General features: G+C 50.4%; 53 protein-coding genes and 1 tRNA gene (1 of these 54 running past the window's edge). 30 read left to right on the plus strand and 24 right to left on the minus strand.

The window, feature by feature from the left end:
- The 3 genes from P2W70_RS07735 to P2W70_RS07745 all read left to right on the plus strand — a co-directional run.
- Positions 1-315: group II intron maturase-specific domain-containing protein (locus tag P2W70_RS07735; protein ID WP_276480867.1), on the plus strand; the 315-nt coding region annotated here is incomplete at its 5' end.
- Between the two features lie 938 nt (positions 316-1253).
- Complete coding sequence (locus P2W70_RS07740; RefSeq protein WP_276480868.1) at positions 1254-4238, plus strand: SusC/RagA family TonB-linked outer membrane protein; 2985 nt, start codon at positions 1254-1256, stop codon at positions 4236-4238.
- Positions 4239-4255: 17 nt separating this feature from the next.
- Entirely contained in the window at positions 4256-5716 is a 1461-nt protein-coding gene (locus P2W70_RS07745) for a RagB/SusD family nutrient uptake outer membrane protein (RefSeq protein ID WP_276480869.1), read from the plus strand.
- A 76-nt stretch (positions 5717-5792) separates the two neighbouring features.
- On the opposite strand, the gene P2W70_RS07750 is transcribed toward P2W70_RS07745, so the two are convergent.
- Entirely contained in the window at positions 5793-6551 is a 759-nt protein-coding gene (locus tag P2W70_RS07750) for an MBL fold metallo-hydrolase (protein ID WP_276480870.1), read from the minus strand.
- Between the two features lie 169 nt (positions 6552-6720).
- On the opposite strand from P2W70_RS07750, the gene P2W70_RS07755 reads away from it, so the two are divergent.
- The 6 genes from P2W70_RS07755 (at position 6721) to P2W70_RS07780 (ending at position 9716) form a co-directional block, all read left to right on the plus strand.
- Complete coding sequence (locus P2W70_RS07755; protein ID WP_276480871.1) at positions 6721-6987, plus strand: DUF2024 family protein; 267 nt, start codon at positions 6721-6723, stop codon at positions 6985-6987.
- A gap of 14 nt (positions 6988-7001) precedes the next feature.
- On the plus strand, positions 7002-7256 hold the full coding sequence (locus tag P2W70_RS07760; RefSeq protein ID WP_276480872.1) for a hypothetical protein: 255 nt from the start codon (positions 7002-7004) through the stop codon (positions 7254-7256).
- Positions 7257-7874, plus strand: coding sequence for a MarR family winged helix-turn-helix transcriptional regulator (locus tag P2W70_RS07765; protein WP_276480873.1), 618 nt, complete (start codon positions 7257-7259; stop codon positions 7872-7874).
- A gap of 112 nt (positions 7875-7986) precedes the next feature.
- Complete coding sequence (locus P2W70_RS07770) at positions 7987-8730, plus strand: YggS family pyridoxal phosphate-dependent enzyme (RefSeq protein WP_276480874.1); 744 nt, start codon at positions 7987-7989, stop codon at positions 8728-8730.
- A gap of 2 nt (positions 8731-8732) precedes the next feature.
- The gene (locus P2W70_RS07775; RefSeq protein ID WP_276480875.1) at positions 8733-9419 is read left to right on the plus strand and encodes a type 1 glutamine amidotransferase; all 687 of its coding nucleotides are present in this window, start codon (positions 8733-8735) and stop codon (positions 9417-9419) included.
- A gap of 84 nt (positions 9420-9503) precedes the next feature.
- Positions 9504-9716, plus strand: a complete 213-nt coding sequence (locus tag P2W70_RS07780) for a YwbE family protein (RefSeq protein WP_276480876.1) — start codon at positions 9504-9506, stop codon at positions 9714-9716.
- Between the two features lie 72 nt (positions 9717-9788).
- On the opposite strand, the gene P2W70_RS07785 is transcribed toward P2W70_RS07780, so the two are convergent.
- The 5 genes from P2W70_RS07785 to P2W70_RS07805 form a co-directional block, all read right to left on the minus strand.
- Positions 9789-9862: transfer RNA gene (locus P2W70_RS07785), tRNA-Met, on the minus strand.
- 348 nt (positions 9863-10210) lie between these two features.
- Positions 10211-11407, minus strand: a complete 1197-nt coding sequence (locus tag P2W70_RS07790; RefSeq protein ID WP_276480877.1) for a pyridoxal phosphate-dependent aminotransferase — start codon at positions 11405-11407, stop codon at positions 10211-10213.
- 209 nt (positions 11408-11616) lie between these two features.
- Entirely contained in the window at positions 11617-12060 is a 444-nt protein-coding gene (locus P2W70_RS07795; RefSeq protein WP_276480878.1) for an SET domain-containing protein, read from the minus strand.
- 462 nt (positions 12061-12522) lie between these two features.
- Positions 12523-12969 (minus strand): DUF1573 domain-containing protein, encoded by a 447-nt coding sequence (locus tag P2W70_RS07800; protein WP_276480879.1) that lies wholly within the window; start codon positions 12967-12969, stop codon positions 12523-12525.
- A gap of 12 nt (positions 12970-12981) precedes the next feature.
- Entirely contained in the window at positions 12982-13428 is a 447-nt protein-coding gene (locus P2W70_RS07805) for a DUF1573 domain-containing protein (RefSeq protein ID WP_276480880.1), read from the minus strand.
- A gap of 141 nt (positions 13429-13569) precedes the next feature.
- Here P2W70_RS07805 and P2W70_RS07810 point away from each other — a divergent pair, with 141 nt between their 5' ends.
- From P2W70_RS07810 to P2W70_RS07825, 4 genes are all read left to right on the plus strand, one after another.
- Positions 13570-15957 (plus strand): alpha-ketoacid dehydrogenase subunit alpha/beta, encoded by a 2388-nt coding sequence (locus tag P2W70_RS07810; protein WP_276480881.1) that lies wholly within the window; start codon positions 13570-13572, stop codon positions 15955-15957.
- Between the two features lie 8 nt (positions 15958-15965).
- Positions 15966-16586 carry a trimeric intracellular cation channel family protein gene (locus tag P2W70_RS07815; RefSeq protein ID WP_276480882.1) on the plus strand — a complete coding sequence of 207 codons (621 nt, stop codon included), beginning with the start codon at positions 15966-15968 and terminating at the stop codon, positions 16584-16586.
- Positions 16587-16607: 21 nt separating this feature from the next.
- The gene (locus tag P2W70_RS07820) at positions 16608-17411 is read left to right on the plus strand and encodes a PhzF family phenazine biosynthesis protein (RefSeq protein WP_276480883.1); all 804 of its coding nucleotides are present in this window, start codon (positions 16608-16610) and stop codon (positions 17409-17411) included.
- A gap of 81 nt (positions 17412-17492) precedes the next feature.
- Positions 17493-17786, plus strand: a complete 294-nt coding sequence (locus P2W70_RS07825; protein WP_276480884.1) for a hypothetical protein — start codon at positions 17493-17495, stop codon at positions 17784-17786.
- 89 nt (positions 17787-17875) lie between these two features.
- Here P2W70_RS07825 and P2W70_RS07830 read toward each other — a convergent pair whose 3' ends face one another.
- The 3 genes from P2W70_RS07830 to P2W70_RS07840 all read right to left on the minus strand — a co-directional run bounded on the left by P2W70_RS07830 (position 17876) and on the right by P2W70_RS07840 (position 20906).
- Entirely contained in the window at positions 17876-18307 is a 432-nt protein-coding gene (locus P2W70_RS07830) for a phosphohydrolase (protein ID WP_276480885.1), read from the minus strand.
- Positions 18308-18546: 239 nt separating this feature from the next.
- Positions 18547-19269 (minus strand): YebC/PmpR family DNA-binding transcriptional regulator, encoded by a 723-nt coding sequence (locus P2W70_RS07835; protein ID WP_276480886.1) that lies wholly within the window; start codon positions 19267-19269, stop codon positions 18547-18549.
- Positions 19270-19421: 152 nt separating this feature from the next.
- Positions 19422-20906: an amino acid permease gene (locus P2W70_RS07840; protein WP_276480887.1), complete on the minus strand. Its 1485-nt coding sequence runs from the start codon at positions 20904-20906 to the stop codon at positions 19422-19424.
- Positions 20907-21100: 194 nt separating this feature from the next.
- Here P2W70_RS07840 and P2W70_RS07845 point away from each other — a divergent pair, with 194 nt between their 5' ends.
- The 8 genes from P2W70_RS07845 to P2W70_RS07880 all read left to right on the plus strand — a co-directional run bounded on the left by P2W70_RS07845 (position 21101) and on the right by P2W70_RS07880 (position 30530).
- Complete coding sequence (locus P2W70_RS07845) at positions 21101-22363, plus strand: dicarboxylate/amino acid:cation symporter (RefSeq protein WP_276480888.1); 1263 nt, start codon at positions 21101-21103, stop codon at positions 22361-22363.
- A gap of 49 nt (positions 22364-22412) precedes the next feature.
- Complete coding sequence (locus P2W70_RS07850; protein ID WP_276480889.1) at positions 22413-23171, plus strand: DedA family protein; 759 nt, start codon at positions 22413-22415, stop codon at positions 23169-23171.
- Positions 23172-23176: 5 nt separating this feature from the next.
- Positions 23177-24397, plus strand: coding sequence for an MFS transporter (locus P2W70_RS07855; RefSeq protein ID WP_276480890.1), 1221 nt, complete (start codon positions 23177-23179; stop codon positions 24395-24397).
- A gap of 60 nt (positions 24398-24457) precedes the next feature.
- Positions 24458-25450 (plus strand): glycosyltransferase family 9 protein, encoded by a 993-nt coding sequence (locus tag P2W70_RS07860; protein WP_276480891.1) that lies wholly within the window; start codon positions 24458-24460, stop codon positions 25448-25450.
- A 68-nt stretch (positions 25451-25518) separates the two neighbouring features.
- Positions 25519-26598: an Ldh family oxidoreductase gene (locus P2W70_RS07865; RefSeq protein WP_276480892.1), complete on the plus strand. Its 1080-nt coding sequence runs from the start codon at positions 25519-25521 to the stop codon at positions 26596-26598.
- Between the two features lie 205 nt (positions 26599-26803).
- Positions 26804-28117: an aspartate kinase gene (locus P2W70_RS07870; RefSeq protein ID WP_276480893.1), complete on the plus strand. Its 1314-nt coding sequence runs from the start codon at positions 26804-26806 to the stop codon at positions 28115-28117.
- 314 nt (positions 28118-28431) lie between these two features.
- Complete coding sequence (locus tag P2W70_RS07875) at positions 28432-29694, plus strand: carboxypeptidase-like regulatory domain-containing protein (protein WP_276480894.1); 1263 nt, start codon at positions 28432-28434, stop codon at positions 29692-29694.
- 59 nt (positions 29695-29753) lie between these two features.
- A complete protein-coding gene (locus P2W70_RS07880) occupies positions 29754-30530 on the plus strand; it encodes a hypothetical protein (RefSeq protein WP_276480895.1) in 777 nt (258 codons plus the stop codon).
- 81 nt (positions 30531-30611) lie between these two features.
- Here P2W70_RS07880 and P2W70_RS07885 read toward each other — a convergent pair whose 3' ends face one another.
- Positions 30612-31544, minus strand: coding sequence for an alpha/beta hydrolase (locus tag P2W70_RS07885; RefSeq protein WP_276480896.1), 933 nt, complete (start codon positions 31542-31544; stop codon positions 30612-30614).
- Positions 31545-31796: 252 nt separating this feature from the next.
- On the opposite strand from P2W70_RS07885, the gene P2W70_RS07890 reads away from it, so the two are divergent.
- Entirely contained in the window at positions 31797-32258 is a 462-nt protein-coding gene (locus P2W70_RS07890; RefSeq protein ID WP_276480897.1) for a hypothetical protein, read from the plus strand.
- A gap of 73 nt (positions 32259-32331) precedes the next feature.
- Here P2W70_RS07890 and P2W70_RS07895 read toward each other — a convergent pair whose 3' ends face one another.
- Entirely contained in the window at positions 32332-33465 is a 1134-nt protein-coding gene (locus P2W70_RS07895) for a glycosyltransferase family 4 protein (RefSeq protein WP_276480898.1), read from the minus strand.
- 167 nt (positions 33466-33632) lie between these two features.
- Entirely contained in the window at positions 33633-34682 is a 1050-nt protein-coding gene (gene queA, locus P2W70_RS07900) for a tRNA preQ1(34) S-adenosylmethionine ribosyltransferase-isomerase QueA (protein WP_276480899.1), read from the minus strand.
- Between the two features lie 256 nt (positions 34683-34938).
- Between queA and P2W70_RS07905 the strand changes: the two genes are divergently transcribed.
- A complete protein-coding gene (locus tag P2W70_RS07905; RefSeq protein WP_276480900.1) occupies positions 34939-38943 on the plus strand; it encodes a TraB/GumN family protein in 4005 nt (1334 codons plus the stop codon).
- Positions 38944-39004: 61 nt separating this feature from the next.
- On the opposite strand, the gene P2W70_RS07910 is transcribed toward P2W70_RS07905, so the two are convergent.
- Together P2W70_RS07910 and P2W70_RS07915 are read right to left on the minus strand one after the other, a co-directional pair.
- Positions 39005-40741 carry an ABC transporter ATP-binding protein gene (locus tag P2W70_RS07910; RefSeq protein ID WP_276480901.1) on the minus strand — a complete coding sequence of 579 codons (1737 nt, stop codon included), beginning with the start codon at positions 40739-40741 and terminating at the stop codon, positions 39005-39007.
- 14 nt (positions 40742-40755) lie between these two features.
- Positions 40756-41526, minus strand: coding sequence for an AMP nucleosidase (locus P2W70_RS07915; protein WP_276480902.1), 771 nt, complete (start codon positions 41524-41526; stop codon positions 40756-40758).
- Positions 41527-41586: 60 nt separating this feature from the next.
- Here P2W70_RS07915 and P2W70_RS07920 point away from each other — a divergent pair, with 60 nt between their 5' ends.
- Positions 41587-42027 carry a type I restriction enzyme HsdR N-terminal domain-containing protein gene (locus P2W70_RS07920; RefSeq protein WP_276480903.1) on the plus strand — a complete coding sequence of 147 codons (441 nt, stop codon included), beginning with the start codon at positions 41587-41589 and terminating at the stop codon, positions 42025-42027.
- A 50-nt stretch (positions 42028-42077) separates the two neighbouring features.
- Positions 42078-44369, plus strand: coding sequence for a DUF2339 domain-containing protein (locus P2W70_RS07925; RefSeq protein WP_276480904.1), 2292 nt, complete (start codon positions 42078-42080; stop codon positions 44367-44369).
- 63 nt (positions 44370-44432) lie between these two features.
- Here P2W70_RS07925 and P2W70_RS07930 read toward each other — a convergent pair whose 3' ends face one another.
- The 8 genes from P2W70_RS07930 to P2W70_RS07965 all read right to left on the minus strand — a co-directional run bounded on the left by P2W70_RS07930 (position 44433) and on the right by P2W70_RS07965 (position 50173).
- A complete protein-coding gene (locus P2W70_RS07930) occupies positions 44433-44963 on the minus strand; it encodes a GNAT family N-acetyltransferase (RefSeq protein WP_276480905.1) in 531 nt (176 codons plus the stop codon).
- Positions 44960-45382 carry a GNAT family N-acetyltransferase gene (locus tag P2W70_RS07935; protein WP_276480906.1) on the minus strand — a complete coding sequence of 141 codons (423 nt, stop codon included), beginning with the start codon at positions 45380-45382 and terminating at the stop codon, positions 44960-44962. The genes P2W70_RS07930 and P2W70_RS07935 overlap by 4 nt, the downstream gene beginning before the upstream one ends.
- 116 nt (positions 45383-45498) lie before the next feature.
- The gene (locus P2W70_RS07940; RefSeq protein ID WP_276480907.1) at positions 45499-46059 is read right to left on the minus strand and encodes a DUF1003 domain-containing protein; all 561 of its coding nucleotides are present in this window, start codon (positions 46057-46059) and stop codon (positions 45499-45501) included.
- A gap of 92 nt (positions 46060-46151) precedes the next feature.
- A complete protein-coding gene (locus tag P2W70_RS07945) occupies positions 46152-46550 on the minus strand; it encodes a nitroreductase family protein (RefSeq protein WP_276480908.1) in 399 nt (132 codons plus the stop codon).
- A gap of 233 nt (positions 46551-46783) precedes the next feature.
- Positions 46784-48193, minus strand: a complete 1410-nt coding sequence (locus P2W70_RS07950) for a Glu/Leu/Phe/Val family dehydrogenase (RefSeq protein ID WP_276480909.1) — start codon at positions 48191-48193, stop codon at positions 46784-46786.
- A gap of 229 nt (positions 48194-48422) precedes the next feature.
- Positions 48423-48635: a CcmD family protein gene (locus P2W70_RS07955; protein ID WP_276480910.1), complete on the minus strand. Its 213-nt coding sequence runs from the start codon at positions 48633-48635 to the stop codon at positions 48423-48425.
- Between the two features lie 7 nt (positions 48636-48642).
- Positions 48643-49314 (minus strand): cytochrome c biogenesis protein CcsA, encoded by a 672-nt coding sequence (ccsA, locus tag P2W70_RS07960; protein ID WP_276480911.1) that lies wholly within the window; start codon positions 49312-49314, stop codon positions 48643-48645.
- A gap of 190 nt (positions 49315-49504) precedes the next feature.
- Entirely contained in the window at positions 49505-50173 is a 669-nt protein-coding gene (locus P2W70_RS07965; RefSeq protein WP_276480912.1) for a heme exporter protein CcmB, read from the minus strand.
- A gap of 121 nt (positions 50174-50294) precedes the next feature.
- Between P2W70_RS07965 and P2W70_RS07970 the strand changes: the two genes are divergently transcribed.
- Entirely contained in the window at positions 50295-51194 is a 900-nt protein-coding gene (locus tag P2W70_RS07970; RefSeq protein WP_276480913.1) for a DUF6263 family protein, read from the plus strand.
- A 101-nt stretch (positions 51195-51295) separates the two neighbouring features.
- Here P2W70_RS07970 and P2W70_RS07975 read toward each other — a convergent pair whose 3' ends face one another.
- Complete coding sequence (locus tag P2W70_RS07975; RefSeq protein WP_276480914.1) at positions 51296-51865, minus strand: thymidine kinase; 570 nt, start codon at positions 51863-51865, stop codon at positions 51296-51298.
- A 75-nt stretch (positions 51866-51940) separates the two neighbouring features.
- On the opposite strand from P2W70_RS07975, the gene P2W70_RS07980 reads away from it, so the two are divergent.
- Positions 51941-52651, plus strand: coding sequence for a hypothetical protein (locus P2W70_RS07980; protein WP_276480915.1), 711 nt, complete (start codon positions 51941-51943; stop codon positions 52649-52651).
- Positions 52652-52666: 15 nt separating this feature from the next.
- Here the strand turns inward: P2W70_RS07980 and P2W70_RS07985 are convergent, their stop codons facing one another.
- Positions 52667-54022 (minus strand): 3-deoxy-D-manno-octulosonic acid transferase, encoded by a 1356-nt coding sequence (locus tag P2W70_RS07985; protein WP_276480916.1) that lies wholly within the window; start codon positions 54020-54022, stop codon positions 52667-52669.
- A 650-nt stretch (positions 54023-54672) separates the two neighbouring features.
- On the opposite strand from P2W70_RS07985, the gene P2W70_RS07990 reads away from it, so the two are divergent.
- The 3 genes in view from P2W70_RS07990 to P2W70_RS08000 are tightly spaced (at most 49 nt apart) and all read left to right on the plus strand, a layout consistent with a single transcriptional unit that may run on beyond the window.
- Positions 54673-55809 carry a DegT/DnrJ/EryC1/StrS family aminotransferase gene (locus tag P2W70_RS07990; RefSeq protein WP_276480917.1) on the plus strand — a complete coding sequence of 379 codons (1137 nt, stop codon included), beginning with the start codon at positions 54673-54675 and terminating at the stop codon, positions 55807-55809.
- Positions 55810-55858: 49 nt separating this feature from the next.
- The gene (locus P2W70_RS07995) at positions 55859-57181 is read left to right on the plus strand and encodes a UDP-glucose dehydrogenase family protein (RefSeq protein ID WP_276480918.1); all 1323 of its coding nucleotides are present in this window, start codon (positions 55859-55861) and stop codon (positions 57179-57181) included.
- Positions 57182-57212: 31 nt separating this feature from the next.
- Positions 57213-57671 carry the 5' portion of a UDP-glucuronic acid decarboxylase family protein gene (locus tag P2W70_RS08000; RefSeq protein WP_276480919.1) on the plus strand. It continues 522 nt past the right edge of the window, so 459 of the gene's 981 nt are visible here — the first part of the coding sequence; it begins with the start codon at positions 57213-57215; its stop codon lies beyond the right edge, outside the window.

Raw genomic sequence — 57671 nt, forward strand, 5'->3', positions numbered from 1 at the left:
TTGAACCGTGGTTGGGTACAGTACTTCAGACTGAACGAGGCAAAGAGCGTATATGTCGAACTTGATAAGTGGGTTCGCTGCCGCCTTCGACAAAGCTACTGGAAACAATGGAAGCTGCCGTCGACCCGGGTGAAAAAGCTCGTCAGTTTGGGGACGCCCGACTGGCAGGCTTATCAATGGGGCAATAGTCGTAAAGGCTATTGGCGGCTGAGTCACAGTCCTATCCTGAAACGGGCACTGAACAGCTCTTTACTCAAAAGAGAAGGGTACCTATCCCTTACGGAATTAAGTACCCTTCCAACGTTTTTACTCTGATGTGCCGCCGTATACGGGTCCGTACGTACGGTGGCTGGAGGGGACGGCGCGGCAGAAACCGCGCCTCCTACTCACTTGCAGGGTTGTGCGCGTTAAATGCAGTCTTCTTCATTCATCATTGTTGCTGTCGGATGAAGCGCGCAAGACTGGTAGGGCCATTGAATGTTGTTGATACATTAAGACCCACATGATAATTATACTTTCTTGTCTTGATGAGTTGTAAACTATTCTTGAATGGTGTGTTAAGGTAATTGAACATGATAAGCAGATTGACCTGGTACGGGCATGTCGCTGCTAAATGAAGCTGGGATTGAGTTGTAGCGGTTGTTGATTTACTTATCATGTAAAAAAATACTTGCGCCTGAATGTAGTAGCGAGCAGCTAAAAATGTTTTCTTTAAGTCTTGTAACTGATAAAAGGAAACGGATGATGTTATAGGCAGGTTAATTTTAATGACGCTCATAAACGAATATTAACTACCTTGGGCGCTCTTTTTTAACCTTGCCTTGATCTACCAACACCTATCTGGGTTGCACTGAGATGATTCACACAACGAATGCATAAGGGTCTTCGGGCTAAATCTGAATCCTGATCCTGACTATCGCAAAGACTGACTAATATATAGAAAAGGCCATTGTTTATCATTGGTATTACCAATAAAAGAACACATGAGAATGACTGGAACACTTTCGCATTACTACCGTTCACTTCCCGTACTGTATTATCCACAGCATTATAACGATTGTATTATCAAGCTATCTATCAAATAGCCTGACTTAATATACCTGTAAGGGTTCCAATCCCATACCTCCGTTCTGTATTTCCTGCAGGGCTGGATGGAATGCTATTGCCTTACAACAATTTACCCTATGTATAAGTATTGTGAAATCAAACTTTAGATACCTAAACTTTTCTTTTTAACTAAAACTGAAAAAGGCATGAGAAAGATTCTCGCGTTAGCGATGGTCATGTTGCTCTTTACCGGCTCTTTGTTGGCACAAAACAAAACGCTGTCCGGTAAAGTAACCGACCAGGCAGGTGCCCCGATCCCCGGCGCATCTGTGGTCCTCAAAGGAAACAATGGTGGTACATCGACGGGTAGTGATGGTAGCTACTCAATTACAGTTCCCGAAAATGCCAGGACCTTGATTGTTTCTGCTGTAGGTTTTGCTCAGCAGGAAGTGACCATAGGTAAAAATATCCAGCTGGATATTCAACTGACAAAAAATGATCAGGGATTGGCGGAAGTCGTAGTGGTGGCTTATGGAACACAGAATAAGCGTTCGTTGACAGGCGCTGCTACTACCATCAGTACTGAAAAACTGGCGAGAGCGCCTCGTGCCAGTATCCAGGAAAGCTTCCAGGGTAACGTGGCAGGTGTGCAGGCCGTAAACGGTTCAGGTCAGCCAGGTAGTGTACCCAATATCCGCATCCGTGGCGTAGGTTCTATTAACGCTTCAAGTGCTCCGCTGTATGTAATAGACGGAGTACCTGTCGTATCTGGCGATATCACCGGCTACAACACTAATACCATTGCTGGCCTGAGCAGCAATGATGTGGAAAGCGTGACCGTATTGAAAGATGCTGCCGCAGCTTCTTTATATGGATCGAGAGCTGCGAATGGTGTGGTATTGATCACTACCAAAACCGGTAAAGCTGGTAGAACGAAATTCAGCGCTTCTGCTCAGTATGGTATCAACAAGATCACCCTCCGCGACAGCGATCTGCCATTGTCTACACCAGAGATGCTCGAATTACTGCGTGAAGGATGGGTAAATTCTGGAAAGAACCTGGCCGATTTTCCTGCTGAGGTAAAAGCCCGTGGTGTAGATAGCACTGTTAATACGGATTGGGTAGATGCATTGACCCGCAATGGTAATTTCCAACAATACGATCTGTCTGCTTCTGGTGGTACTGACAAGACTACCTTTTATCTCTCCGGAGGTATCTATAAATCGGAAGCGGCTGTAATTGGTTCTGATTATACCAGAACAACGGCCAAGCTGTCGTTGACCAATAAGGCAACAGACAGGTTGAGTTTCAATGGTTCATTGTCGCTCGGCTACCAGCAGTCAAATACCTCTTCTGATGCTGGCGCTTTTGCCAATCCTATCCGTTCATTCTATCGTCTGCAACCCTGGTTGAGGATCTATAATCCGGATGGTTCTTTTGACAACAGCTACAACAATACGTTCAATCCCGTGCAGTTGGCGGAAAAGAATTTCCGTAAGGCTAAATCGTATTCTGCATTGGGTTCGGTAGGTGCTCAATATAAGATCTATCAGGGCTTGACCTTCGAAACCAAGGCAGGTCTGGATATGAACTATGGTATGACCAACCTGTTCTGGTCACCCGGATTTGGTGATGGTCGTAACTATGGTGGCTATGGCTCAGCTTCCAATGCATTATACCTGAACTGGATCACCACCAACCTGTTGAAATACAAAACAACTTTTGGAGAAGATCATGAATTTGATGCCCTGGTAGGGTATGAAGCGCAGAAAACAACGGTTAACAGCAGCAGCAATGCAGCCTCTAACTTCCTGCCCAACACCAATACGCTGGCCAATGCCGCCAAACCTGAGTCGTCCTCTTCTTCTATTACCGAAAACAGCATTGCTTCCGTACTGGCCAACGTTGGATACAACTATAAGCGGAAATATTACCTGACCGGTACATTCCGTCGCGATGGTTCTTCCAGGTTTGGATTCAACAAACGATATGGCAATTTCTGGTCTGTAGGCGCTTCCTGGGATATCACCAGCGAAAGTTTTATGGCCAATCTGAAAACATTGTCACAATTGAAGCTGCGCGCGAGCTACGGTCTGAATGGTAACCAGGAGATCGGAAATTTTGATTCCCGTGGTCTCTACAGCGGCAATACCGTGTATGATGGTTCCCCTGCTTACGCTCTGACGCAATACTCCAACGATAAGCTGACCTGGGAAGTCAATAAGCCGTTGAATATCGGCCTCGACTTCGGTTTCCTGAACGATCGAATCACCGGTAGCCTGGAATGGTATGAGCGTAAAACAACCGCCCTGTTGCTGACTGTTCCTATCTCTTCCATCAATGGTCTTACTGGTTACACCGATAACGTAGGTGCGATGAAGAACAGCGGTATCGAGATCAGCATCTCATCCCGCAACATCGTTAGCAGCAGTCCGGATGGTTTTAGCTGGAGCACAGACTTCAACTTAACCACCCTGAAGAATAAGATCACTGCCTTGAACAGCCCCAGCCGGGGTACTTTCAACCGCGAAGTTGGCCTGGATTTCTACCAGTACTACCTGATCGACTATGCAGGGGTGAATGCTGCCAATGGTGAGGCGATGTGGTATACCGATAGCGCCAGGACTAAAACAACGAATGTATTCAGTCAGGGCCTTCGCGCTAACCAGGGTTCAGCCTTGCCTGATTTCTTCGGTGGTCTTACCAACACCGTCTCTATGAAAGGATTTACCTTGAGCTTCCAGTTGTACTACAACTTTGGTAATAAGATCTACGACGGTTGGGGATCTTTCCTCAACTCGGACGGTTCTTCAGGCTTCAGTGCAACCGGAAAGATCAATCGTTACACCTACGAGAATCGTTGGAAGAAAGCAGGCGACGTGACTGATGTTCCCCGGGTTACCTACCTCGGCTCACAGACGGGTCTTTCTTCGCAGAACTCTTCCCGCTTCCTGTATGACGGTGATTATGTTCGCTTGAGGGATGTTACGCTGTCTTACAACCTGCCCAGATCAGTGACCAGCCGTCTGAAACTGGCCAACGCAAGGTTCTATGTTCGCGCCAACAACCTGTTTACCTGGGTGAAAGACAAACGCCTTTCTTACGATCCTGAAGTACCTGTCACAGGTGATCTCGATCAGCGTCCTCCTGTTTTCAGAACAATCGTGGGCGGTATTGACATTTCTTTCTAAATTTTTAAGTGTTAAATATGAAACGCGTAAAATATTCAATATATATACTTGCAGCGATAGTCCTGGCGGGAACTGCCTGCAAAAAGAGTTTCCTGGAGATAGATCCGCAACAGAATACAGATGTGGCGCAAACGGTAACCGATGTGCCTAGTACCCGGGCGGCAGTAAATGGTATCTATGCCCTGTTGCAAAGCGCCAATTCGTACGGCCGTACAGCCTCCCTGATTCCAGATCTGATGTCCGATAACCTGCAGATCAGTGTCATCAATGCAAACCGTTATCAGCCGCAGGATCAATATGCGATGGCTGCCAATGACGGTATGGCTACCAATCTTTGGAACAACCTGTACCAGGTAGTTGCCAACGCCAACCTTGTCATTGAGAAGGGAGAGCCTTTGGAGGTGCCTGTGGCCGACACGGCAGAAAAAAGAAAGCTGGTTGGCCAGGCGTATGCACTGCGTGCTTTTGGTTATTTCAGCCTGGTTCGCTTCTTTGCGCAGCCTTACAACTTTTCGGCTGGTGCTACACACCTCGGTGTTCCTATCACCTTGAAAACGGCAACCGATAAGTCGGGTGTTGTTGCCCTGGGCCGTAATAGCGTAAAGGAGAATTATGATCAGATCATCAAGGATCTCGACAGTGCGGTAAGTAAACTCAATACTGATACTGCCGCGACTTCTACCTCGTCCAAAACAAGGTTCAATTATTTTGGTGGTCTGGCTTTGTTGTCTCGTGTGTATCTCTACAAGGAAGATTACGCCAAGGCTATTGATGCGGCTAATAAAGTGATCGATCGTAAGAAATATACCTTGTTGCCTGGTGCCACGCTGGTGGCGGATTTCAGAAAGCAGAGCAATGCTGAGACCATTTTTGAAGTTGCTTTCACTGCCACCGATAACAATAGCACCGATGCGTTGGGTTATTTCTATGCGCAAGGTGGTTACGGCGATGCGATTGCCACAGATACGATGTACAAGATCTATACCGCAGCCGATGCGCGTCGTGGCTTTATAACTAGAAGCAGGCGCACCGGAACCGGAGGAGAGAATCCTGCCAACATCGTGAATAAGTACAATAACATTACGACTTACGAAGAGAACCTGAAGGTGCTTCGACTGGCGGAGGTCTACCTGAACAGGGCTGAAGCGTATGCGTATAGCAACCAGGATAACCTGGCCCGGGCCGATCTCAATGTAATCACCACCCGTGGCGATGCAGCAGCAACCGTTCCCGGCACGCTTGCCGGTGACGACCTGAAGGCAGCCATCCTGGTGGAAAGAAGAAAAGAGTTTGCTTTTGAAGGGCACCGTCTTTTCGACCTCACCAGACGCAAGCAGACATTTACCAAAACGAGAAGGGGTACCATTACCTTCATCGTAAATGCACCTGAGAATAAGACTATACTTCCTATACCACAGCGCGAGATGGATGCTAATCCTGCCATTAAAGGACAGCAGAATCCAGGATACGGCAACTAAGTAATTCGATGGATGATATACAAAAGGGTGCACCATGCGAAGTGCACCCTTTTTATTTTGAATCAGTTTACAGTCTTTAATTGCCCGGATACCAATTCCTCAATCTTACTTCGATCTTCTTCCTGCCTGCATCTACCAGGTTCTTGAATTCGTTTACGTCGCTAAGACCACCCTGCCCGCGGTAGTGATACGGGTACACGATGGCTGGCTGGAAGGCCAGTACCGCATCAGCCGCTTCTTTCACATCCATGGTATAGGGCAGGTTCATACAAACGAAAGCAATATCAATATTTTTCAGTGCCCTCATTTCCGGAATACCCTGCGTATCACCTGATATATAGAGGCGTTTACTGCCAATGGTAATTACATAACCATTTCCCCTGCCTTTGGTATGGCGGGCAGTTTCGCTTTCCGGGAGATTGTACATAGGTATAGCTTCTACCATGAGGCCACCTTGTTTGGTTTGGTCCCCGTTTTTCAGCACAATGATATGGTCCTTGTCGAAGCCGGTTAGCTTTTCTGCTACTACCGGTGGTGCAATAATAATGGTAGAGGGTTTCTTCAGGGCGTCAATAGATTTCTGGTCATAATGATCTCCATGAATGTCGGTAATGAGAATAATATCTGCTGCAGCCATTTCCCGGAAATGATCAGCCCCGAAAGGGTCTGCGTAGATCTTTTGGGTGCCGGTTTGTACCAGCAGGCTGGCATGCTCTATAGGTTGTATACTGATCTTCCCTGTTTGTTTGTCTTCGATAATGTCCGGACTGGCCAGTTGCGCCTGCCCCTGCAACAGGCCGCAAATCAATAAGGTAGTAGTGAAAAAGGTTCTCATACAATGGTTTTATGCGATAAATGTAGCGAATCTCCCGAAAAGCAGGGGGAAGGGATGTGGCTGACCGGAAATCGCTTTAGTAATAAATTAACGGCAGGAGGTTTTTAAGTGTTAGGAATCCTAACTATATTTGTATTGTCAAATCATTCCTAACATTTAATAGATGTATATGAAAGTCTCCGTGTACGACACGTATGTCACCAAAAAGAATGGAAAGATCATGCATTTTGATATCCTGGTGCCACATCAGCTGACCGATGAAGACAAGATCCACCAGTATGGACAGTCTTATTTGCAAACCAAGGATCAGGCAGGGCAGCCGCTGTCTACCAAAGAATGCAGGTTCTGCCACATCGAAGAGGCAAGCCCGGAAGTAGTGGAAGACATCAGTCGTCAGGGCTATTCGATCATCGAAATGCAGGGCTGTTACAATTAACCTAACTTTATAGCATGAACAACGATACCAGAGAAACTTTACCGGCCAATGGTAGCTTCTATGAGCTGGTAATGACACGCTTTCATCAGAAACAGAAAGCCGCGCTCCTGTATGAGGATGGTGGTGTGACGCGTGCCAACGGTTTTATTACAGCCGTTTTAGAACGGGATGGCAAGCAGTGGCTGCGGCTCGATGACAAGCTGGAAATTGCGGTCGACAGGTTGTATGCTGTAAACGGTACTTTTTCCTCAGATTATTCAGAATGCTAAATGAACACAACGGATACCATACCATTTAACCCGGATGATCAGAACAATTCTAATACGGCAATGATCATTGCCGCTTTGGAACGCATTGGCGAATCGTTCAGGGTGATGTTGTGGGAGCAGGCGAAGGAACATGGATTAAGCCCGATTCAGGTGCAATCGATCCTATTTCTGCATACGCACGATGAATCGAAAGCAACGGTTACTTATTTGTCCAAAGAGTTCAATGTAACCAAGGCTACCATGAGCGATGTGGTGAAAGTGTTGTCGGAAAAAAAGCTATTGGTAAAGAAGGATAACCCTGCCGACACCAGGGCGCAGGTGCTAAAATTGACGGCATTGGGGAAGAAGATGGCGAGCGCAACCGGTGGGTTTGCCAATAATTACCTGCGTTACCTGGAACCGCTGAGTGATCGGCAAAAAACGAGCCTCAAGACCGTGTTGCTGGACATGATCTATAACCTGTACAAAGATGGCATCATTACCATGCAACGCATGTGCTTCACCTGTGTTCATTATGCAACTGCCAACAATAAGCCTTTTTGTAATCTCTTACAGATAACCCTGACGCCAGACCATCTACGATTGGATTGTCCCGAACATGTACAACAAGTAGGGTAGTAGTGAATACTACTTTACTGATTGGATGTTGCATCGGTAGGTTTTACCGCCGGCAGAAAGGGCTATATACTAGCAGGAGGTTTCTATTGCTAACCCGAATCACTTAATTGCCATGAACGATAATGCAGACCAGTTGATCATTGAACAAAACATTTCTCTGATCAGGCAGCGAATAATGGCGGCCTGCCGCAAAGCAGGCAGGGATAGCGCAGACGTGCAACTATTATTGGCCACCAAAACGGTTCCGGCTGAAAGGATCCAGCTTGCCCTTGCAGTGGGAGAAACGTTGACGGGTGAGAACAAAGTGCAGGAGTTGAAAGAGAAGGCCGGCGTGCTGGACAGCCTGCCGGTCGAGCGGCATTTTATTGGCCATTTGCAGACGAATAAGATCAAAGAGGTGTTAAAATATGTGAACTGTATACAATCTATCGACCGGATGGAACTGGCGGAGAAGCTGGATGCGCGGTTGCAGTTTGAACAAAAGACCCTGGATATATTTGTACAGGTCAATACTTCTTTTGAGGAGAGTAAATTTGGAGCGCATCCCGATCAGGCCTTGTCGCTGATAGAGCAGCTGGGGACTTTAAAAACACTACGGATAAGAGGTTTGATGACGATCGGCTTGTTTGATGCAGACCCGGAGAAGGTACGCCCCTCGTTCAGGCTATTGCGGGAGATCAGGGATGCAGCCATAAGCGGTGGTTTGTTATCGTCAGCGCAGAATGGCTTGAGCATGGGCATGAGCGGTGATCTGGAAACAGCCATCGAGGAAGGGTCAACAATTGTTCGGGTAGGAACCGCTGTGTTTGGCAAGCGGCAATATCCGGACAGCTATTATTGGAATGAAAACAAATAAACATGCGCATACATTACATACAACACGTGCCATTTGAGGGACTGGGATACATTGAGCCATGGTTGAAGGAGCGGGAGCATACCATTACTGTTACCAGGATATGGGAGCAAGCTCAATTTCCGTCGGTGGCGGATGTTGATGTCCTCATCGTTATGGGTGGGCCCATGGGGGTATACGATGATCATCTATACAAATGGTTACCTGATGAGAAGAACTTTATCTACGATGTTGTGAAGGCCGACAAAAAGGTTATTGGCATTTGTCTGGGTGCGCAACTGCTGGCTTCCGTATTGGGTGCTACCATCTTTACCAATAAGCACAAAGAGATCGGTTGGTTTCCGGTTACGTTCGACAAATCCTTCAGCGAGTGGTTGGGGGCGGAGGTGCCGGACACCATGGATGTTTTTCATTGGCACGGCGATAAATTCGATAATCCCTATGGTGGAGTCATTCAGGCAGCATCGGAAGCCTGCAATCACCAGGTTTTTACTTACGGTGAGCATCTGATAGGATTGCAGTTTCACCTGGAGGCAACGCCGGACACCATCTGTGAGATGATAAAAAATGGAACGGAAGAATTGGTGGAAGGGCCATTTATCCAACCCGGAGAGGTCATTGCCGAATACAAGGCTTTCGGGCAACCCAATTATTTGATGGGATTGATCCTAGAAAAGATGTGTACAGCGTAGCATGAAATCACCTCGCGGGCATAGAAGGATTTATCTGGACGATTCCGGGGACTTCAATAATTTCGTGCCAAATACGCAGCGCAGATGGACGGTCAGTACAGAAAAGACATATTTCCGGGGCAAGAAGTGGCAATCATTCTCAAGAAGGACCAACGCAGTGGCAAATTAACCTATGGCATTGTCAAGGACCTGCTGACCTCTTCTGCCTATCACTCACGCGGCATCAAAGTGCGGTTGCAGGATGGCCAGGTAGGTCGTGTAGCCGAGATCGATGTGGTAGATCCGGATGGAGAGTAGGTTATGAATATTTGAATGGCGACAGACAGATCTATATGCAAAAAGGCCTCACTTGCGTGAAGCCTTTTTTTGTAGCGAGGATGGGAATTGAACCCATCACCTCAGGGTTATGAATCCTGCGCTCTAACCAACTGAGCTACCTCGCCATATTCTACCCCGGGAAGGGAGTTGAACCCCTGTTGGTTCCCGTGGAGCCGACCAAAATCGAACCCCGTTTTTTCCAGTTGAAACCCATGGGCGTCAAATGGGCTGCAAAAATAGAAAAAATCAGCGTTCGGCAAAAACTTAATTCAAAGAAACTCAAAAAGATTCGGCGCTTCTGTGTTCCACGCGGTATATGGTGATTTTACCGCTTATTGGTTGAGCGACTACCAATTAGACTATTGGCAGCGTCCCTTCGCACGAAGCCAGGGTTGGGGAGCTCCCCACAAAAAATCCCGGACAACTACACGCTGTCCGGGATGAGCTATCGTTACCGCAGTGCGGTATAGCGTTTAGTTCGTCTTACCAGGATACACTTTCAATGCCGCTTCCAGGCAATCCATCGCCTTGTTCAGGTCATTCACATTGAGTACATAGGCGAGGCGTACCTCATTCAATCCCAGTCCTGGCGTGCCATAGAAACCGGTGGCAGGCGCCAGCATCACGGTCTGCTGGTCGTGGTTGAAAGATTCCAGCAACCACTGGCAGAAAGTGTCTGCATTGTCGATCGGCAGGCGGGCAATGGCATAGAAAGCTCCACCCGGATTGGGACAGAAGACTCCCGGCATGGCATTCAGCCTTTCCACCATCACATCACGGCGCTTCTTGTATTCTGCTTTGGTAGCGTCGAAATAATCATCGGGCAGGTCTACCGCCGCTTCACCTAAAATTTGTGCAAAGGAGGGTGGGCTTAGGCGGGCCTGGGCAAATTTCATTGCCGTATCCAATACCTGCTTGTTGCGGGTGATCAGGGCGCCAATACGGCCACCACAGGCGCTGTAGCGCTTGGAAATCGTATCCATCAGTACCACATTTTCTTCAGCACCCTGCAGGTGCATCGCGCTGATGTGCTCACCTTCGTAACAGAATTCGCGGTACGCTTCATCGGCAAACAGGTAAAGATTGTGTTTGATAACGATCTGCTTCAACGTCTCCATCTCCTCTTTGCTGTAGAGATAGCCGGTAGGATTGTTGGGATTGCAGAGTACGATGGCCTTGGTTTTGGGACCAATCGCTTTCTCAAACTCACTGATCGGTGGCAGTGCAAATCCGCTTTCGATATGCGAAGTAATGGGCTTTACCTGTACGTCGGCTGCTACCGCAAACCCATTGTAGTTGGCGTAAAACGGCTCGGGGATGATCACTTCATCACCGGCATCGAGGCAGGCCATAAAACCAAACAGGATGGCTTCCGAACCGCCCGTCGTTACGATGATCTGGGTATGATCGATCTCGATACCTCTTTTCTTGTAATATTCCACGAGCTTGCGGCGGTAGCTTTCGTTACCCGCACTGTGGCTATATTCCAGTACTTTAAAATCGGCATGGCGCACCGCATCCAGCGCCGCTTGGGGCGTTTCGATATCGGGCTGACCAATATTCAAGTGGTATACTTTGACACCTTTCTTCTTGGCTGCTTCTGCAAACGGAACCAGCTTACGGATTGGAGAGGAGGGCATAGATTGCCCCCGATGACTAATTGTTAGCATGGCGCAAAAGTAAGGAGGTTCTGATAAATCCTCAACGCTCTTCCTGCTGTGACTTTGATAAACCTACCGCTGGCCGTAACCTGAAGTAATGCACCGCGCCTTGAGCAATCCCTACTGGTGCTCCGGTCGGATAAACCCTTTTCAACATCACGCCGGTTTAACATTCGGGGTAAATAGACCCCTTCAGTATCATCCGGACTGCCTCTGCATCAAATAAACCCTTTGCAGTTCTTGGCACCACACTGGCAGGGCAGCTTTCCATCATGGTGTGTCTCGCCATAGTTACAGGTCAGCTCTTCATTCACCTTGATAGGACGCAGGGCGTAAAACTCCACCCGCCGGTGGGTTAGCCGCATATAGGTATTGGGGTCACAGCTATGGTTGATGTACCGCAGCTCATTGGGATTGACGGACGCATTCAGGGCTTCGCCGTTGTCAAACTCGACCATGGCCACCCGCTTCGTCTGGGCGGTAATGCGCCGAGCCTCCCGGATCGTGATGATCACCCCGCCCAGGTCACCAATCTTTTTCCGGGCCGGTATTCGTTCCAGGGCATAAGCTCCCTGGCCGTCTATCTGACTTTTCGCTACTTTGATCGGGTAGAAGACCCGGTAGTCAGGTGTGGTAAGGATCTTTTTCTTCGCGTTTGCCATGGGTAGTAATTGATAGGGAGCGACAAAGCTACTATAATCGGCCATTGATGGCGCCATAATTCAGTAAAAGCCAGCAAGTTTAGTGACTCTCCTGGTTGGCCATTGGCAATACGGGGCTTGCTTTTCCGGGCTCACCTGTAATGTTCAATCAGGACTATTTATTCACCTGTATAGCTATATTAGGACGAGACACCATCAGGATGGGAGAAGTAACTCTACTGGTCGCCAACACCCATGAATCAGCCCGGTTACGCCACGTTTTCAGCGTAGATACAGCGTCTCTTATAGAGGTGCTGTATCTACGCTGTATGGACGCTGTATGGGCGCTCTATCTACGCTGTATCCTCTATAATCGCATGATTATCAATAGCACGCTGCGAGCCTTTCGGAAGCAGTAGAGGCAGGAGCAAAAAAAATCCCCATAGCAGGCCGCTATGGGGATCAATATCAATGAGTTAAAGCTTATTTGCTTTTCTTGGAACCTTTCTCTTTTTCGTACTTGGCGTAGTCTACGTCATTCAACACTTCACCAGTGATCTTGATCTCCATGGGAGCGTCGATACCAGCCACCTTTACGGTGATGCTCTTGGTGAAGGTACCCAGTACACCAGCATTGAAGCCAGCTGTGATCTTGTCTTGCTTTCCTTTAGCAATGGGAGCCTCAGGCTTTACAGGAGTGGTGCAACCGCAGGAAGCAGTCGCTGATTCGATCACTACTGGTTTAGTGGCCGCATTGCTGAACACGAAATCATAAGTTACGGGTACACCTTGCTTGATCTTACCGAAATCGTGGGTTAATTCTTTGAATTTCAGTACATCAGATGCTTTTTGACCAGCGGTTGCAGGTGCCTGCGCAAACATGGTAGCGGATAACAGAAGGGCACTTACTGCCAAAAGAAACCTTTTCATATTGAATTGATTTTATGAATGTTTAAGTAATGACAAAGACGCGTTTGCGGGAGCAGAGGTTGCCGGTGCCTTGTAGACATTTCCAGATATAACAACCTGCTTTGTCTGATTGTTGTTGTAAATAATAGTTACTGTTTTGCTGAACGGACCTTCGCCGGCAGAATTGTACCCCACTTTGATGGTGGTAGACGCTCCCGGTTGGATCGGTTCGCGGCTCCATTCGGGCGTCGTACAGCCACAGCTGGTTTGTACATTCTCCAAACGGATCACCTCTTTGCTGGTATTGGTGACCTCAAAAAGATGGGTTACCGGACGTCCCTGGGGAATTTTCCCAAAGTCGTAACTGGCTTCTTTCAGCGCCAGTGAAGGTGCCGGAGCTGCCTGCGCATCCGGTGTGGTCTGTGCCGTGGCCGATGCAGCCAGGCCGGTTATCAAGAGTAGCGTAAACACTATTTTCATACTCTTAGGATTTGGTTAGAGATGCTCCAAAAATACATTTTTAACGTAGTAGCAGGTAATAATTTTTACCCCTAAAGACATTTTTTTAACATCCCCGCAAAAGGCCGCATTTCAAGGGGATTTAATCAATACTTTTACACCATGGAAAACACGATTCACAACCCATTGCTGACCAGCGAAAAGCTCTCCTTCGACAAGTTTCGGGAAGAAGTGCTGCGCGATTACCAAATGGCCTGTGAAAGCCGGGAAGTCAGTCTGTTAGGCCGAAAGGAAGTGCTGACAGGCAAGGCTAAATTCGGCATTTTCGGTGATGGCAAGGAGGTGGCGCAGATTGCGGTTGCCAAATTCTTCCGCCCCGGTGATTTTCTGTCCGGTTATTACCGCGACCAAACCCTGGCTTTTGCGACCGGCCAGGCTACCATCGAAGAGTTCTTTTCCCAGCTGTATGCGGATACCGTCAATGACCCCCACAGTGGTGGCCGGCAGATGAATTCGCACTTCGCGACTCCCAACGTAACACCTGAAGGCGAGTGGCTCGACCTCGTCAACCATAAAAATATTGCGGCCGGCATGGCGCCCACAGCGGCCCAGCTGCCCCGCTCGCTTGGGTTTGCCCTGGCATCTAACCTGTTTCGACATTCTTCGGTATTGCAGGATATGACGAGCCTCAGCGACAACGGCAACGAAGTGTGCTTTTGTACCATCGGCGATGCCTCGACCTCCGAGGGGCATTTCTGGGAAACCATGAATGCCGCCGGCGTACTGCAGGTTCCCATGGCCGTATTTGTGTGGGATGATGGATACGGAATTTCAGTACCCCGCAAATACCAAACGACCAAAGGCTCGATCTCCGAAGCCCTGAAAGGCATGCAGAAGAAAGACCATACCAATGGGTTCGATATCTATAAACTGAAGGCTTGGGATTATGCCGGCATGTGCGAAGTATTGGAAACGGCCATCCAAAAGATCCGCGACACCCATATCCCCGCTTTGTTCCATGTAGAAGAAGTCACCCAGCCGCAGGGGCATTCTACCTCGGGTAGTCACGAGCGCTACAAAAGTCCGGAGCAATTGGAATGGGAGCGCGAGTGGGATGCCAACAAGAAATTTCGCGAATGGGTGCTCGAAAATGAACTAGCCAGCGAAGATGAGTTGTATGATATCGAGGTTGCAGCCAAAGAGCTGGTACGTGACAGTAAGATACATGCCTGGGAAAAATTCGTGAACCCCATCAAAGAGCAGGTAGCACAATGCGTTGAGCTGATCGATAACCTGATCCAGCAGGGCGTGGACGTACATGGTGATATTACCAAAGCCAGGCAGGAGCTGGTTAATAACCGGGAGCCGCATCGCAAGGATATTATGGTGGCCTTGCACCGGGTGATTGCCGCGGCCGGCGACTCGGTCATGGCAGAAGAAGTGAAGACGTTCTACAACACACTGAAAAAAGAAGGTTACAACTACTACAATACTTACCTATACGATGAAAGTCCGAAGAGCCCACTGAAGGTGAAACCCGTGCCGGTGGAATATGCGCACGATTCGCCATTGGTAAATGGGTATGAGATACTGAACAGGTACTTCGATGCACTCTTTGCAGCCAATCCTAAAGTATTGGCCTTTGGGGAAGATGTGGGTAAGATCGGCGATGTGAATCAGGGCTTTGCAGGATTGCAAGCCAAGTATGGCGAACACCGCATTTTCGATACCGCCATCCGGGAACTGACGATCATGGGGCAGGGCGTTGGTCTGGCCATGCGTGGTCTGCGCCCGATCGCAGAAATACAATACCTCGATTACTTATTATATGGCCTTCAGCCACTGAGCGATGATGCGGCCAGTCTGCACTGGCGCACCAGGGGCCGCCAAAGTTGTCCGCTGATCGTGCGTACCCGTGGCCATCGCCTGGAAGGTATCTGGCACAGCGGATCACCAATGGGTATGATGTTGCATGCACTGCGTGGATTGCATATCTGTGTACCCCGCAACATGGTACAGGCAGCGGGTATGTACAATACCTTGCTGGAGGGCAATGACCCAGCCATCATCGTAGAGTCGCTGAATGGTTATCGCCTCAAGGAGAAATTACCCGCCAATCTGATGCAACATCGCGTGGCGCTGGGTGTTCCCGAAATTGTGCGCGAAGGGGAAGATATCACGGTAGTATCGTATGGATCTACCCTTCGTATTGCGCAGGAAGCAGCCGTTCACCTCGAAAAAGAAGGTATTAGTTGTGAAGTGGTCGATGTGCAGACCTTACTGCCATTCGATATTCACCACATGATCCTCGACTCGCTGAAGAAGACCAACCGCATTGTCTTTGTAGATGAAGACGTACCAGGTGGCGCTTGCGGCTTTATGTACAATGAAGTGATGGAAAAGCAGGGTGGTTACCGCTGGCTCGATGTGGCGCCGCGTACGATTACGGCACAGGCGCATCGTCCGAGTTATGGTAGCGATGGCGACTACTTCAGCAAGCCCAACCTCGAAGAGATCATCGATGTGATCCGCGAAATGATGGCTGAATAGGAGCAGGCATGGAATACAATTTCCTGAACATTATTGATATCCTGGGTACGATCGCTTTCGCGGCTTCCGGTGCTTTTTCGGCCATGGAGCGCAAGCTCGATCCCTTTGGTGTGGTGATCCTGTCATTTGTTACGGCCATTGGTGGCGGTACCTTGCGGGATATCCTGATTGGCAGTACACCGGTGGCGTGGTTGCGCAATGATATGACGGCCATCATCATTCTCGCTACTGCTTTTATCACCTTGTTCTTTGGTCGCTATGTAAAGCAGTTTCACAAAACACTGTTCTTGTTTGATGCTATGGGGCTGGGCGTGTTTACACTGATCGGACTCGAAAAAGGCTTGCAGCTGCACCTGAGTCCGGGCATTTGTATTGCGCTGGGTACCATTACGGCCTGCTTTGGCGGGGTGATACGCGATGTACTGCTCAACAATGTGCCGTTGATCTTCCAACGGGAGATCTATGCATCGGCCTGCATCATTGGAGGCACACTATATCTATTAGTACAAAAGACAGGCATGGACGATGATGTCAATGCGATCCTGGCCATTCTCGTGATTGTTTTTGTGCGGATCATTGCCATTCGTTACAAGTTGATGTTACCCAGGGTATATGAAAACCGGATGTAATCTAATATCAAACCTTACTGTATGAAATATACGCTGTACCAGGTCGATGCATTTACCGACAAATTGTTTGGCGGCAATCCGGCTGCGGTTATCCCCTTGCAGGAGTGGATTGCCGACGACCTCATGCAACAGCTCGCATTGGAAAACAACCTGAGTGAAACGGTGTTTTTTGTGCATGCGGAAACCGGTGCTGATTATGATTATCATATCCGTTGGTTCACGCCTGCCAGCGAAATCAATCTATGCGGACATGCTACCCTGGCCTCAGCCTGGGTATTGTTCAATAAGCTGGGGTTTGATCAGCCGGTGATCCGTTTTCAAAGCCTGAGCGGCTTGTTGACGGTTAGCAGGAAGGAAGAGCTCATCACCCTTGATTTTCCCGCCTGGACGCCGGAGCCGTTGAAAGACTTTCCGGCCGAACTGGCGGTAGCGCTGGGTTTTATTCCTATCAAAGCCGTATTCAAGCACCGCGATTTTTTGGTGGAGCTGGAAAGCGAAGAGGCCGTGCTGAAGTGCCAGCCCGATTTCGTACGGTTGAAGCGCATGGAACAGAAGGTGATCATCACGGCGGCTGGGAGTAATGGAACGGATTTCGTTTCCCGCTTCTTTGCGCCGGTGATAGGCATAGACGAAGACCCTGTTACCGGCTCAGCGCATTCGCAACTGATTCCATATTGGGCCGGAAAGCTGGGAAAGACTAACTTGCGGGCAAAACAGCTGTCCAGGCGCGGGGGCGAATTATGGTGTTCTCTCCAGGGCGAGCGTGTTACGATGGCCGGTAAATGTGTGTACTTTATGAAAGGGGAGATCGAACTGAACGGATAACCAGCTTGGCTGGTCGAGCGCTGGGGCCCCCTGATCATGGACCAGCATTGACCGCATCACCCATACCTAAAAACTCTGATCGTGTTATCACCTAAAGAAAAGCGATTTGTAAAATATTGGGAAGAGCAGCGCACCGGCGGGCGCGTATCTTACTTTGCTTTGTATATTCCCGTTATTACGCTTATTACAGCCATTGTTTGCTCCTTTCTCTTCTCGATGATCTCCATGATCGGCTTGAGCTATTTTGTGTCTGTAGGTATTCTGAGCCTCGTATTTGGCATTGCCATTACCGTCTACACCTGGTTGCACAATGAGCGACGGTTCAAAGGTATTATCAAGCGTGAGATCCGCGAAGGTGAGCAGCAGATTAGGTAGGGTAGGTAAATGGCCCAATTGACGAGTCACTTCAGCCATCAGTACCTATAATAGAAATAAATAGCCCGATTATAGAGCCGACGAGAATGCTACTTCGACACCGCTGCAGCAATCTTCCGATACGCCCGTAAATACTTATTCAACCGCGCAATGTCTTTTGAAGTGACTTCGGGCATACGCCGTACGTCCATATTGTCAGTGAGGTCATTGAGCTTGACCAGGCAGGCCAGCCGGTTTTGCAAAGTGCGTTGTACAAAATGATCATAGTCTTCGCTTTCCGACTCCTTCGTTACACAACGCAACGCCGCAATGATATCGGGACCAAATCCTACGGAGGCCAATCGCTCGAAAGTCCAGTCGGTATCCTCCACCACATCGTGTAGCACGCCGCAGATCTTCTCTTCCTCCGTTCGACCCATATTCATGACTCGCATGACGTGGCCAATATAAGGTGCCCCATATTTGTCTACCTGTCCCTGGTGTGCCTGGGTGGCAATATCGATGGCTTTTTCCAGCGTCATTTGTTTTCAAGTAAGGTGATAGAAATGGCAGCAAGGTGCCCGTTACCAAATGTAAGCATTCCAGGGGCAACGTGCTGCAGTAGTAGCAGCGATTTGATGGCTGGGCAGGTATTTGGCGGCCGGCGCGGTACTAACACTACCTGGTATCCTCCCTAAGGGGATAATAAAAAAAGGCCGATCGCAAGATCGGCCTTTCCTTTATTGACTACACGTCGACCAGCAACCGGTCAGTGCATACATTAGGCGAGGTTGTGGAATACCTTCTGCACGTCGTCGTCCTGCTCCAGTTTGTCGACGAGCTTCAGTACTTCCTGCGCGGCTTCTTCGTCCAGTTCTACCGGTGTGCCGGGAATCCACTCTACTTCCGAGCTGATGGGGGTAAGGTTTTTCTCTTCCAGGGCTTTCTGCATATTGCCGAAATCAGTGAAACCTACCCGGATCACCAGTACGGGTTCGCCATTCTCACCGGTTCCTTCACCCAGTTCTTCCAGGCCAAAGTCGATCAGCTCCAGTTCGAGGTCTTCCGCATTCAATCCTTCGGGCTTCAGTTTGAAAACGCCCATCTTCTTGAACTGGAAGCTTACGCTGCCACTGTTGCCCAGGGTGCCATTGCCTTTGTTGAAGATCGACTTCACGTTGGCCACCGTACGCACGTGGTTGTCAGTAGCAGTCTCTACCAGGATCGCTACACCATTGGGACCATATCCTTCGTACAGGATCTCTTCATAGTTCTCCATTTCCTTACCGGAAGCGCGTTTGATGGCGGCTTCCACCCTGTCTTTGGGCATGTTCACGCTTTTCGCGTTCTGCATACAACGACGAAGGGCAGGATTGGTGTGGGGATCGCCGCCACCTGCCTTTACAGCAATGGCGATTTCCTTACCGATGCGGCTGAATTGTTTGGCCATGCGGTCCCAGCGGGCAAACATGGTAGACTTACGTACTTCAAATATGCGACCCATATATTATTAATTACGATGATTTTGATGTTCGTTGGCAGCCCAGCAAGCCCGTGGGGCCAGTACAGGCGTGCAAAAATAAAACATGCCGGTGGCATAAAAAAACGTCCCGGGAAGATGTTTCCGGGACGTTTTTCCACCTGGCGATGCCAGATTTATTGGTTAAGCTTACTTCTCTTCTGGCTGTAGCCAAAATAAATGATCAAACCGATGACCATCCAGGCGAGGGCGGTCAATTGGGTTACGTGGTCGAGCGAGATGATCATCGCTCCGCACACCAGTACACCCATGGTAGACACGAAAGGCACCGCAGGGGTTTTGAACGGACGAACGATCTCGGGGTTCGATTTACGCATGATCCATACGCCAACGCTTACCAGTACGAACGCGAACAGCGTACCGATGCTGGTGAGGTCACCCGCCAGGCGACCAGGTACGAAACCTGCAAAGGCGCCTACGAAAAGGAACAGGATCAGGTTTGATTTATAAGGAGTTCTGAACTTCGGATGCAGATCTGCGAACACCTTGGGCAGCAGGCCGTCGTTGCTCATGGAGTAGAACACACGGCTTTGACCGAGCAGCATCACCAGGATCACAGAGGAGAAACCAGCCAGGATGGCTACGGTTACCAGTGTTTCGAGCCAGGCGTGATCTGCCATATAGGTTTTGATCGCATACGCTACTGAAGCTTCACCACCCTTGTTCTGGAAGTCGGTGAAAGGAGCTACACCGGTCAGTACCCAGGAGAACAGTACATATAAGATGGTACAAACCACGAGCGAACCGAGAATCCCGATGGGCATATCGCGTTTGGGATTCTTCGCTTCCTGGGCGGCTGTCGATACCGCATCGAAACCGATGAAGGCAAAGAACACGATAGCAGCACCACGCAACACACCCATGAAACCATGGTTGAATGTAGACGCATAGGAATAATGCGAACCGTCGGGGAGGATAGCGTCAGGCTGGTCGGCAGGGATGAAGTAGGGAACGTGGTTCTCCGGCTTCATGTATTGCCAGCCAATCGCGATAAACACCAGTACGATAGCGACTTTTACAAATACGATGATGGCGTTTACGATCGCTGATTCTTCTGTACCCTTGATGAGCAGCAGGGACAGGAGTAACAGGATCAGCAGAGCGGGTGCATTGATGATACCGGTATGCATTACACCACTGGCGTCTATAGCAGACTCCAATGGCGAGTGGCACCATTCATATGGTATTGCCCCCCCCAACAAATTATTTAAGTATTCACTCCAGGCAATTGATACCGTAGCAGCGCCCAATGCGTACTCGAGTACGAGGGCCCAGCCGATGATCCAGGCAACGATCTCACCCATGGTCGTGTAAGCATAGGTGTAGGCGCTACCAGCGATGGGGATCATCGAGGCAAATTCAGCATAACATAAACCTGCAAAAGCACAACCTACGGCTGCAATGATGAAAGAGATGGTTACAGCGGGTCCGGCATGTCCACCAGCGGCTGCTGCCGTACGTACAAAGAGACCGGCACCGATGATGGCACCAATACCAAGGGCAACCAGGTTCCAGGCACCCAGCGTCCGCTTCAGTCCTTTTTCAGAGTCTGCTGCCTGTGCTAGTAAGGCAGTAAGGGATTTTTTTCTGAACAAACTCATACAGTTGGTTATAGTTTATTATGTGACCAATTTGATAAATAAAGCCGGAAAGATAAGGATAAAATGATCACGACCATTTTAAAATCAACCCCTGTAACCTGTTTTGGGGTGAGTGGTAGCCCCTATAATCACAAACATGGTTTTTTCCCTTTATGCCTTATATTGCAGGCCATTACCCAACAAGAATTGCCTTCATGAAGAAAAACAGGCTTACGCTCTATATTCTCCTGGCCATGGTGCTCGGATTTGTAGTTGGAGCGATCGTACACTATTCAAGCTCCCCTGAATTTATTAAAGGTTTCTCCAAGAATATTAATCTGCTCGGTAAGGTGTTCATCCGCCTCGTGCAGATGATCATCGCCCCGCTCGTATTCTCCACGCTGGTAGTGGGCATCGCCAAACTCGGCGATATGAAGACGGTAGGTCGTGTGGGCGGCAAAGCCTTGCTCTGGTTCGTTTCTGCCTCGCTGGTGTCGTTGCTGATCGGTTTGCTCTTGGTCAACCTGCTGCAGCCAGGCCATTATATTGACCTTTCCCAGGCAGACAGTGCTGGAGTAAAGGACCTGATGACCAAGAACCAGGAGTTTTCCCTGGAGAAATTTGTGGAGCACATCATTCCGCGCAGCTTCGTGGAAGCGATGGCGACCAACGAGATCCTGCAACTGGTCGTATTCAGTATCTTTTTTGGCATCGCGATGACCGCATTGGGGGATTACGGCAAGCCGCTGATCAAAGCGCTCGATGTGGTGGCGCATGTGATCCTTAAAATGGTCGGCTATGTCATGAACTTTGCTCCGTTTGGGGTATTTGGCGCCCTGGCCGCTGTAATAGCCGTAAAAGGTCCCGAGATCTTCAAGTTCTACATTGTGTATTTCGCCTACTTCCTGATCGGCATCGCCGTATTGTGGGTGGTATTGTTATCGGTAGGATATCTTATATTAGGTAAACGCATTGGTCACCTGCTCAAGCGCATCAGCAGTCCACTCCTGATCGCGTTCGGTACCACCAGCAGTGAAGCCGTATTTCCCAAACTGACCGAAGAGCTGGAGCGGTTTGGCTGCAAAGGCAAGATCGTGTCTTTCGTATTACCCTTGGGTTATTCTTTCAACCTCGATGGCAGTATGATGTACATGACTTTCGCGAGCCTCGCCATCGCGCAGGCTTATAAAGTTCCGCTGGACCTCGGTACACAGCTCACGATGCTGCTCGTACTGATGGTGACCAGTAAAGGCATAGCCGGGGTACCCCGGGCCTCGCTGGTGATCGTGCTGGCTACCTGCTCCATGTTCGGGATTCCACCGGAAGGAGTAGCTTTGATCCTGCCGATCGACCATTTTTGTGATATGTTCCGTACGATGACCAATGTGGTGGGCAATGCGCTGGCCACCAGCGTCGTTAGTAAGTGGGAAGGAGAACTGGGCCCCGAGCAAACAGATACCGGGAGCCTGGCCGCCTGACCGGTCGCATCACCTAAACACTAATACCTCATCTTTTTAAGCTCGTAGTATGACCTTGCTGGACCTGATCTTACTGGATTTTCACTGGAAGCAGTTGCTGAACCCGCAGTTTTACATCGAAAATGGCGGATTGTGGCTCTTGCTGTTTGTGGTGTTTGCAGAAACAGGCCTGTTTGCCGGCTTTTTCCTGCCCGGTGACTCGCTGTTGTTCGTAGCCGGTATTTATGCCCATGAAGGTGAAGGGGGCAAGCCAGGCATTACCTACGAGTTGCTGAAACTGGTCGGCATGGGTGAGGTGCGCAACGAATGGCTCGACCTGATCATACTTTGGTTACTCATTTCCCTCATGGGGATCCTCGGCAATATGGTCGGCTACTGGACGGGGCGCAAGATCGGTCCGGCCATGTATACCTGGAAAGACAATATGCTGTTCAAAAAACATTACCTGCACCAGGCCCATGAGTTTTATGAGAAAAATGGCGGTGGCGCGATCGTGATCGCCCGTTTCCTGCCCATCATCCGCACCTTTGCCCCCATCGTAGCCGGCATTGTGCAAATGGAGAAGAAGAAGTTTACCTTTTATAATATTGTAGGATGCCTGGCCTGGGTATTCAGTATGCTTTTCGCCGGTCACTTCCTGCAGAAATGGATTCTTTCCCAATTCGGCTTCGACCTGAAACAACACCTGGAAGTGATCGTGATTGGCATCGTGCTGGTAACTACTGCACCAGTTATTATTAAGTTGTTCTTTGGGAAGAAGAAGGCAGGAGCCGAAAAACTGCCGCCTACCAACGAAACGACTGAATAACCGCCATGCAACAGAAAAATGCTTCTGTTTTTAACCTTGCTGTCATAGTTGCTGCCCTTGGATATTTCGTAGACATCTACGACCTGTTGCTGTTTAGCATTATCCGGGTACCATCTTTACGATCATTAGGCCTGAACGATGCGCAAATAGCCTCCGACGGCCTTTTTATCATTAATATCCAGATGCTCGGCCTGCTCTTCGGTGGCATCTTCTGGGGTATCCTCGGTGATAAAAAGGGACGCCTGAAAGTATTATTCGCTTCCATCATTCTCTACTCGCTGGGCAATATCGCCAACGGTTTTGTGCAAACCGTCAATCAATACGCCACGATCCGGTTCATTACAGGTTTTGGACTGGCGGGTGAGTTGGGTGCCGGCATTACCCTCGTCAGTGAGTTACTGCCCAAGGAAAAAAGAGGCATCGGTACTTCGCTCGTGGCAGGTATTGGTCTTACCGGTGCGGTAGTAGCCTTCTTCATCAAAGAGCTATTCGAATGGCGTACCTGCTACTTTATTGGAGGCGGACTGGGCTTTGCGCTGCTGCTGCTGCGGGTAGGGGTGCTCGAGTCGGGCATGTTCAAAAGCATCCAGGATTCGCGGATTGCCCGGGGCGATATCCGCATCTTGTTCAACAATGCCCAACGTTTCCGTAAATATCTCTGTGCCATTCTCATTGGCCTGCCCACCTGGTATGTGATCGGCATCCTGGTGACCTTCTCCAAAGAGTTCAGCGAGCATATGGGCATCGACGGCAAGATCGATCCCGGCAAGGCGATCATGTTTGCGTATGCAGCTATTTCAATAGGTGACATTGTAGTGGGGCTGGTCAGCCAATGGTTCAGGAGCCGCAAAAAAGCCCTCTTTCTCTTTTACGGACTCACCGCAGTCGGTATTGGTTGGTTTTTCAGTCTCGAAGGGCAAACACCCGGGTCGCTGTATGCGGCCTGCGCCCTGCTGGGCTTTGGTACTGGTTTCTGGGCCATCTTCGTCACCATGGCGGCAGAGCAGTTTGGTACCAATATCCGCGCTACGGTCGCTACTACCGTACCCAATATGGTACGTGGTGCGCTGACGCTGGTATCGCTATTGTTTGTGAGTCTGCAGGCCTCGCTTGGTTATGTCATGAGCGGTCTGGTGACGGGTATTATCGTGATGGTAGTGGCTATTGTGGCGGCCTTCCTGTCGGAGGAGACTTTCCACAAAGACCTCAACTATGTGGAGGAGTGATCTTACCTTCGCACGAATTTGGACTGCCGCGACCTGCAGCCCATTCGATCAACTATAATTATGAAATTCCTTATCATCCGTTTCTCCTCTATCGGTGATATCGTGCTGACAACACCTGTGGTGCGCTGCCTCAAAAAGCAGGTGCTGACGGCCGAAGTGCATTTCCTGACCAAACCCGGGTTCAAGACCATTGTAGAAACCAATCCCTATATCGATAAGGTCCATTACCTGCAGGATGATTTTGACAGCATGATCGCCGCGCTCACAGCCGAAGACTTTGACTATGTGATCGATCTGCACCACAACCTGCGTACCCTGAAAGTAAAACGGGCACTCGGCAAACAATCTTTCTCTTTCAACAAACTCAATGTAGAGAAATGGCTGCTGACCAACTTCAAGGTCAACAAAATGCCGGCCGTACATATTGTAGACCGCTACCTGGAAACCCTGCAAACATTCGGCGTGAAGAACGACGGTGCGGGGCTCGACTACTTTATTCCCGATGAGGACAGGATCAAAGAAAGCGATATTCCCACCTCACACCATGCCGGCTATATTGGTATCGTGATCGGGGCAGCGCTCAATACCAAACGTTACCCGATCGATAAGGTGAAAGCGTTGTGTGCAGCCATCCATCACCCCATCATCTTGTTGGGAGGGAAGGAAGATGTAGCCAATGGTGAACTGATTGCAGCGGCCGACCCCGTGAAGATCTACAATGCCTGTGGCAAATTCAACCTCAATGAATCGGCCGACCTGGTTCGCCGGTCGAAGCTGATCATCACCAACGATACCGGGCTCATGCACATTGCTACTGCTTTTTATAAACCCATCATATCTCTGTGGGGCAATACGGTGCCGGAGTTTGGCATGTATCCCTATATGCCGGGCAAACCACAGCTATTCGATATCCTGGAAGTAAAGGGTTTGCCGTGCCGTCCCTGTTCCAAGATCGGCTATGATAAGTGTCCGAAGAAGCATTTCAAATGTATGCAACAGATCAAGCCCGAAGACGTATTGGGCAAGGTCAATGAAAGGCTGGGCCGTGCTTAGCGATAGGCAGGTACCGGTCAACGTACAGCGATCAATCATTCAATAATCTATTATTACATACCTCGAAGATGGCAGAAACGATCTATCCTTACCAGCAGTTGTTTGACTTTACGAAAGCAGTATTCCAACACATTGGTTGCTCCGAAGGGGATGCCGATATTGCTACAAAAGTGTTGTTGTCTGCCGACCTGCGGGGTGTCGATTCGCATGGGGTGGCCCGCCTTACGGGCTACGTACGCCTGTGGGAAGCCAAACGTGCCAATACACAACCCAATGTCCGCATCATTCATGAAACGCCTTCTACGGCCGTGGTGGATGGGGATGGTGGCCTGGGCCTCGTTGTAGCGCCCTTTGCGATGCAGGTCGCGATCGATAAAGCTAAACAGGTCGGTACGGGCTGGGTAAGCGTGCAAAACAGCAATCACTTCGGCATTGCCGGTTACCATGCCATGATGGCCCTGCAACAGGATATGATCGGCATTTCGATGACCAATGCGAGTCCGCTGGTGGCACCTACCTTCTCTGTAGAGAGGCTATTGGGCACCAACCCTATCTGCGTGGCCGTGCCTGCCGGGGAAGAACCGGCTTTTGTAGCTGACCTGGCGACGACCACGGCCGCCAATGGCAAACTCGAGATATTGCAACGTAAGAATAAGGAAACGCCTGCTGGTTGGGTCCAGGATAAGGACGGGAACCCCTCTATCAATCCCCACGAACTGAAGTCGGGGGGCGCCTTGCTGCCATTGGGAGGCGATAGGGAGCACGGTAGCCATAAAGGCTATGCCTTGGGGGCTGTGGTTGATATCTTCTCGGCTGTATTGAGTGGTGCCAACTATGGGCCCTGGGTACCGCCTTTCCCGGCTTATGTGCCCATGCCGACTGAGATGCCCGGCAAAGGGATCGGTCACTTTTTTGGCGCCATGCGCGTGGATGCGTTCCGTCCGGCCGACGATTTCAAATTGCATATGGATAAGTGGATACGCCGTTTCCGCAGTGCAAAGCCTGTAGCAGGGCAGGAGAAAGTCCTGATCCCCGGCGATCCCGAGCGGGAGATGGAAGCGGAGCGACTGCAGGACGGGATACCGCTGCTGACTGCTGTGTCGGAAGACTTGCAATCACTGGGGGCACGTTTTGGCATCAAATTGTAACAAGTCGGTTTGATTGCCCACCTTGTAGATAGACTAAAGCAAGGACGATCAAATGCTTATGCAGGAAGCTGCTGGCAAGCACCTGGAAATGCTAAATACCGGCCCTGAAAAAGCAATCTCCCTTATCTTTGCCTGCTTTTGTATTTTTTTTACCCAATAAAACACTCCGCCAGTGGCGGACCCAGGAGAGAAAACCATGAAAATTATGAAATTCGGCGGTACCTCAGTAGGTAAGCCGGAGCGTATGCATCAGGTGGCAGAATTGATCACCAAAGATGCAGAATCCAAGATCGTCGTTTTGAGTGCCCTCAGCGGTACCACCAATGCACTGGTTTCTATCGGAGATGCGATGGCTTCCGGCGACCGCGAAGCTGCCAAACAACAGATCGATAAGCTGGAAGCGCATTACCAGGCTTTCATTCTTGATCTGGTAAAAACAGATGCTGCACGTGCCAAGGCGAAAAGCATCGTTGCCGAGCATTTCGAATTTCTCACCATCATCCTCAAGATATCATTCAGCGAAGCACTGAGCAAGGACATTCTTGCCCAGGGCGAGCTGCTTTCTACCAAGCTGTTCAGCGTGTACCTCGGTGAAAAAGGCGTAGACCATGCCTTATTGCCTGCGTTGGAATTCATGAGCATCGATATTCACGATGAGCCCCAGGTGGCGGCCATCCGTGCCAAGCTGATGCCCATTCTCGAACAACATAAAGACAAAAAGCTGTTTATCACCCAGGGATATATCTGCCGCAACGTACGTGGCGAGGTCGACAACCTGAAGCGTGGTGGCAGTGACTATACGGCGTCACTCGTTGCGGCTGCTGTCAATGCTTCTGTGTGTGAGATCTGGACAGATATCGACGGTATGCACAACAATGACCCCCGCGTAGTGAAGAAGACACAGCCCATTGAACAGCTGAGCTTTGAAGAAGCGGCTGAGCTGGCTTACTTCGGTGCCAAGATCCTGCACCCCACCTGTATCTGGCCTGCCCAGCAACAAAAGGTGCCGGTAAAATTGCTGAATACCATGGAGCCCCAGGCAGCTGGTACTACCATCCGCCAGGAAGCAGGTTCTGTAGGCGTTAAGGCTGTTGCCGCGAAAGATGGCATCGTCGCTATCAACATCAAGAGCAGCCGTATGTTGCTGGCTTATGGTTTCCTCCGGAAGATCTTCGAAGTATTTGAGAAATACCGTACGCCTATCGATATGATCACCACTTCGGAGGTGGCCGTTTCTGTCACCATCGACAGCGGTACGCACCTGAAGGCAATCGTGAAAGAACTGGAACCCTTTGGAACCATCGAAGTAGAAACAGACCATACGATCATCTCTGTGGTCGGTAACGAAATTGCGCAGACACCCAACGTGCTGAGCAAACTGTTCGAAGCACTGGTACCAGTACCCGTAAGCATGGTGAGCTATGGCGGCAGCAAGCACAACGTATCGATCCTGGTACCTTCTGCTTATAAAACCCAGACCTTGCAGTTGTTGAACAAGGGATTGTTCAACCTCGATTAATAGATTGACCGGACTTTGATCCGTCTAAGCGTTGAAGATAGGTGCTCGCCTGCTTCAACGCTTTTTTCTTTCATATGGGAAAAAGCGCTAAGATCAGCGCTCGGGTCCACCGTTATATTAATTATTTTATTATAGTGGGTAGGTAATTCTACCGGGTAAATGGGTAGGGATACCATATTCTTGGGCATAAACTATATCCGGCCAAACTGTTTTATTATCTTAGCCCCGATGAAACCCGGTCACCAGCCGGCAACCAGGCCCTCACAGGCGTGGTGCAGCCGCACCGGTCAATTACCTTACCTTACAACAGACCATTGAGAAACTATTTTTACATTGCCTGGGTTACCCTGTTGATCGTATGTTTTGCCCCTCACCTTGTTGCACAGGAGCGGAACCGTATTGCAGGCACAGTGATCAATGCTTCTACCAATAGCCCGATTGCCAGTGCCAGCATTTTCATCAGCGGTACTTCCAGCGGAACAGTCACCAATGCTGCCGGCCAATTTACCATCACCAACCTGCCTCCCAAAGGTTCTTATGACCTGGTGATCTCTTCGATCGGATTCAATACCATCGTATATCCTTTTAGTACCGATTCATTGCCGCTCACCTTACGGTTGTTGATGACCGCCAAAGCGACGGAGTTGGAGACTGTAACGGTAGAGCCCTGGGACCCCAATGGCTGGGCCAACTGGGGAAGGGTGTTTACGGAAAGCTTTATCGGCACCACGGCTGCCTCGGGCCAGTGCGAGATCAAGAATAAAAGCGCCGTTCGTTTCCGCTATTCGAGGAAGACCAATACGTTGATTGCCGTGGCCGATGAACCTCTGATCATCGAGAACCGTGCCCTGGGGTACGTGGTGCGTTATCAATTGGAAGACTTCATCTACAACATGAAGGAGCGTACCCTGCTGTATATCGGGTATACGCTGTTCGAAGATATGTCGGAGAATCGCTCCCGGGTGCCGAGGCGGTGGCTGGTCAATAGAAAACATGCTTACAATGGCTCGATCATGCATTTTATGCGGGCGCTGTACAACAACAAGGTGAAAGAAGAAGGATTTGATGTACAGCGGATGGTCAAGGAGCCGAACCTGGAGAAGGAAAGAGTTAAAAAGGAATATGCCTCCTTGCTGCGCAGGAATATTGCGCCCGGCCAGCAACGCATGATCATGCGACCAGGCAGCGAAGTAAGGATCGTCAGTGATTCGAGCGCTTATTATTCCAGCATACTTCGCCAGGATGATTTTAAAGATGTCGTGAGCCCGGGTTTGTTGACGGCGGATAGTGTCATGAGCCAGCAGGATTCCAGCATCATCCTGTCTTTTCCCAACTACCTCCATATTACCTATAAGAATGGAAAAGAAGAGCAGGGTTACCTGGATAAATATATGGAGCGCAGAAAGCCCTGGTTCCCCCGGAGTAGCCTCGTATTGTTGCAGGGCAACCCGGTGCTGGTAGAAGCCAGCGGTACCTATTTTCCACCCCAGGAGCTCTTCTCCCTGGGTTATTGGTCCTGGAGCGAAAAGATCGCCCACCTGCTGCCGGTTGATTATAAGCCGGAAGAATTACCTTGATGTACGTTTATGTCCCGATTTTCGTTGATAGGTTTTAAGAACTCCTAAATACTGTCTGCATGTCTCTATTTCGCCTCCCGATCGTGCTACTGATGGCGGCTGTCGCCTTGTGTGGATGCGCCAGCAAACGCGATGTGTTGTGCAAGGTCTGGTTTTACACGTTCGATGATACCAAGACGCATACGGGAAAAGGCGACCCGGAATTGTCGCCCGTTAACTTCCTCAACCTGCAGTTTGATGGTAAGTATACGGCCGACCTGCAGGGGTTTCAGTATGGCACGTGGACGCTGAACGATGAAGCTGTTGTATTGACCGACGCCAACAAGAAGAAGCACGCTATTGTGCTGAAAGCGATAGCGCCCAATGAGATTGCCGTAGATGTGCTGCCGGGTAACAAAGATGAATCGATGTTCAAGTTCGAGGGCTCCAACAACACCTTCCCGGAGGAAGAGAATCCCTTTTCACTGGCCAATAACCAATGGCGGGTGAAGGCTACCCATAGAGAAAATGATGCGGAGATCCTGGCTCGTGTGAAGAACCATTTGAGGTATTGGGAGAAGTATTTCGCCTGGGGGCTGGAAACCAAGAAGACGACCCTCGATGTGCGCAGCTTACCCGGACCGCTCAAGATCTATGGCAATGGGTTCGAATTGCTGCCGTTTGAGCGCTGGTCGGCCGAGTGGAACGGTCATTTCTTTGATGAAGCAGATGCCTATAAAGCCTGGGAGAAGCTGCATTATTTCTTTACCTACAAGCGTATTGCCTGGGCCAAGTCGGATAACAAGTTCAAGATGTTCATCTCCGCTTTTCAACAGATGCAAAATAAAATGGATTGACCCGCCGGTCAATCCATCCTGTTATCGTTGGGTGGCGAAAACTGGCAGCCAATGATGTTTACTGGCTACTATTGAGTGTGCTTACAACCACTTGTGTTTCTTCATCCAGTCGGCCAGCAGGTCCATCCATTTCACATCACTGGTATTGTTGATCATACCGAAGCCGTGACCTCCTTTTTCATACAGGTATAATTCCGCAGGTACTTTATGCTGTTGCAAAGCGGCGTAAAACACTTCACTGTTCTTTACTACCACCGTTTTGTCGTCTTTGGCGTGTACCAGGAAGGTAGGCGGCGTCCATTTGGTTACCTGCAGTTCATTGGAGTAAGCAGTGATCTTTTCAGGCGAGGGATTAGCGCCGATCAGGTTGGTGCGGGATCCTTTGTGCGCCAGGCTGTCGGAGAAACTGATGACCGGGTAGCCCAGTATCACGAAGTCTGGCCGCACGGGAATCTTTTTAGACAGCTTCTTATAGGGTTCATTCGTCACATAGTTGTATTGGAAATGGGTGGCTACCGTAGATACGAGGTGACCGCCGGCGGAGAAGCCCATAATGCCGACTTTCTTCGGATCGACACCCCATTCCGTAGCCCGTTGCCGTACCACGAGGATGGCCTGCTGCGCATCTTGCAGGGGACCGTATTCTTTATTGATCATGGTGCTATCGCTGGGGAGCCGGTATTTCAATACGAATGCGGTAACCCCGAGTTCATTGAACTTACGGGCCACATCAGCCCCTTCATGGCTGGCGGCGAGTATAGCATAGCCACCACCGGGACAAACGATCACGGCTGTTCCATTGGCCTTGTCTTTGGGTGCCTCATAAACGGTGAGGGTAGGCCGTGACACATTGCTGATGCGCAGTTTGGTATCGTTGGGGCCTACTACCGAGCTTTCTTTATCGACCGTTGGCCGGGCGTTGGGAATGGTATCGGGATACAGGGGGAAAGTGGTTTGTGCCATGGCGAATTGTACGAGTGCGGAAAAGGATAATAGCGCGAGCGTTCGTTTCATATGGTGTTGTTGATGACCAAATATAAGGCAAAACGGGGGCTTCTGCCGAATGCAGCCATAGCTTAACTACCGGGATCGATTGCGGCTCTTTGCCGTATTGTTTTGGAGTGCCGGTAAAGTGATGTGCCTGGTAACGAAACCCGCCCCGGCATTGGCTTTTCTTTTACAGAAGGATTCGTTAAATGCCGGTTGGGGCCATTGACTCATGTAACTAATGGGTATACCTTCAGGTCATACAATAAACCAGCGTTTATGAAAAAGCTTTACTCCCTTTCAACCTTGTTAGTGATGCTCCTCCTGTTTACCGGTTGTAGCAAAGATATCCTCAAGCCATACGATGACCGCATTGAAGGTGTGTGGGAACTCACCGACGTGGATAAAGTAGGCTTTGGCAGTACGAACCTCGATTTTACCGGCGGGCGGTTTACGTTCTACGGTAATGGCCGCCTGGAATATGAAGATGGTGGTGGCGGATTTTATGAAGGCCGTTGGGATATCCGCAAACGCAATATTCCCGACTGTTATGTCGACGAGTATGGTAATTCAATGTGCGATAGTCGTTTTGTACGTACCCTGTCGATGAACGTGACAGACTTTACCAACCACGATATGCGTACCGAGTTTTTTGACGAGATCGTCTTCACCGGTACCAACCGTTTCAAGGCTTACCTGTACGATGGTAACAGAACTTATGTGTTCAGGTTCAGAAGATAATAAATAAGTTTATTTCGGCTGGCATGTATACAGGGTGGGGGAGCGATCCTTCGCCCTTTTTTGTTACAACGCTTCAGCTATATTTCTTCAACAACCCATCATACAACCCCTCTATCTGCCGGGTCATTGTCGAGGCACTGTAAGTGCTGCTGATCGTAGCGCGGGCTTCGCGGCCCAGGCGCTGGCGTAGGGCCGGGTCAGTCAGTTGTTGTATGGTTTGTGGTAAGGTTTCATCCAGTGTTTCTACGGGCAACAACAGGCCGTTTACATCGTGCCGTATCACTTCGGACGTGCCATCGACTTTAGTACCGATGATCGCCTTGCCCATGGCCATGGCCTCGAGCAAACCAATAGGCAGTCCTTCCCACAATGAGGGCAATACGAAGATGTCTGCAGCAGCCAGCACATCGGGTACATCCTGCCGGAAAGGGGCAAAGATCACCTGGTCGGCAATACCCAATTGTTGTACCATCTCCAGGGCTTCGGCTTTCTGGTCGCCGTCGCCCACCATCAGCAGGCGCAGGGAGGGCAATTGTTTGACTGCTTTCGCAAAAGCACTGATCAGTTTCAGGGGCTGTTTCTGGTGAATGAACCGGGCTACGAAGAGCACGAGGGTTACATCCTGGGGAATTCCCAGTTCTGCACGTACCCGGTTGAAAGTGCGCTCGGGATTGAATTTTTGCAGGTCTATACCATTATTGACTACCACCGATTCAAAGCCATTGAAATAGTTCTTACCGCTTTGCTGGTTGGAAGCCGATACCGAGATATTGATGTCCGATTTGCGGGTGAGCAGCTGCTCGCCCATGACCCTTACTTTTTTGATCAGCGGGTTCTGGTCGTCGTGGAATGACCAGCCGTGAATGGTGTACACCAGGGGCAGCCGCAGCCGCTTGGTGGCCCAGAATACGTTGCTGTTGGCACGGGTGCCATGGGCATGCACCAACTGGATCTTATTCGTCTCTATGAACGACTTTACGCGTTTCCACTTGCTGATGTCGAAGGGCTTCTCGGTATAGATCACTTCGGTCTGTATGCCCATCGCTTTGAGCCGGTCGACCATGGGGCCGTCGGTAAAGGAAAGGACTACGGGTTCGAAACGTGTCTTGTCGAGGTTTTCGACGAGGCTGAGGAGGTGGCTTTCACCGCCGCCGATCTGCCCCTGGCGGATCGTTTCGAGGATGCGAATTTTTGGAGTCTGGATCATATCGGGTACGAAAGTAATACAAGGGCGCAGGAATTAAAAGCCATCGGCCGAAAAGCCTCAATTACGCTATTGTTATGTTGATCGGTGGGTGGTTGTACCGCCCATGGCAAAAAGAAAGGGCGCCGCAGGGCGCCCTTGTATCGTAACCGGAATGGTCCGGGTGCTTTTTAGATAACGATCATCGCATCGCCATAGCTGAAGAAGCGGTACTTGTCCTTGATGGCCTTTTTGTAGGCTTCCATGGCCAGGTCATAACCGGCAAAAGCGCAGGTCATGATCAGCAGGCTGGTCTTGGGCAGGTGCAGGTTGGTCACCAGGGCGTCGGCAATGTTGAACTGGTAAGGCGGGTGGATGAAAATATTGGTCCAGCCTTCGGAAGGTTTCAACAGCTTCTGCGCAGTGTAAGAAGATTCCAGTGCCCGCATGGTAGTGGTACCTACCGAGCAGATACGGTGACCGCCTTCGATCGCCTTGTTGACGATGTTACAGGCGCTCTCTTCGATGCGATAGTATTCAGCATCCATTTTGTGTTTGCTGAGGTCTTCTACCTCGATAGGGCGGAAGGTGCCGAGGCCGGTGTGGAGGGTTACTTCCGCAAAGCGGATACCCTTAATTTCCAACCTTTTGATCAGCTCGATGCTGAAGTGCAGACCAGCAGTAGGAGCCGCTACAGCGCCTTCGTGCTTGGCATATACGGTCTGGAAGCGTTCTTTATCTTCTGCTTCCGGTTTGCGCTTGATGTACTTGGGGAGGGGCGTTTCACCCAGGAATTCCAGCATCTGGCGGAACTCATCGTCGGTGCCATCCCACAGAAAACGGATGGTGCGGCCGCGGGAAGTGGTGTTGTCGATCACTTCTGCTACCAGTTCGTCGTTCTCTCCAAAGTAAAGTTTATTGCCTACACGGATCTTACGGGCAGGATCAACGATCACATCCCATAATCTATTGGGCTTGTTCAGTTCTCTCAACAGGAATACTTCGATCTTGGCACCGGTCTTTTCCTTGCGGCCGTACATACGGGCAGGGAATACTTTGGTGTTGTTGACAACAAACACGTCTTTGTCGTCGAAGTAATCCATGATATCACGGAAATGTTTGTTCTCGATGTTGCCGGTCTTGCGATGAACCACCATCAGGCGGGCATCTTCGCGTTTCTTCGTAGGGTGTTGGGCGATTAAATTGAGTGGCAGATCAAACCTGAACTGTGACAGTTTCATGTGAATTATAACAATTTTATTACGGTAGGTAGCCACATGATACCAAGCTGTGAAGTAAGAGCGGGTACATCGCGAAGATTGCTCCGGACAAACCAGGTCTTACGGCACCAGGTTTGATAGCATGTCAGGCATAATTTTCAAGCGGGCGAAGGTAGCAAATAAAGGCCATAAGAAAAAATAAAGAAAAAAGTCGCGGCATAAATGCCCCATTTCTCACAAAATGGCGTTTAACTAAAAGAAAATCAGCAAATATTTTATGCTCTCGGCCATTTTTAGCATCTTCCCTACAAACCGCCGCACCGGTTATCATGCCACCTTTTACCTGCCCGGCGCTTCTGTAAACCCATCCATTAGTATGAAAGCAACGATCGTTCTCTCTGTTTTTCTTTGTATGGCTTCCGTGTCTAGCCAGGCCCGGCAAACGTCGCCCCCATCGAAAGGCAAGCGGACCACTGCCGCTAAGACGGCCGTTACAGCAACGCTGCCGCCCTTTAAAGAGGCGCCCCGCAAATATCCCAGCCTGCTTTGGGAGATCACCGGCAAAGGCATGACCAAACCGTCTTACCTGTTTGGTACGATGCATGTGAGCGATAAAATGGCCTTTCACCTCGGTGATGCTTTTTACAATGCCATCCGCAACGCCGATGTCGTAGCGCTGGAAACCAACCCCGAAACCTGGCAGGAAGACTATAGCAAATCGCCTTTCCTGGGCAACCGCGGTGGTGGCCGGGACAAATACAACGCCCGCGAACGCTGGAACAGTTTCGCTTCGCCCATGTGGATCAGCACGTTTGCGGTCGACAACTACGACGAGACGGTAAAAGCCGCACTTTCCGTAGAACCCTCCATGATCAACGGTATGCTGTACCGGACTTATGGTTCCGAGACCGAAGACTTCGAAGAAGATACTTTTCTCGATATGTACATCTTCCAGGTCGGTAAAAAGCTGGGCAAGCGCCTGAGTGGGGTAGAGAATTTTGAAGAGAGCGAGAAACTCGTCATGGAAGCTTACATGGATATGGCCCGAGACGAGAAACGCAAACGCAAGAGCTACGACCGCGAGAGCAATATGACCAACCCACGCAAGCTGGAAGAGGCTTACCGCCGCGGTGACCTCGACCTGCTCGATTCCCTCCAGGGACTCTCCGTGACCTCCGATGCCTTCCAGGAAAAATTCCTCTATAAGCGCAATGAGATACAAGCCAACTCCATCGACTCCATCATCCGTAAGCAGTCGCTGTTTGTAGGCGTGGGGGCCGCCCACCTGCCCGGTAAAAGAGGCGTGATCGAAATGTTACGGGATATGGGATATACCCTCCGTCCGGTATTCATGGACGACCGCAACAGCCTGCAAAAGGACTCCATTGAAAAGACCCGGCTGGTACATGCGATGGTCAACCAGCAGCCGGATGACGGTGCCTACCAGGTATCGATACCCGGTAAACAATTTTACCGCTTTACAGAATGGAGTGGTATGGATGTGTTGCAATATGCCGACCTGGTCAATGGGGCTTACTACATGGTAACCCGCATCAAGACCAATAGCCTGGCCCTGGGTCACAGTGCCGAGCAGACACTATCCCGGCTCGACAGCCTGTTGTACGAGCATATCCCGGGTAAGTTGGTACGCAAAACCGCCATCAGCAAAAATGGCTACAAGGGATACGATATTGTGAACCGGACCCGTCGTGGCGACTACCAGCGCTACAACATTTACATAACGCCCTTTGAAATGATCGTTTTCAAGATCAGTGGCAATGGCGAATATGTAACGCAGGGAACCGAAGCCGATCGCTATTTTCAGTCTATCCGCCTGAAAGAATACCCGGCCACCAACTGGCAGGCCTGGCAGCCCGCTACCGGTGGCTTTAGTGTACAGCTGCCACAGGTGCCTGTGCTGTTGCGCGATAACAATATAGGGACCAACCGCCTGGAATACAGTACCTGGGATGCGCAGGATGGCAACAGCTACCTCATCATGAAGGTCAACCTGCACAACCATGGATTCCTGGGTAAAGACAGTTTCGAGCTGTCGATGATGGAAGAAAGCTATGCTTTTTCCGTGCACATTGATAAAGAGATCAAGAGAAAATTCACGAGTGCCGGCAAATACCCTGCGCTGGAAGTGCAATACCGGCATAAGGACGGCAGCTTCAGCACCGTGCGTTACCTGATACGGGGAGCGCAGTATTATGTGGTGATCGCCCGCTACAAGAAAGAAAATGCCAATGTGCGCCGTTTTATCGAATCATTTACCATACAACCTTACGTATATCCAGCCGCGCAATCCTACGATGACAGTACCATGTACTACCGGGTGAAAGCGTCTGTTGCACCCTATGCTGGTAAAAAGCCCGCGACTGTCGACATGGACGATCTCTACGAGATGGCCCTGGCCGACAAGGATAGCTACGAATACCGCGACGCACATAAAGAGAAGATGTCGGTGGTCGGCAACGATAGCATTGGTGAAAAGGTGATGGTGTTTTACGAGCGCTTCTCAACCCATGCCTACTGGCGTGATACTGCTGCTTTCAAAAAGGCTTATTTCAACCATCCCTGGGATGAAGACAGTGCCTTCGTGATCAGGTACCAGCAGTCGGAAATAGTGCCGGGAGGTATCCTGCAGGGCGAAACGCATTATACCGATACCAGCAGCTCCCGTTTGTTGTTGGTGAAAACGGTCCTGAAAGACAATCACCTGTTTCAACTGGTCGCTATAACCGATACCGTTAGCGGGCCAGGTCCATTCCTGCGGGATTTCTACGCCAGCTTCCGACCCGTCGATACCTTGGCCGGAAATTCCTTGTTTACCCGTAAAACAGCCCGTTTGGTACAGGAACTCCTGGGTAAAGACTCGATCGTTGCCCGTAAAGCATCGCTGGCACTACAGGCCAAGTTGTTTGATTCGGTAGATGTTCCCCTGATCCGCCAGGCGATCGACTCCATCACCTGGAATGTTCCCAATTATATGGCGACCAAAAAATCATTGCTGCAGGACCTGGGCCGGTTCCCGGATACGGCAGTGACCACCTACCTGGCATCCTTATATGGAAAAGTGCAGGACACGACCGAATTCCAGCAAGTGATCCTGAAGGCACTCACCCGGCAAAAGACCCGCCGGTCATTGGCCGCTTTCAAAGACCTGATGCTGGAAGAGCCACCGATCGAAGATGATGAAGAGTCGTACGATGACATATACACGAACAGAAGAAGTTGGAAGGGGGGAAGTTCCGTGACCGTGACCACGCGCCGTGCCTACCGCCCGGAGGGCAGCTGGTATGGCCTGGAAGATTCGTTGGCGCTCACCCAAACCATCTTTCCGGATCTGTTGCAGCTTGTACATATCGACGATTATGAAACCAGTGTGTTGGGACTGCTGACCACCCTGGTGGATAGCGGCCTGGTGAAAGCGGCCGACTATGAACCTTATTTCAGCAAATTGTACCTCGATGGCAAGCGCATGCTGAAAAAACAGCTGGCCGGAGAAAGCCGGGCGCAGATGGAAAAAGCGGCCCGTAAGGATCAGGTCCCGGCAGGCAGGTACCGCGTGCAGGATGAAGACGAAGAGGATAACCTGGATGAAGGCAACGAAGACCTGGAGCAATATGCTACGTTATTGTTTCCTTTCCGGGAAAAGAATGCAGGGGTGCAGACCTTCTTCAACCAGTTGATGCAAACCACCGATCGCCGCCTGCTGTACAATACCTTCATCTTCCTGCTGCGGAAGAAGCAGCCTGTACCCGATTCGCTATTCCTCAAGTATGCAGCACTCGATCAATACCGCAGTGAACTGTATGGCGACCTCGAAGTGCTGGGCTTGACCGCTCAGTTTCCCGCAAAATATAAAAACCAGCAAGACATGACCCGGAGTCTCCTGATCAACCGGTCGGAACGGCTGGAAAAAGCGGATACGCTCGTGTACCTCGATAAATTACCCGTGACAGAGGAAGGTAAAAAAGGCTGGGTACATTTTTACAAATACAAATTGATGCGGGATGATGTACACTGGCAACTGGCTGCGGTGGGTATGCAGCCGCAGCATGCTGGTGAAGTGAATGTGGATAATGATACGTTCACGACCAGCGAAGCACGTAAGCTGAATCCCGACGAGCCTATCAAAAAGCAACTGGAGCAAATATTGAAAGAGATGGTGAACTCACGGGAGCCGATTGCGGAAGAGTTTTATGAAGCCCGCAACTACCGGCTGTCGAAGGCTTATCTCGCGGAGGCGGTAAAGCGAAGAAGATTCCGCGATTAATGCACTGATCAATATGTTACTACAAGGACTCATCGGTGACGGTGGGTCCTTGTGTCTTTAATCAACCCAACATGCCTTTGGGGATCGATTCGATCAGTTGCTTTGTATAGGCTTGTTGGGGATGGAAGTAGACTTCTTCTGCAGGCCCTATCTCTTCAATCTGTCCTTTGTTCATCACCATGATGCGGTCGCTGATATAACGTACGACCGACAGGTCGTGCGAAATAAAAATGACCGTAAAGCCAAATTCCTGTTTCAGGTCATTGAGCAGGTTGAGTACCTGTGCCTGTACACTGACGTCCAGGGCTGATACGGACTCATCGCATACCACAAAGTCGGGGTTGAGTGCCAGGGCGCGGGCGATCACGATGCGTTGTCGCTGGCCACCCGAAAACTCATGGGGATAGCGGTCGAAATGCTCCGCTTTGAGGTTCACCTTTTCCAACAGCTCAATTACTTTGTCTTTTCGCTGGCGTTCGCCAGACAGGAGCTTATGAACTTTGAGCGGTTCGGCGATCGCACTGCCAACTGTGAGCCGCGGATTGAGCGACGAGTAGGGGTCCTGGAAAACGATCTGTATATCTTTGCGGAGGTCGGTGAGTTGATCTCTTTTTTTGGCAGTGAGGTCAACGCCATCGTATAGTATCCGTCCTTTGGTAGGCTCTATCAGCCGCAATACCGCGCGGCCGAGTGTCGATTTGCCGCAGCCGGATTCTCCGACAAGTCCTAGCGTCTCCCCTTTATATACTTCAAAACTGACGTCGTTGACCGCCTTGGTATACTCCAATGGTTTGCCCAGAAAGGATTTTCTGGAGGGATACCATACACTGAGGTGTTCTACTTGCAGCAGTGGTTGCCTCGTTTTGGTTGCGCTGGTGATGGCCGGGGTTATCATGGCTTCCCGGTTGCCTGCCTGTTGCAGGATACTGTCGAGCGAATCGCGACGTCCTTCCAGGAAATCACTGACTACCGGCAGGCGCTCCCCTTTGGGGTGCAAAACAGGCCGGCAGGCCAGCAACCCGCGGGTATAGGGATGTTGGGGATGGGTGAAGAGGTCGGCCACCCGTCCTTGTTCTACGATGGCGCCCTTGTACATGACCACAGCCCGGTCGGCTACTTCTGCCACTACGCTCAGGTCGTGTGTGATGAAGATGACGCCCATCTGTGCCGTTTGTTGCAGCGATTTGATCAGTTGCAGAATGGTCTTTTGTACGGTCACATCGAGTGCGGTGGTAGGCTCGTCGCAGATCAGCAGATCCGGTTCGCAGCTCATGGCCATGGCGATCATGACGCGTTGTTTTTGCCCGCCGCTCAGCTGGTGTGGATAGCGGTGAAAGAGTTGCGCCGGGTTGGGCAGCTTGACCTGCCCGAAGAGTTCGATGGTCTTTTGCGTGCCTGCGGCCTTCGATAACTTCCGGTGCAGGCGAATGGCTTCCATGACCTGGTCGCCGCAGGTAAACACAGGATTGAGCGAGGTCATCGGCTCCTGGAAGATCATGGCGATCTGGTTGCCTCGGATAGCGCGCAACTGGTCGGGCGTTTGGTGCAGCAGGTTGATGGGGTGTTGTCCGTCGGGAGCAAAAAGTATACTCCCCTGCGTATACCGGGCCGGTGGCGTAGGTAACAACTGCAGGATAGAAAGCGAGGTCACTGATTTGCCGGAGCCTGACTCTCCTACGATGGCCACGATCTCTCCCCGCTGTACTTCGAGGGAGATATTGTTGACGGCAGTAGTGGTGCCGATCTCGGTGACGAAATCGACCTGCAGGTTGTTGACTTGTAACAGGGGCAATGCCATGGGTACGGGCTTTATCAGAATTTCAGGTGTCGGACCGTGAGGCCGTTGTTGATCAGTTGCTTTAATGAATCGATCCCAATGCGCAGGTGACGTTCTACGTACTGAGCAGTCACGGCTTTATCACTTTCTTCGGTTTTCACCCCTTCCGGTATCATGGGCGAATCGCTCACCAGCAGCAGGGCACCGGTCGGTATCTTGTTGAAGAAGCCTACGGAGAAGATCGTGGCCGTTTCCATATCGATGGCGTAGGCGCGGATGCGTTGCAGGTATTCTTTGAAATGCTCGTCATGTTCCCATACCCGCCGGTTGGTGGTATATACCGTGCCGGTCCAGTAGTCGACACCGTAATCGCGGATGGTGGTCGATACGGCTTTCTGCAGGGCAAACGCCGGCAGGGCAGGTACTTCGGGAGGGAAGTAGTCGTTGGAAGTTCCTTCTCCGCGAATGGCAGCGATGGGCAATATGAGGTCGCCGATATTGTTGCGTTTCTTCAGGCCGCCGCATTTGCCGAGAAAGAGCACCGACTCGGGCTCGATGGCTGTCAGCAAGTCCATCACCGTAGCAGCAGTGGGGCTACCCATGCCGAAATTGATGATGGTGATGTTGTCGGCAGTAGCACATTGCATGGGCCTGTCGAGCCCGATGATCGGTACGTTGTTCCATTCCGCAAACATCCTCACATAATTGCTGAAGTTGGTAAGCAGGACATACTTGCCAAAGTTCTGCAGGGCTTCGCCGGTGTACCGGGGTAGCCAGTTGTGTACGATATCTTCTTTTGTCTTCATATTGAGTGTGTAATTTCGGGTTTTTTCCGATTATTTCCCCCTGCGGTGTAGATTTGAGCCATGATCCGCATCGAGTATCCATCCTATCCATATCGCATCCGGGAAGAAGAAGGCAGGGAGTTCATCTTTGATGAGCTGCGGCGGCAATGGACCCGGCTTACCCCGGAAGAGTGGGTGCGGCAAAACTTCCTGCAATACCTGGTGCAGACCATGCAGTATCCGGCTTCGCTCATTGCCGTGGAGCGTGAACTGCGCCTGGGCGAGCTGAAGAAGCGCTTCGATATCCTCGTGTACAACCGGCAGCACCAGCCGTGGCTGATGGTGGAATGCAAGGCGATGGAGGTAGAGCTCGACAACAGTGTGCTGCAACAGGTACTTCGGTACAATATCGCGATCCCCGTACCCTTTATGATCATTACCAACGGACACTACTGTGCCGGATTCGAAAAACAGGGTCACCAGTTGCAGCCGATCGAACAATTGCCGGTCTTCACAAATTAGTATGCCCGCTGCCGTTTTTGTATTTACTTTATACACTCAAAACGGCTGCCATGGACATTCTCCAGCAAAAAATCGACGAACTGACACGGCACATCAATGAGCTGGCTGCACAGCAGAATCACTTGGGCAGGCAATTGCTGGCTCTGATGAATGAGCTGGACGCGTTGAAACAGCAGGTACAGCAAACCGGTGTTGTCTCAGCGGCTGTCACTACCGCCCCACCGTTGCCGGTAAAAGAAGTTCCAGGCGTGATTGCGGCCCCCTCCCGCAAGCCTGCCGCCACTACAGCACCTTTGCCAAGGCCAACAGTCCGCGCTGATCAATCCCGTTTTTCCTTCGAAGAATTTATCGGTAAGAACGTTGCCAGCAAGGTCGGCATCCTGATCACGATCGTCGGCATCTTTATCGGTGCACGGTTTGCGATCGAGCATGAGCTCATCAGCCCGGTTACCCGTATCCTGTTGGGATATTTGTGCGGAGCAGCTCTGGTAGGTGTGGCAGTCTGGCTCCGTAAAAAGTACACTGTTTATAGTTCAGTATTGATGGGTGGTGGGTTGTGTGTGCTCTACATCATGACCTATATTGCCTGGAGTTTCTATCAATTGTTGCCGCAGCCAGTTGCCTTTGGTATGATGGTGTTGCTCAGCGGTGGTATTGTGTATGCTGCACTTTGGTACAACCAGGTGATCATCGCTTACCTGGCGCTGGTAGGCGCCTATGCCATCCCCTTTCTGCTCAGCAACAACTTGGGGCGTTTCGACCTGCTCTTTGGCTATATCCTGTTCATCAATGCGGGTATACTCGTTTTGTCTTTCTACCGTTATTGGAAATCTTTGTTCTACCTGGCGTATGTGGCTACCTGGAGCATCTTTGCGGCCTGGTTTTTCCTGGAATTCAACGAAGGAAGCCATACCACACCGGCCATGATCTTCCTGACGGCCTTTTTCCTCCTTTTCTATGCAACTTTCCTGGCGTACAAACTGATCAAAAAAGAGCAATACGATATCGGTGATATATTGCTGTTGCTATCGAATTCGTTTATATTTTTCCTACTGGGCTATGCCATCCTGAACGTGAATACTACTACGCCGTTGTGGCCTGCTTTGTTTACGTTGACGAATGCCCTGGTACACCTGGCGGTAAGTATCGTGATCCGCCGGATGGGACTTGCCGACAAAGCCCTGTACTATTTTGTTTTTGGTCTTTTTATCGTATTTCTTACCATCGCCATTCCCGTACAGCTCGATGGCAACTGGGTCACTATGTTGTGGGCCTGCGAAGCCCTGCTGTTGTTCATCATTGCCCGGCAGCAGCGCTCCGAAATGTACGAAAAGCTGGCAGCGGCTATGTTGCTGCTGACTATTGTGAGCATGATTCAAGATCGCACAGAGCCAGGTCTTAACGCGGCAGAGGCCGGGCCATTCCGGAATGCCGTCTTTTATTCAGGCGTGTTTGTCAACCTGGTGATGGGCGTTATGTGCTGGATGAGCCGGCAACCCAGGTGGAAAACACTGCCGGAAAACCGATCCGGATGGACGGCCTTTTTCGACTATATGGTACCAGCCATCCTGCTGGCCTGCAGTTATAGCCTGTTCTTCGTGGAGCTGCGTGACAATTTGTGGGACCAAGATACGCACAATGACCTGCGTGTAAAAAGCATATTGTTTCTCTATTCCCTGACTTATGCCTTCGTTGTCATGTTCCTCAACGAACGGTGGATACGCAACCGGTGGCTGGCCAGTGCTTCGTTGGTCGGCGTTCTGATATTGGCCATCCTGTTTTGTTTCGATGCCTGGGGCGATCTGAATGAGCTGGCTGCTGGCTGGTTTCAGCATGGAGGCCATGTGGGTTATGTGCTGATGCGATATGTTGCGATTGCCTTATTTGCGTGGCTCCTGATCATGGGCCACCGGGTGGTGCGGCTGTATGTAATCGATCCTTTTATCTCCATCGCCTGGCAGCAATTGGTTTATGCCGCTCTGTTGGCCGCCTGCAGTTACGAGTACCTTTATTGGACAACCATTGCCGGCGTGCAGGAGCGCGACAAAGTAGGGTTGAGTGTTGTGTGGGGCTTATGCGCGCTGACGCTGGTCATATTGGGCATCCGGCGCAAAGACCGCTTCATGCGGCTGGCGGCCATCGCGCTGTTCATCCTTACTACAGCCAAATTGTTTGTAAATGACCTGTCGGGTTCCGGCACCATTACCAAAACGATTTCTTTCATCGTACTGGGCGTGATCCTCCTGCTCGTTTCCTTTTTGTATAACAAGTACAAGGAAGCGCTGTTTGGTGAGGAGAAATTGGGCGCACAACAGCAGCTGCCGACCGACAGCTCTTTATAGGCTTGGGATTACGCGGGGGTATTCGGACTGCCACACGATTGTCGACGGGTCACTGCATGAATCTTAACGCAGGATCTTCCGGTCTTCCAGGTCGGTACGCACCAGCTGAAAGCCTGCCTTACGGTATATATGCAATGCATTGGGGTGGTCCAGTTCACAGGTATTGAGCTGAACATGGTGGGGATGGTAACTCCAGGCCTGGGCGATCACCGTTTGCAGAAAATAATGTCCATACCCTTTGCCGATGAAATCGGGCAGCAGGCCAAAATACAAGATCTCCACATAATCTTTTTCCCGTACGAATTCGGCAAAGCCGGCGGGTTGTCCGTCGATATGCAGTACGTAGATATCGACGTTGGCGGCATTGATCTTTTCGGCCAGTACGCCGTCTTCCATCAGCATCCTGTCGAGCCAATACCATTGGCGGCCGACACCGTAGTAGAAATTGCGGTAGGCTTCTACCGAAATGGGTTTGGGCCACAACTGAAAGTCGAGGGCAAAGGCGGCGGGTATGCTACTGATGGGCTGCTCATGCATTTCGAGAAAATGTACCTGTACGGGACGCAGGGAGATATGGGAGTTTTCAATGGTCATAACAGTTTCTTTTGACAGTGAAAGCCAATGATCCGGTAACCCTGGTTGAGCCAGAACCGAATGCCTTTATCGTTGGTCACATAGCAGTTGAGTTCGGAGGCGATGCAGCCTTGTGAACGGCCATATTCGTATACCCATTCCATCATTTGTTCGCCAACACCTTTACTCCTGTATTCGGGCAATATCATCACATTGTCGGGTTCAATGTGCTTGCCGACATAATACTTGTTGAGTATCCACAGGCCGCAAATGCCGATCAGCCGTTGCTGGTCATAGACCCCGGCGCAGACATAATTGCGTTGCTGCATATCTTCCAGCCTTTCTTGCAGGGTGCGTTCATCGATCGCATCGTTCAGGATGCGCAGGAGGGGGATGATCGTATGCAGTTGGTCCTTGGGAATAAGGCTTATCTGATACATGGGCTATCGCTTGTTAGCACGAAAGTAGCACTTTTTTGAGCAGCTTGCGGCCGCTGGCCGGTTTGACTGCTGTAACGACAGCCATCAGCTCCGGGATGGCGCCTGCAGGTGCTGCGCTATATCCCTTTCGCATGCAACCGCTCGCATATCTTTTTCAGGTGCTCCAATTGCTCCAGTTGTTCCAATTGCATATCGTACAGCGCTTTGATCTGTTGCTGCTGCAAAAGGTCTACTTTTTGTTGCAGGCTGCGTATCTCCAACTCGGCTTTGAGGTTGACGAGGTAATCGTTCTCGGCCCGTTTGCGGTCTTTTTCTTCCTGCCGGTTCTGGCTCATCATGATGATGGGTGCCTGAATGGCAGCTATACACGACAATACCAGGTTGAGGAGGATGAACGGGAAGGGGTCGAACTTTTCTTTGCCCGAACTGATCAGGTTAAAAATGATCCAGGCAATCAGGATCACAATAAAAGAGATGATGAATTTCCAGCTGCCGCCAAAGCGGGCGACCTTGTCGGAGAGCCGCTGTCCACGCGACAATACATCGGTGGGTGGGTGCAGCAGGTTGTTGATGATCAGTTCTTCTTCTTTGATCGACTCGGCGACGATCTCCTGCAACTTCTTCAGCTGTGCTTCTTCCTCGGTGATCCTGTTCTTTACTGTTTCCGGCGTGGCCATATCAATAGTTTATTAAACGTAATCAATTCTGTTACGCCAAATTACGTTTAATATCGGGCATGGCCATAACCTGGTTGATTGATGGCCTTACACTACAACGCTTCGGGTGCTATGGCAGCATAGATAGAAGGCTGTCCGGTAGATGGTTGCTGTTTGGAAGACGGATATAGTTTGTCGAAGGTGCTGAACACGCTGTCGATCTCCTGGCTGGTAGGTGCTACTACCGTAATGTCGGTATAATTGTTTCGCGCGTACCTGATCTTGAACACCAGTTGGCGATAGGTCCGTTTAAGGAATGAATTGTCGTGTTCCTGCCGGTAGGCAGCGAAGTATTCTTCTTCCTGCTCAAAGCGCCAGGATTCATCACCACGGGTGAGGTAATAAAAGCTCGCTGGTTCTTCGTGTTTGGGGGCCTGTATGACTTTGTGCAGGATCTGCTCGATCTTATCGGCCGGGAAATACGCTTGTGGGTAAAGCTTGGATTTTTCCATATAGCAGCAGTTTTAAGGTTACTTAAATCTACTTTATTTTCAGGCGGCTGGCAACTAATTGTGGGCATGGGTACAAGGCGCCTGCTATCAATAAGTTAGGGGTTCAATAGCAGCATTCCCCCCGCAGGGCTGCCTGGGAGCGCTACCTGAAAATAAGAAAGCCATCCGCGAGCAACGGATGGCTTTGTATTCAATTTCTTGCTGCAAGCAACACAACAAGAGAAATTGGAGCATTATGGGAAGATACCGAGTTCGGCGTAGCTGGTGGCCACTTTGTTGATGGCAACAAGGTAGGCAGCTGTACGCATGTCGGGTACCTGTGGATTGGCCTTCCAGGCTTCCATGATCTCGCGGGTGGCGGTGATCATCGTTTCTTCGAGACCGCTGCGCACCAGGTCAACCTCATCGGGACCATGCATGATGAATTCACGTTCTTTCTGGTCTACCGTTTTACCGGTCAGTCCTTCGATCTGGCCGAGGATATGGGTATTGAGGTTCTCTGTAAAACGTTTTTCCATACGACCGTACCGTACGTGGCTCAGGTTCTTCAACCATTCGAAGTAAGATACGGTTACACCACCTGCGTTGAGGTACATATCGGGCACAACGAGAATACCGCGTTTGGCAAAATTCTCATCGGCTTCGGGCGTCAACGGACCGTTGGCGGCTTCACCAATGATCTTGGCTTTTACACGAGGTGCATTTTCACCGGTGATCACTGCTTCGAGCGCGGCGGGAATCAATACGTCACACTCCATTTCCAGGGCGTCGGTATTTTTGGCGAAATTGTTGGCACCGGGGAAGTGAAGGATAGAGCCCGTCTTTTTGCGGTGCTCGAATACAGCGTCTATATCCAGTCCTTCATCACTCCAGATAGAGCCTTCGAATTCGGCCAGGCCAACGACCTTGGCACCTGCTTCCTGGAAGAACTTGGCAGAATGGTAGCCCACGTTACCGAGGCCCTGTACCACGATGCGCTTGCCTGCTACACCGGTAGTAAGTCCCAGCTTGTCCATCTGGTCTTTCATGCTCAATACTTCGCGCAGACCGTAGAATACACCCAGGCCGGTAGCTTCGCGGCGGCCACGTACACCACCTTGTGTAACGGGTTTACCGGTTACGCAACCCATGGCGTCGATCTCGCCGGGGCGCATGCTCTGGTAGGTATCCACGATCCAGGCCATCTCGCGTTCGCCGGTTCCGTAGTCGGGGGCCGGTACGTCGATGCCGGGGCCAATGAAGTTCTTCTTGATCAGCTCCGAAGTATAGCGACGGGTGATCTTCTCCAGCTCATACGGCGTATATTTCTTGGGGTCGATGGTGATACCACCTTTCGCACCCGCAAAGGGAACGTTTACAATCGCACACTTGTAGGTCATCAGCGCTGCAAGGGCCATTACCTCATCGAGGTTCACGCTCATCGCAAAACGGATACCGCCTTTACAGGGCAACTTGTGGTGCGAGTGTTGTACGCGGTATGCCTTGATCACTTCGATCTTTTCGCCGATCTTGACGGGGAAGTGCATCCGGTATACGGCATTACATTGTTTGATCTGTTCCAGGACACCCGGGTCCCATTTGGTGAACTGCGCGGCTTTATCAAAACTCTTTTCTACCGCGCCAAAAAAACTGTACTCTGACATGATTAAGCAATTTTTATGGTGAATCGTTAAACACTGATACGATGATCGTCAATAGCACACCGTGAAAGATATCCTAGCTGAACGATGGGCCATCACGAATATTTGCCCTTACGTAACAAAAATTTTATTGTGATGTTCGTCCGTAAAAAAAGTAACCCCGAATCAGGTCGGGGGATTCATGCGATTATCAGTAAGAACTTCACTTCAACGGTTGGGCGCTATCGGGCGACTACTGACCCTTTTCAAGCCGGGTGATCTTTCGATCGAGCCGGACGATATAAATGATCAGTCCGAGCAGGATGGTGACGGCTACTGCCAGTACCACATAGATCTTTCCATCAGCCCGTAAGCCGGTAGCTACCTGGGTGGGGGTTTCTTCGCCTTGTGCACTTGCCCATAAAACCGGCAACAGCGTAAACAGGGTAATGAGTAACTTCTTCATGCGAATATTAATGTGCGTGTTTTTTCTCTTCCAGCAATTTGTACCGCAGATACAGGGTAGTGATCCATACGCCGAGCAGGGACCATCCGATCACTGCAGGCCAGAACACTTTACGCATGGTGGGATCCAGGTCGCCGCCATTTAATCCGGGATTTCCTTCCACGCCCTTGCCACCAGGGTGCAAAGATTCTACCAGGCGGGGCAGGATCAGGATCATGGGTATATAGATGAAATAAGCGAATATGTTATATACGCCTGCCACACGGCCCCTTTTGTCGAGGTCGGTCATGGAGTTGCGCAGTACAAAATAGGCGAGGTAGATGAGCAGGGCAATGGCAACGCCCAATTGCTTGGGGTCGTTGTTCCAGGGAGTGCCCCAGGTATAATTGGCCCAGATCATACCGGTAACGAGGCCGAGACAGCCCAATACGGTACCGGTTTGTACGTACATCAGCGCGTACAGGTCATACTGTGGTTTGGGATTGCGCAGGTACAGGATCGAATACACCAGTGATACGGTGATCAATACCAGTTGAGCAAACCACATGGGCACATGGAAGAAGAGATTACGGATCGTTTGATAGAGGTTGCCGATCTCAGGCACTTTCACTAAAAAGCCTGCAATAAATGTGTAGAGCAGCAAGACGATACAAAGTATTTTCCACCAGTACTGGCGCATATTTCCGAGCTATTGTATGATAGATATTGGCGTTTGCAGGATCGGGGTGTGACTTGCCAACTACCTGAATTAGGGGGCAAAATTAGGGGAAGGGGTCTTAAAACAGAAATTTACTTGGCCTGCCGGTATAGGCCAGATCAAGGCTACCGGCAGGGCCTGCCAAGGGTTTCGGATACCCGCAGTGCAGTTGTTAATCTTTCCATAAGAAAGGGAAGAGGATCACGGCCAGGGCGATTACCATGATATCGAGGCCCACGAGCATCAGCACGATGCTGGTGAGGCCGGCCTGGATCACATCGGCGAAGGCAGCGTTGGAGATGCGCATCAGCAATAATATCTGCGGAATGATGAGAGGGAAGCCCATAATGGCCATGAGGGCGGCGTTTTGCTGGGCGCGGGCAGCAATGGCGGCCAGAAAGGTGAAAACCAGGCTGAGGCTGCAACCACCCAGGCATACGATACCGATAAACTTCAAGGGGTTGTGTACCGGGTTGCCGAGGAAAAGCTGGAACAGGAGCAGGCTGACCAGGCTCATCACCATCATCAGTACCACATTGAAGATCAGCTTGGACAATACAAAATCACGGGCGCCGGCAATGGTATAGAAATAAAGCATCCGGCCCTTGCTTTCTTGCAGAAAGCTTTTGGCCACCGCATTGATACAAATAAAGAGCTGGATCATCCAGAACAGGCCGTTCCATACTTTTTCTTCCGGACCTTCACCCATCGACATGTACAATACGAAGATGGTAGACGCCACGTACAGCAGGATGCCATAGAAGGTATACTGTTGCCTGATCTCGAGCAGGAAGTCCTTTTTTACCAGAGCCCAGATATGTTTTGATTGATTACCGGCCATAATAGTTGCGCGAAATTAACGCGTTCGGCGCTTTTTACCCGGAATTTGCGGCAGGTTACGCCGTAAAGGTTTTAGGACGGGCCAAAGTATTTACTATTTTACAGGCCTATAACTCCTCACTATGAAGCGTAACCTGCCTATTGTGCCCTCTTTGTGCTCTTTGTTGTTTTTATTGCTGTGCTGTGTGCCTGCACTGCAGGCACAGACCCTCGACCTTCGGCTGAAACCTGCCGTGGGAGAAAAATACAGCTACTTCTTCGACTACCAATCGGAGGTTTTCACCGATCAGGGTAATCTCACCATGGAAGTTGGGATGGGGCTTAGCCTGGAAGTGACCGGTGCGGATGGCTCCAACAAGCTGATCAAAGCCACCTATAACCGGGCTGTCATGAAAATGGACATGGGTACAAACTCCATGGACATCGATACCGACCAGCCCAAACCTGCTTTCGATGCGGCCAACCCGATGACGGTGGTAGCCCTGCTGTTTCACGGATTGAGGGGGCAGTCCTTCACGATGACCATGAGCGAAACCGGTGAGCTCTCGAACATCGCCGGTTTTGAAAAGGTGGTGGAGAATATGATCGATTCGGCGGCTGGCGGTGGCGACGTACCAGAAGCCATGAGGCAGGGCATGCGGGATGGTATGTCGAAGCAGTTCAATGCAGAATCCATGAAAGAACAAATTCAGCAGTCTTTCAATATCTTCTCCGGTAAGCCCGTGAAAGTAGGAGACAGTTGGGTGAAAAAGCTCGAAACCCATGGCGCCAAGAACATGAAAATGACCAACACGTATACCGTTCAATCTATTACCGCGAAAGAGGTGCTGTTGTCACTGCGTTGCGTAATTGACGAGATCACGACGGAAGCCAATATGACGATGAATGGTACGCAGGAAGGAACGCTGGTAGTGGACCCGAAAACCGGCATGCTGATCCGCAGCGAGATCAACCAGGCCCTGGCGGGTGCCGGTGGTAGCGGGATGAAAATAACCGGTAAGTCGGTGACTACACGTTTATAGCTCCCGATCGAGCCCCGGAGGCCGATTACTACCTGCCCGAACTTATAGCTTGCCGGCCTTGTTGCCGGCAAACTTTTTTTCAGGAGCTACCTGGCAATAAGCTATTGACCTTCGTAATAACATTTGCGACAGCGGGGTTCGTATACATCTTTCTCGCCCAGTAACACCTGGCCCGGGGAGGCCGATTTGCGGTAGGAGAAATTGGCGATATTACCACAGCGTACGCAAATGGCGTGCAGCTTGGTGATGAAGTCGGCTTTGGCCAGCAGGTTGGGCATGGGGCCGAAGGGTTTGCCGGTGTAATCCATATCGAGACCGGCCACGATCACGCGCGTGCCTTTAGCAGCCAGCTGATCACATACATCGGGCAGCTGATCGTCGAAGAACTGTGCTTCATCGATGCCTACTACATCCACCTCGCCGGCCAGCAACAGGATCACCTGCGAGTTGTCGATGGGGGTCGATTGTATAGCATTGGTATCGTGCGACACGATGTCTATCTCATGATAGCGCACATCGATGCGTGGCTTGAAGATCTCGACCTTCAGGTTGGCGATCCGTGCCCGCTTCAGCCGGCGGATCAGTTCCTCCGTTTTACCGGAAAACATAGAGCCACAGATCACTTCGATAAAGCCACGCCGTTCGCCCGATATATTTGGTTCTATGAACATGTTAACGGAAATAGGTATAATAATTGTTAACTTTATGGTCAGTTACTAACCCATAAAGTACCCACTCATTCTATTATGGAGCGATTACAACAATTGATCGGCAAATTAAATGAACAATTCCAACAAAATGCCGATAATAAACAACTATTAGTCACCACTCAACTCATTGAGGCGGAACTAATGCGCCTGTCCGAAGCCTCCCGTGTGGCCAAGGGCTCCTCCAAAGTAGCAGTGGTCATGCCGGCTGCACGTACGGTATACAATACGGTGACCATTGCTGCACCTGTGTTGGAAGAAAAAGAGCCCGAATTGATGACCTTACCTGTTGAGAAACAGGAAGAAAAACCGGTGAAGAATGGCAACGGTTCTCATGCTCCTGCAGCGGCTGCCCAAAATGGCTTTCAATACAATCCGCTTACAGAAATACCCACGCTGGCCCATCAGTCATCAGCCAAAGAGCTTAATGAAATGATGGCGCAGGCCCAATATTCTCTTAATGATAAGTTAAAAGAAGAGCGGGTCGAGATCGCACACCGGCTTACCGATACGCCTGTACGTGACCTCAAAAAGGCCATTGGTATCAATGATCGGTTTGTATTTATCAGTGAGCTCTTCAGGGGCGATGAAGTGATGTATGAGCGCAGCATTAAAACCATCAATGGGTTTCGTATTTATCCCGAAGCGCAATATTGGATCGAGCGCGAGCTGAAGATCAAACTGGGCTGGGATGATTCAAAAGACATTACCCGCCATTTCTACCAATTGGTAAAAAGACGCTTCTCCTAGGCTCAGGCTGTTGCCTCAGCGGTTGCCCAGCAACTGGTTGTCGTCAATAAATTGCAAGATCGTTTTCGTGGCACCTGCCTTCGATTGAACATAATCGCCTGCCTGTTGGCAGGCTTTTTTATATCCATCCGGATCGTTGATGAACTGATCCAGCATCTTCTCCAGTTCGAGGGCTGTATCGATGGGAAATCCTCCTCCCTGTTCTACCAGCTCAGCTGCTTCTATGTACTTTTCATATACCGGTCCAAACACCACGGGTTTGTGGTACACGGCTGCTTCCAGCACATTGTGTACACCGTCGTTGCCAAAGCCACCGCCTACATAAGTAATGGTGGCATATTTGTACAGGCGCGACAGCATGCCGATGTTGTCGATGATGAGTGTATTGGTAACCTGCTGCTCACGGCTTACCGTACCCGGTACCCGCTTTTGCAATACTGAATAGCGGATGGTATGCTTGAATAATTTTTCGATCTCCTTCAGGTGCGACTCATGTATTTCGTGGGGCGCGATGATGAAGCGCATCTCCGGGTGTGTATTGGCATAGTGATCCAGTTCTTCCTCGTCTTCGGGCCAGGTGCTGCCGGCGACCACCGTCGGGTGCGAGCTGCAGAATGCCTCAATGGCGGGAATGGGGGTGAATTTGTGCAGGATATCAGCCACCCGGTCAAAGCGGGTATCGCCATTGACGGTCACGGTCGTATTGAATCCGATGCGGGCCAGTAATTCGCGGGAGTCGGGTGTTTGTACAAACAGGTGCGAAAAGCTCTTCAGCATCTTGCGGTGCAAGCCGCCGTACCACTTGAAAAACGGTTGATCGGGGCGGAAGATGCCAGACACGAGCAGGGTAGGGATCTGCCGTTTATGCAGGTTGGTCAGGTAGTGATACCAATACTCATATTTCACCCAAACGACCAGGTCGGGTTTTACGATGTTGATGAAACGGCGTGCATTGGAGCGGGAGTCCATCGGCAGGTAAAAGATATGGTCGGCCCCTTCATAGTTCTTTCTTACCTCATACCCCGACGGAGAGAAAAAAGTGAGCAGGATGCGGCAACCGGGATGCTGGCTGCGCAGGGCTTCGATCACCGGCCGTCCCTGTTCAAACTCGCCGAGGGAGGCACAGTGCATCCAAATGAGTTTGGGAAGTGTGGTAGTATTGGTGGCACTGTCTGCCGTGGCCTGCTGGGCGGGGGCACCAAAAGGTCGCCGGCTTGCCGGGTTGCGCCGGTCGTCGAAGGCTGCCACCAATTGGTCAAACACGTCTTTCCTTCCGGCTATCCAGGCTTTTGCTTTCGGGTTCCACAGTGCTGCCAGGCGTATGCCCAGCAGATAAAGGCGGCAGAATAAGTTGTAAAATAACAGGTGCACAGTTTCTTCAATTAGCTGCAAAAGTCGGGAAAACTACCAAAAATTGATGGCGCAACCCCGGCAAAGTTTGCTGAATAGAGGATTACTAAATTGATTTTCAGCGCATAGGATAATTGGGCCGTAAACAGGCCAGCATTCGGCTGGCCCGTGAATATGCCACTAACAAGCTGTTAGGTAATCTTTTATAGGCTATTTGTAGTTGGTGGCGCCTCGATTCCGCCTATCTGCAACCTCTCTTCCTTCGGTCCTGGTAGGGTTATCCTAGGGACATCTCAGGGTATTGCCAGGGTAAAAACCCTAGGATAACCCTAGGATAACCCTAGGATGACCCTGGGATGACCCTGGGATGGAGGGTGGTAAAGAGTAGGTAGAAGCCGGTTTCAATAGGCATACTCGGCCTTGGTGTTAAACAGATATGGATAATATTGAATATCTGCGTGTGGGCAGTCTGAAACTGTTGCTGCAAGCGGATTGCACACCAATTGCGGGCAATTGGGTAAAATCTGCACAGTTTTTGAGTTTTCGGAACGTATTGTTACGTGAAGGCATCGAAAATCTCCGGATTTCATTGTTAACTGTACGATACGCCCATTGCACATACCAGTTTTTTGTGGTAGGTTTGTGCCCGTTTTAAAACGAAAACGTTGAGTATGCGGCCGATACAGATGGTAGATTTGAAACAGCAATATGCTAAGATTAAGAAAGATGTAGATGCAGGTATTCAGGAAGTATTGGATAGTGCAGGATTTATAAATGGAAAGGCTGTTGCAGATTTTACGGCTGCTCTTACGAAATACCTCGGCGTAAAACACGTTATACCTTGCGCCAATGGAACAGACGCCCTTCAGATTGCCATGATGGCGCTGAATTTGCAACCGGGCGACGAAGTGATTACACCCTCGTTCACTTATATAGCCACTGTTGAAGTGGTAGCCTTGCTGAAGTTGAAACCCGTGTTTGTGGAGGTTGATCCCAAAACGTTCTGTATCGATCCAGTTGCCATAGAAAAAGCGATCACGCCTAAAACCAAGGCGATCGTTCCGGTACACCTGTATGGACAGAGTGCCGATATGGAAGCCATCATGGACATTGCCCGCTGGCACAACCTGTATGTGATTGAAGATACGGCGCAGGCCATCGGCGGATCGATTAAGTTCAAAGATGGTTCGGTGAAAAAGGCTGGTACGATCGGTACGATCGGTGCTACTTCCTTCTTCCCGTCGAAGAACCTGGGTTGTTATGGCGATGGTGGTGCAATATTCACCGATGATGATGCGTTAGCCAGCCAGATGAAAATGATTGCCAATCATGGTCAGAGTAAGAGATATTACCATGACGTGGTTGGTTGCAATAGCCGCCTTGATTCTATCCAGGCAGCAGTGCTGAACGTCAAATTACCATTTCTGGACAGCTATATCGCTGCGCGCCGGGCTGCGGCAGATCATTACGATCAGGCATTTGCCAATCATCCAAAGATCACCACGCCCCTTCGTGCTGCCTATTGCGACCACGTATTTCACCAGTATACCCTGTTGTTGGAAGGTGTAGACCGCGATGCCCTGCATCAGTATCTCGCAGAGAAGGGAATTCCATCAATGATTTATTATCCAGTACCCGCCCATCGTCAACAGATGTTCGAGGCTTTCGGCGGTTCTTCCTATGTGCTGGAAACTACCGATTGGTTGACCGAAAGAGTGATCTCGCTGCCCATGCATACGGAGCTGGAAGCAGACCAACTCGAATTCATCACCAGCAATGTATTGGAATTTATAAACAAACAATCATAAACCTTAGCCCCGATAAGGCTTTGTTGAACCCTTACAAAAATCTTTCATTATGAAAATTGCTGTTGTAGGCACCGGTTACGTCGGATTGGTGACCGGTACCTGTTTCGCTGAGACAGGAAATGATGTTACATGCGTAGACATTGACAAATCGAAAGTAGAAAAGCTCTCCAATGGTCAGATCACCATTTATGAGCCCGGTCTCGAAAAGCTCTTCCTGCGCAACCTGAAAGAAGAACGTTTGCGGTTCACTACCAGCCTGGAAGAAGGCATCAAAGATGCTGCGATCATCTTCCTGGCCCTGCCCACGCCTCCCGGCGAAGACGGTTCTGCCGATCTGAAATACATCCTGGGTGTATCGGATCACCTGGGCAAGATTCTCAAAGACTATAAAGTAATTGTCGATAAAAGCACGGTACCTGTTGGTACTGCCGAAAAGGTACATGCGGCCATTTCTAAGAATTACAAAGGAGATTTCGACGTGGTATCGAACCCCGAGTTTCTCCGTGAAGGCGTAGCTGTGGATGACTTCATGAAGCCTGATCGTGTGGTGATCGGCGCCTCTTCCGAGCGCGCCCGGAAAGTGATGGGCGATCTGTATGCACCGTTCGTGCGTTCGGGTAACCCTGTAATCAACATGGACCTTCGCTCTGCTGAGCTGACCAAATATGCCGCCAACTCCTTCCTCGCTACCAAGATCTCTTTCATGAATGAGATCGCGCAACTGTGCGAGCGCCTCGGTGCCGACGTTGACATGGTACGCCGTGGCGTAGGCAGTGACGACCGCATTGGTAAGCGTTTCCTGTTCCCTGGTATCGGTTATGGTGGAAGCTGCTTCCCCAAAGACGTACAGGCCCTGGTGAAATCTTCTAACGAAGTGAGCTACGACTTCCAGATCCTGAACGCGGTGATGGATGTGAACGAGAAGCAGAAGCTGCACCTGATGCCCAAGGTCCAGAAATATTTCAACAACGACCTGAAAGGCAAACGCTTTGCCATGTGGGGATTGGCCTTCAAACCCAATACCGATGACATCCGTGAAGCACCAGCCTTATATATGATCGACGCCCTGACAGCTGCGGGTGCTACCCTCAGTGTATTTGATCCCGAAGCAATGCCCAATGTGAAAGGTGTGATCGGCGACAAAGTTGATTATGCCGACAACATGTACGACTGTCTCGAAGGAGCGGATGCCCTGATCATCGCCACTGAGTGGAATGAGTTCCGTACACCCAACTTCCTTAAAATGGTAACCAGCCTGAAGAACAAAGTGATCTTTGACGGTCGCAACCTGTTTGAAGGCGCAGCCGTGAAGGAATTAGGCTTTTACTATGAAAGCATAGGACGCGCAACTGCCGTTCCCGGACAAAAGTAAAGTCACACCCCCTTCACACAAACAACAAAACATGGCAAGAAAAAGAGTACTCATCACCGGCGCAGCAGGATTTCTCGGATCGCACCTGAGCGACCGTTTTATCAAAGAGGGTTTTCATGTGATCGGCATGGACAACTTGATTACCGGTGATCTGCGCAATATCGAACACCTGTTCAAACTCGAGCAGTTTGAATTCTATAATCACGACGTATCAACCTTCATACATGTACCGGGCAGCCTGGATTATATTCTCCATTTTGCTTCTCCGGCCAGTCCGATCGACTACCTGAAGATCCCCATTCAGACCCTGAAGGTAGGATCGCTAGGTACGCACAACTGCCTGGGTTTGGCACGCGCCAAAGGTGCCCGTATCCTGGTGGCTTCTACTTCAGAGATCTACGGCGATCCGCTGGTGCATCCGCAAACGGAAGAGTACTGGGGTAACGTGAATCCGGTAGGACCCCGTGGTGTATACGACGAGGCCAAGCGT

This window comes from Paraflavitalea pollutisoli (assembly GCF_029360705.1).
GTDB lineage: Bacteria > Bacteroidota > Bacteroidia > Chitinophagales > Chitinophagaceae > Paraflavitalea > Paraflavitalea pollutisoli.

Coding starts and splice junctions, on each gene's coding strand:
- P2W70_RS07740 (WP_276480868.1), top strand. CDS start 1,254: ATGAGAAAGATTCTCGCGTTAGCGATGGTCATGTTGCTCTTTACCGGC.
- P2W70_RS07745 (WP_276480869.1), top strand. CDS start 4,256: ATGAAACGCGTAAAATATTCAATATATATACTTGCAGCGATAGTCCTG.
- P2W70_RS07750 (WP_276480870.1), bottom strand. CDS start 6,551: ATGAGAACCTTTTTCACTACTACCTTATTGATTTGCGGCCTGTTGCAG.
- P2W70_RS07755 (WP_276480871.1), top strand. CDS start 6,721: ATGAAAGTCTCCGTGTACGACACGTATGTCACCAAAAAGAATGGAAAG.
- P2W70_RS07760 (WP_276480872.1), top strand. CDS start 7,002: ATGAACAACGATACCAGAGAAACTTTACCGGCCAATGGTAGCTTCTAT.
- P2W70_RS07765 (WP_276480873.1), top strand. CDS start 7,257: ATGAACACAACGGATACCATACCATTTAACCCGGATGATCAGAACAAT.
- P2W70_RS07770 (WP_276480874.1), top strand. CDS start 7,987: ATGAACGATAATGCAGACCAGTTGATCATTGAACAAAACATTTCTCTG.
- P2W70_RS07775 (WP_276480875.1), top strand. CDS start 8,733: ATGCGCATACATTACATACAACACGTGCCATTTGAGGGACTGGGATAC.
- P2W70_RS07780 (WP_276480876.1), top strand. CDS start 9,504: ATGGACGGTCAGTACAGAAAAGACATATTTCCGGGGCAAGAAGTGGCA.
- P2W70_RS07790 (WP_276480877.1), bottom strand. CDS start 11,407: ATGCTAACAATTAGTCATCGGGGGCAATCTATGCCCTCCTCTCCAATC.
- P2W70_RS07795 (WP_276480878.1), bottom strand. CDS start 12,060: ATGGCAAACGCGAAGAAAAAGATCCTTACCACACCTGACTACCGGGTC.
- P2W70_RS07800 (WP_276480879.1), bottom strand. CDS start 12,969: ATGAAAAGGTTTCTTTTGGCAGTAAGTGCCCTTCTGTTATCCGCTACC.
- P2W70_RS07805 (WP_276480880.1), bottom strand. CDS start 13,428: ATGAAAATAGTGTTTACGCTACTCTTGATAACCGGCCTGGCTGCATCG.
- P2W70_RS07810 (WP_276480881.1), top strand. CDS start 13,570: ATGGAAAACACGATTCACAACCCATTGCTGACCAGCGAAAAGCTCTCC.
- P2W70_RS07815 (WP_276480882.1), top strand. CDS start 15,966: ATGGAATACAATTTCCTGAACATTATTGATATCCTGGGTACGATCGCT.
- P2W70_RS07820 (WP_276480883.1), top strand. CDS start 16,608: ATGAAATATACGCTGTACCAGGTCGATGCATTTACCGACAAATTGTTT.
- P2W70_RS07830 (WP_276480885.1), bottom strand. CDS start 18,307: ATGACGCTGGAAAAAGCCATCGATATTGCCACCCAGGCACACCAGGGA.
- P2W70_RS07835 (WP_276480886.1), bottom strand. CDS start 19,269: ATGGGTCGCATATTTGAAGTACGTAAGTCTACCATGTTTGCCCGCTGG.
- P2W70_RS07840 (WP_276480887.1), bottom strand. CDS start 20,906: ATGAGTTTGTTCAGAAAAAAATCCCTTACTGCCTTACTAGCACAGGCA.
- P2W70_RS07845 (WP_276480888.1), top strand. CDS start 21,101: ATGAAGAAAAACAGGCTTACGCTCTATATTCTCCTGGCCATGGTGCTC.
- P2W70_RS07850 (WP_276480889.1), top strand. CDS start 22,413: ATGACCTTGCTGGACCTGATCTTACTGGATTTTCACTGGAAGCAGTTG.
- P2W70_RS07855 (WP_276480890.1), top strand. CDS start 23,177: ATGCAACAGAAAAATGCTTCTGTTTTTAACCTTGCTGTCATAGTTGCT.
- P2W70_RS07860 (WP_276480891.1), top strand. CDS start 24,458: ATGAAATTCCTTATCATCCGTTTCTCCTCTATCGGTGATATCGTGCTG.
- P2W70_RS07865 (WP_276480892.1), top strand. CDS start 25,519: ATGGCAGAAACGATCTATCCTTACCAGCAGTTGTTTGACTTTACGAAA.
- P2W70_RS07870 (WP_276480893.1), top strand. CDS start 26,804: ATGAAATTCGGCGGTACCTCAGTAGGTAAGCCGGAGCGTATGCATCAG.
- P2W70_RS07880 (WP_276480895.1), top strand. CDS start 29,754: ATGTCTCTATTTCGCCTCCCGATCGTGCTACTGATGGCGGCTGTCGCC.
- P2W70_RS07885 (WP_276480896.1), bottom strand. CDS start 31,544: ATGAAACGAACGCTCGCGCTATTATCCTTTTCCGCACTCGTACAATTC.
- P2W70_RS07890 (WP_276480897.1), top strand. CDS start 31,797: ATGAAAAAGCTTTACTCCCTTTCAACCTTGTTAGTGATGCTCCTCCTG.
- P2W70_RS07895 (WP_276480898.1), bottom strand. CDS start 33,465: ATGATCCAGACTCCAAAAATTCGCATCCTCGAAACGATCCGCCAGGGG.
- queA (WP_276480899.1), bottom strand. CDS start 34,682: ATGAAACTGTCACAGTTCAGGTTTGATCTGCCACTCAATTTAATCGCC.
- P2W70_RS07905 (WP_276480900.1), top strand. CDS start 34,939: ATGCTCTCGGCCATTTTTAGCATCTTCCCTACAAACCGCCGCACCGGT.
- P2W70_RS07910 (WP_276480901.1), bottom strand. CDS start 40,741: ATGGCATTGCCCCTGTTACAAGTCAACAACCTGCAGGTCGATTTCGTC.
- P2W70_RS07915 (WP_276480902.1), bottom strand. CDS start 41,526: ATGAAGACAAAAGAAGATATCGTACACAACTGGCTACCCCGGTACACC.
- P2W70_RS07920 (WP_276480903.1), top strand. CDS start 41,587: ATGATCCGCATCGAGTATCCATCCTATCCATATCGCATCCGGGAAGAA.
- P2W70_RS07925 (WP_276480904.1), top strand. CDS start 42,078: ATGGACATTCTCCAGCAAAAAATCGACGAACTGACACGGCACATCAAT.
- P2W70_RS07930 (WP_276480905.1), bottom strand. CDS start 44,963: ATGACCATTGAAAACTCCCATATCTCCCTGCGTCCCGTACAGGTACAT.
- P2W70_RS07935 (WP_276480906.1), bottom strand. CDS start 45,382: ATGTATCAGATAAGCCTTATTCCCAAGGACCAACTGCATACGATCATC.
- P2W70_RS07940 (WP_276480907.1), bottom strand. CDS start 46,059: ATGGCCACGCCGGAAACAGTAAAGAACAGGATCACCGAGGAAGAAGCA.
- P2W70_RS07945 (WP_276480908.1), bottom strand. CDS start 46,550: ATGGAAAAATCCAAGCTTTACCCACAAGCGTATTTCCCGGCCGATAAG.
- P2W70_RS07950 (WP_276480909.1), bottom strand. CDS start 48,193: ATGTCAGAGTACAGTTTTTTTGGCGCGGTAGAAAAGAGTTTTGATAAA.
- P2W70_RS07955 (WP_276480910.1), bottom strand. CDS start 48,635: ATGAAGAAGTTACTCATTACCCTGTTTACGCTGTTGCCGGTTTTATGG.
- ccsA (WP_276480911.1), bottom strand. CDS start 49,314: ATGCGCCAGTACTGGTGGAAAATACTTTGTATCGTCTTGCTGCTCTAC.
- P2W70_RS07965 (WP_276480912.1), bottom strand. CDS start 50,173: ATGGCCGGTAATCAATCAAAACATATCTGGGCTCTGGTAAAAAAGGAC.
- P2W70_RS07970 (WP_276480913.1), top strand. CDS start 50,295: ATGAAGCGTAACCTGCCTATTGTGCCCTCTTTGTGCTCTTTGTTGTTT.
- P2W70_RS07975 (WP_276480914.1), bottom strand. CDS start 51,865: ATGTTCATAGAACCAAATATATCGGGCGAACGGCGTGGCTTTATCGAA.
- P2W70_RS07980 (WP_276480915.1), top strand. CDS start 51,941: ATGGAGCGATTACAACAATTGATCGGCAAATTAAATGAACAATTCCAA.
- P2W70_RS07990 (WP_276480917.1), top strand. CDS start 54,673: ATGCGGCCGATACAGATGGTAGATTTGAAACAGCAATATGCTAAGATT.
- P2W70_RS07995 (WP_276480918.1), top strand. CDS start 55,859: ATGAAAATTGCTGTTGTAGGCACCGGTTACGTCGGATTGGTGACCGGT.